Genomic DNA, 57,671 nt, shown 5'->3' with positions numbered 1-57,671 from the left:
CCGCGGTACACCGGCAAGGCCGTCGCAGGCGTCTCCGGCTTCGGATTCGGTGGCACCAACGCGCACGTCGTCGTCCGCGAGTACGTCCCGGGCGAGACCTCGGCCGAATTCGATCCCACTGCAGTGGATCCCGAGGCCGCCGTGGTGGAGGGCGTCTACGAGGAACAACTCGATTCCGAGACGACGAGCCCGGTAGCCGAGGCCGAGTCCGTACTTTCCGACGCTGAAACAGGTTCGGAGACAGTGATTCTCGCTGTGTCCGCGGCCCTGCCCTCGCGTCGTAAGCGGGCCGCATCGGAACTGGCCGACTGGCTCGAAACCGAAGAGGGCAGCACGACGCCTCTCGTCGACGTGGGCCGCACGTTGGCTCGCCGCAACCACGGGCGTTCGCGCGCAGTGGTTCTGGCGTCGACCACAGCCGAGGCCATCGCCGGATTGCGCGCCATCGCCGCAGGCAAGCCGGGCCCCGGTGTGTTCTCGGCAGATTCGCCCGCGTCCAACGGGGCGGTGTGGGTGTTCTCCGGCTTCGGTTCGCAGCACCGCAAGATGGCATCGCGGCTCTACCGCACCAACGCGGTGTTCGCCGCCGAGGTCGACAAGGTCGACGAACTGCTCGTCGACGAGGCCGGTTACTCCATCCGCGAGATCATCCTCGACGACTCGCAGACCTACGAGTTCGAGAACTCCCAGGTCGCCATCTTCGTCATCCAGATCGCCCTGGCGGCAACGCTTCGCGCGCACGGTGCCGAGCCGGCTGCCGTCATCGGACACTCGATGGGCGAGGTCGCGGCGGCATACGTTGCCGGTGGCCTGAACCTCGAAGACGCAGTGCGCATCATCTACGCCCGTTCGCGCCTGCTGGCCGAGGGCCAGGACGGACTCGGAGCCGCATCGCAGGGTGCCATGGCTCTCGTCGAGTACACCCCCGACGAGGTCAAGACCCTCACCGATCAATTCCCCAACGTCGAACCGTGCGTCTACGCAGCACCGACGCACACCACCGTCGGAGGACCACGCGCCGAGGTCGAGGCCCTCGTCGACATGGCCGAGGCCGCAGGCAAGATGGCCCGCCTGCTCGACGTCAAGGGTGCCGGACACACCGCGGCAGTCGATGTGCTGCTCGGTGAGTTGGCCGCCGAACTCGCCGGAATCGAACCCGGCAAGCTCACTGCCGGGGTCTACTCGTCGGTCGATCGCGAGGCCCACTATCGCGTCGGGCATGCGGCGATTCACGGCGTCGAGTACTGGACCAAGGGAATGCGTCATCCGGTCTGGTTCACTCAGGCCGTCAATGTCGCTGTGGGAGACGGTCACACGACGTTCGTCGAGCTTGCTCCCAACCCTGTCGCGCTGATGTCGGTCGCCGCCACTGCCTGGGCTGCAGGCGTCGCCGATTCGACTCTGATCCCGACGCTCAAGCGCAAGGAGGACGAGTCCGAGACCTTCCTCTCCGCGCTGGCGCAGCTCTACGTCCACGGGCACGCCCTGGAACTGGCCACGCTGTTCGAGTCCGGCCCGTACGCGCCGATACCGCGTACCGCGTACCTGCGCAAGGAGTTCTGGCTGAACTCGCAGGTCAGCTCCAGCGGCAACGCGCGAGTTCCAGGTGCCCGAGTCGCCTTGCCGGATGGCCGCCACGTCTGGGAAGTTCAGGCCTCGGCCGTCACCTCGTTCGATGCATTGGTCACGGCCGCTGCATCGCAGGTGTTCTCCGATGTGGCCCTGGGCGTTTCGGTGTCTCACGCTGCAGTGCCGAAGGTGGGCACTGTCGTCACCACGTTGACCTCGCATCTCGGTGGCGCATCGGTTCAGGTGCACGCACACGAGGGCTCGGCGTTCACCCTGCTGCACGAGGCCGTCGTCAGCTCCGGAGATGCGCGCCCGGAACCCGTTGTGGCGGTGGAGGAGCGATCGTCGTCCCCCATGGAGGAGTTGCCGGAGGTCGTCGAGACCTTCGGTGACCGTTGGGATCCCAACGGCAATCAGAAGCTCGAAGACCGCTTGGCCATCATCGTCGCGGAGTCCATGGGCTACGCGCCCGAGGATCTGCCGCCCGAGGTTCCGCTGATCGAGCTCGGCCTCGATTCACTCAGCGCTGTGCGGATCAAGAACCGGGTGGAGTACGAATTCGACATTCCCACAGTGCAATTGCAGGCCGTGCGCGACGCGAACCTGCGTGAGGTGGAGAAGTACCTGCGCTACGCGATCGAGAACCGCGACGAGGTGCAGGCACTGGCCGACAAGCAGGCGGCGGAGAAGGCAGCCGAACAGGCTGCCGAGAGCGGTGCGGCAGCTCGCGAGGAAGCGTTGGACACCGCTGTTGCGGCGCCCGACGCTGCGGTACCGAGCGCCGAGTACCAGCCTGCGCCTGCTGTTGCTGCTCCGGCGGTTGTTGCTCCGGCGCAGACCGACCTCGGCGGCAAGGAAGCGTTCGCCGAGGCTGCCGGGTCCGACGTGCCTCCGCGCGACAATGCCGAGCGGATGACGTTCGCGACGTGGGCTGTGGTGACGAAGGAATCGGCCAAGGGCATCTTCAACACCCTTCCGATCCTCGACGACGAGACGGCCGAGAAGCTGGCTGCTCGTCTGACCGAGCGGGCCGGCGGCGAGATCACCTTCGACGACGTCCTGGACTCGGAGACCATCGAGCAGCTCGCAGACAAGGTTCGCCCGCACCTCGAAGACGGTGAGATCGACGGCGTCGTACGCAATCTGCGTGCCCGCCCCGAAGGTTCCACCGCCACACCGGTGTTCGCGTTCCACTCGGCCGGTAGCTCCACCGTCGCCTACGAGCCCTTGCTGAGGAAGCTGCCCGCGGGCACTTCGATGTACGGACTCGAGCGCGTCGAAGGACCCATCGCCGTGCGAGCCGCGGAGTACGTGCCGCTGATCAAGGCGATCCAGCCCGAAGGACCGTACGTGTTCGTCGGCTGGTCGCTCGGCGGCATCCTCGCCTACGAGGTGGCGCGGCAGATGGAGGAAGAGGGGATCGAGGTCGCCTACGTCGGGCTTCTCGACACCGTCATGCCCGGCACGCAGATCCCGGACACCAAGGACGAGGTGCGTAAGCGCTGGGAGCGGTACGCGGCGTTCGCGAAGAAGACGTACAACGTCGATTACCCGATTCCGTACGACAAGTTGGTGGACTCGGACGACGAGGGGCAGATCCGCATCATCACCGATCTGGTGAAGCTCAGCGGCGCGAAGATCCCCGGCGGCATCATCGAGCACCAGCGCACGTCGTGGCTCGACAATCGGGCGATCCAGACGGCCGAGCTCAAGAAGTACGGCGGGCACGTGACGCTGTACATGGCCGACAAGTACCACGACGACGCGATCGCCCTCGAGCCCGCGTACGCCACCCGCGAAGAGCACGGTGGATGGGGACCGGTGGTCGAGGACCTCGAGATCGTGTACGTCGGAGGCGATCACCTCGCCGTCGTCGACGAGCCGTACATTGGAAAAATTGCGGCCCATTTGTCGAAGACGCTCGAGAACATCGAGTCTGCAAGAACCGGAGCGTAGATCTTGAGTGGCACCACTGCGGAGAAGCTGGCCGAACTACGGACGAAGCTCGAACAGGCCAAGGAGCCGGCCGGCGACATCGGCGTAGCGAAGCGCGCGAAGAAGGGCATCCCCAGTGCCCGCGATCGCGTCAATTCGTTGCTCGATCCCGGCAGCTTCGTCGAGATCGGCGCACTGGTGAAGGCCCCGAACGATCCCGGCGCGCTCTACAGTGACGGCGTCGTCACCGGCCACGGAACCGTCGACGGCCGCCCGATCGCCGTGTTCTCGCACGATCAGACCGTGTTCGGCGGAACCGTCGGCGAAATGTTCGGTCGTAAGGTCGCCGGCATCATGGACTTCGCGATCAAGATGGGCTGCCCGGTCGTCGGCATCAACGACTCCGGTGGAGCTCGTGTGCAGGACGCGGTGACGTCCCTGGCCTGGTACGCCGAGCTGGGTCGACGCCACGAGGCGTTGTCCGGTCTGTGCCCACAGATCTCCCTGATCCTCGGCAAGTGTGCCGGCGGGGCCGTGTACGCGCCGATCAACACCGACATCGTGGTCGCCACCGAAGAGGCGTACATGTTCGTCACCGGCCCGGAGGTCATCAAGTCCGTCACCGGTGAGGACGTCAGCCTCGACGAACTGGGCGGTGCGCGCGTCCAGGCTGTCAACGGCAACGTGCACCATGTGGCAGCGGACGAGAAGGCTGCGTTCGAGTGGATCCGGAACTACCTGAGCTACATGCCGTCGAGCTGCCAGGAAGAGTCGCCGGTGATCAATCCGGGGCTCGAGCCGGAGATCACCGAATCCGATCGCAAGCTCGACTCGTTCATGCCCGACGCCGACAACGCCGGTTACGACATGCACGACATCATCCTGCGAATCTTCGACGACGGTGAATTCCACGAACTCTCGGGCCAGACGGCACCGAATGTCATCACGGGTTTCGCCCGCGTCGACGGCCGGCCGGTGGGAATCGTCGCCAATCAGCCGATGCACCTGTCCGGAGCACTCGACGCCAAGGCAGCGGACAAGTGCGCCCGCTTCATCCGGCTCAGCGATGCCTACAACATTCCGATCATCTTCCTCGTCGACACACCCGGCTTCCTGCCCGGCGTCGACCAGGAGACCCTCGGCGTCATCCATCGTGGTGGCCGCTTCATCTTCTCGTTCGTCGAAGCGACGGTGCCGAAACTGACTGTGGTGATCCGTAAGTCGTACGGCGGTGGATACGCGGTGATGGGCTCCAAGCAGCTCGGATCCGACATCAACCTCGCCTGGCCGACCGCCCGCATCGCCGTCATGGGTGCCGAAGGTGCCATCAACATCATGAGTCGCAAACAACTCGCCGAGGCCGGAGAAAATGCACCGGCCCTGCGCAAGCAGCTCATCAACTTCTACAACGAACACGTGGCAACGCCCTGGATCGCCGCCGAGCGTGGCTACATCGACGCGGTCATCGAGCCCTCGCAAACGCGCCTCGAAATTCGCAAGGCCCTGCACATCCTGAAAGACAAGGAAGTGCACAAGAGTCCACGGAAACACTCGTTGCTTCCGATCTAGGCGGACTGAAGTGGTGCCCCAGCCCTCGCGGGGGTCGCTTCGCTCCCGTTCGCGTCAATGGACCACTGCACTGCCCAGACGTATGCAATGGTTCATCCACGTGGGGTGGACTCGGCGTCGATGGACCATTGCACTGCCGAGACGCATGCGATGGTTCATTCACGCGCGGGCACCGGTAGATTCACGCGGCACCATCACCACATCCGGTCGTGGTCTGGCGAGAGCGTGCTGGAAGTTCCTCCGTAAGTCTTCGAGCACCTGTGTCGGCCGATCGCGGATGTCTTGCGGTGAATGGGACACGACGATCAGGCCGTGCGCCTGCATTCGATTGCGTCGGGCTTGTGTGCGCTGGTAGTCGGCTGGTGACAGATGGTGGGTCACGGAATCGATTTCACGTGCCAGCGCCACGGCGTCGATCCAGCCGTCCGTGTTGGCGATGAACTCTCCGCTTCGAGCGTAGATGTCGCAGTTGTGCGTCATCGCTGGCAGCCCGCTGGTTCGGTACAGGCGTTGGTCCTCGAGTTCTGCCACCGAGTGCGCGTTGTCCCGTAACTCCAGAAGTACGCGGCGGGTGAGCGCGCTGTAGCGGCGCGGCCCTTCGGCCAATTCGGTGGCGATCTCGTCGATGGACACGCCGCCTCGTTGGAGCACCTCGGTCAGCAAGGCGACGCACCGTGCCTCGGACTTCGCGGCCCGTGTGGCGTCGACCAATGAACGCACCAGAGGAGCAACTCGTATGCTGCCCTTGGTGATCGGCTCGGGAATCCGCCACGTCCGCTCTGCTCGGACGAAAGACACCGATGCCCGACGCATCTCTGCGGGTAGCAGCAGATGAACCTCCCCGGCGGATCCGTTGGTCCCGTATCCGAACGAATCGAGTCCGACGCAGCCGGTGATCATGCTCGTCGGTCCGCCGTATGCGAGCGCCGCCGCTGAGCGTTCGAGCGTCGACGGATGACCGTTGCGCAGCAGTACGACACCCGGCAGCAATCGCTGCCACGGACCGCCGGCCGCGCATCTGCTGTCGATCGCTGCGTCACTCACGCCCGCCTCGCGAAGCTGCCGACGCGTCACGACGCCGGTCGAGCTGAGGTCGAACAATGAACCTGCGTTCCACAATCGTCTTTTCATGCCCGAAGAGTGAAATCCGGCACCGACACGTTTGTCGCGTTCAGGTGCTGTCGCAGCCTCTCTGTGGATGGTCGACCAGTCTGTGGATGGATTGGCCTTCACCAGTCGCGAGTTGCCAAACATTGTCGGGCTCGGATGTTAGGGCCGGCAGATGGAGTCCTATGAAGCCCGCGGTCCTTGCCCCCCCACCGGAGGGTGAATGGACCACCTACGCGCTCAGACGTATGCAACGGTCCATTGACCCACTACGGGCCGAAACGTGGATGGACCCTTGCACGGTCGAGACGTGTGCAAGGGTCCATTGACGCGGAGCGGCGGGTGGGAGGTCAGTCCTCGAATACGCGCAGTTGTCCGTCTTGGTACCAACCTGATCGGGTGACGTCGGCGGTGTCGAGTTCAGCGGGCACTGCGCTCGGGTAGTACTGCTCGTAGCGTTCCAATGAACCCCAGTCCCTGGCCCAGTCGTTTTCGAGGTAGGTGGGGACGGTGACGGGCTTGGCGAGTAGTTCGGACCAGCCCAGTGGACCGCCGTTCTCGCCGGATTGCCAGGTGTCGGTGGAGCTGACGGCGAGTGGGCGGTCGGGGAGGATGCGGTATCCGGGCACCTCGGCGACGCCGTTTCGGTGGTCGAAGGGGCGTTGGCACGGGAATTGCAGTCCGACGGCCCAGTCGAGCAGCACGGGTTGTTCGCTGCCGATCATGGTGTTGAGGTTTTCCATCACGGGCACCCGCGGCGGAGTGAATGCGAGCCATTGGTCGCCGGTGAGGTTGGGGTCGTTGGCGACGATGCGGACGGCGTCGGCGTCGGGTGCGATGTCCGCCAACGGGATTCGGAGATTACGCCACGAGGGTGCGGGTCCGATGTCGCGTGGCAGGTAGGTGCCCTGGGCCTGGACGCTACCGTCGGGCTGACGCTTGCCGTATTCGAGCAGTAGCGACTGTCCGTAGGTGAGGGCTCCGGTGTCGTCGTAGGACCAGATGCGTCCGGCTGCGGAGAAGACGACCAGCGGTGCGTCGTCGCTGCGAGCGGGTAGTTGGTACCAGCTCGACGTCGCCTCCGCGGGCTCCTGGACGCCTTCCTGGTAGGAGCCGAGGACGGGGGTGGTGGCTGGGTCGAGGCCGAAGGGCAGGGCGGCGGAGGAGCCGTTGACGCCCACTTCGCCGGTGCCGCCTGCGGTTCCGGAACTCTGGCCTTCCTCGAATGCTGGCCCGACGGACTGCTGATCGGTATTGCCTTGTCCTGGTTTGACTTCCACGGCGTCGGCGCTGAGGTCGCTGGGAACACCGTTGGCGGTGAAGTTGCGCAGTGTGCTGCTCGATCCGCCGAGGGGGCCTGCGACAGGGTCGAACTCTTCCGGCAGTGGGCTCAGTACACCTGCGTTGGGGTTCGACTCGACGAGGACGTCGTTTGCGAGTCCGCACGAATTACCCAGCACCGATTGCACGTTCGACCGGGCCAGCGAGTAGGCGGGGTACTGAGAGACGGCTCCCTTGACGAGCGAGAGCACCTCGAACAGCACCATGATTCCGGCGATGACGGTCAGCGGCGCGGCGGCGAACTTACGGATGCGTTGACCGCGCGCAGACGTCGGTTTCGGTTGCGGCGGAGCGTATCCCTCACGCAAGTACTGGAAAGCTGCAATGGCGAGGACCAGTCCGAACAGGATGAGGAACAGGGTGCCCGACTCGTTGCCGCCCAGCGAGACCGTCTTGTCGAACCACGGCACGCCGTAGCTCGAGACGTACCAGTAGCCGTTGATGCCCGAGAACGACAGTGCCAGAACGAACATCAGTCCGGCGGCGAACAGCGATCGGTTGCGACGCGAGCGCAGGGCACTGGCCGAGACGGCGACGGCCGTCAGTGCCGCCAGTCCACCGGCGATTCCGGCGTAGGAACCGAAGTGGTGAGTCCACTTGGTGGGGTTGAACATCATGAAGAAGATGGTGCCGAGGACGACGCCGAGCAGACGCCACGCCGGCCCGTTCGCAATGCCGGGGATGCGTCGTCGACGAAGCAGCACGAACAGTGTGGTGAACAGGCACAGGATCATCGTCAGGAACGCGAAGCGGCGTGCGACCGAGCCGTCGACGGTTTGGACGAAGAGGTAGTAGTACCGCAGGAAGTCCTGGTACCAGGCCTCGTTGGGGCCGATGATGGTGCGGACTCGGGTGGACTCGATGACCGTCGCGTACGTCTGGTCGGCGAAGACGACGACGAGTACCAGTACGCCTGCTGCTGCCAGCGGGGCCAGCATCGCGAGGGTGCCGACCTGGCGGTGGCGTCGGACGACGATGCGTGCGATGGGCCGGGCCCCGGCGAGAAGTGCTGCCACACACATCAATCCGGTCGGCGCTGCGGCGAGGGTGAAGGCTCCGATCAAACAGGCTGCGGCGGCGGGCAACAACCTGCCGGTGGCGATGGATCGTTCCACCGAGCACCAGGTGAGCAGTGCGCCGAGGGCGACGATCGGTTCGGGACGCAGTCCGTTGTTGTACGGCAGCCAGAAGGCGAGGAACACCAGTCCGCCGGTCCACAGGGCGACGTTGGATTTGCGCACGGCGCGGCCGAGGCGCGGGACCACCTCACGGCTGATCACCATCCAGCACAGGACGCCGGCGATGAGTGCGGGCAGTCGCATCCACGGGCTGGCGGTAGAGATCTTCGCGAACACGGCGAGCACGTCGTAGTACCAGCCGAACGGGGCTTCGGGTACGCCGAACCAGCGGAAGTAGTTGGCCATGTAGCCGGAGTGGTCGGCGGCGCGAGCCATCGTGAGGAGATAGCCGTCGTCCGAGGTGTTCGCGCCGACGAAATGCCAGCCGACCAGAACGCCGAGGACGGTGACGTCGACGCCGGTGAACCTCCACCAGTGGGAGGGGAAGAAGCGGCGGTGCGCGCGACCGTCGGTGCCGTCGAGCCGTCCGAGTGCGCCGATGGCCAACAATGTGCAGGCGATCGCGAGGATCATGATCAGAGACTTGAGCAACGTCGGCGACGACGAGAAGCGGGAGTCGACGTCGACGGTGACGGACATGTCGGCCGGGGCCGCGCCGCTGAGATCGCTGAAGATGCCGACGACCTGGGGGCGTAGATCGCCGTCGAGCCTGCCTTGCAGAGGCTGGCCGTCGTCGTCGGTCAGTCCGGTGAAGGCCGCGGAGGTGTACTCGTCGTTCGAGGTGATCTCGATGGCCGCGCAGCGGGTGCTCTCGACGTCGGCGCGCGGTGCCGTCGCGACGACTACGTTGCGGTCGAGAACGTCCACGTTCGATTCGCCCACGCGTACGAACAGACTGTTCAGTGCCGCGCCTTCGCCCTGAGGGGGCGCAGTCGCCAGCAGTAGCCCGCCCGACGCGGGGAGTGCTGCGACGGCAGAGCACGGGAGGGTCGCGGTGAGGCTCAGGGGTGCCTGGGACACCAGCGGGGCGTCCACGTCCTGCAGGAGGCCGTTCTGCGGCCATTCGATGGTGGCCGTTGTCTGAGTGACGGGTGCGAACGGAGTGATCAGCGCGAACAGAACACCGAGCACGCCGGCCACCATGGCGATCAGCCGGGGAACTCGCACCTGAGCACGAAGTTCGTCCGAGGCTCGCAGTGGAGCGGGGACGGGTGGACCAGCTGATGAATCTGTCACGACGTCGGGCACGAGAGTCGATGTTATGCGAGCGTGACGAAGAGGTCACACAGGCACCGTCCCCGGGAATAAATGCAGAACCAGGGAATCAGTCTGTTTTCATCGGTCCGTCGCTGGCCAATCCGGACCGAGACTGCTGCTCGACGGCGATCTCGGCCGTTGTCGCGTCAGGATCGAGTGGCGTGTATCTCTCGATGGATCCCCAGTCTCGGGCGTAGTCGTCGGCGAGGTACGACGGCAGTGTCTCCGCACCGAGGAGCAGTTCGGTCCAGCCGAGCGGGCCGCCGCCGATCGAGTCCTGCCAGGCATTGGTGGATTCGGCACCGGTGCGGTCGGGCAGGATGCGGTACTTCGGTACCTCGGCGACGCCGTCGCGATGATCGAACGGACGCTGGCACGGAAACGCGAGTCCGACGGCCCAGTCCAGCATCACCGGATCGGTCGATCCGACCAGTGAGTTCAGCGTCTGCGTCTTCGGGACGCGCGGCGGGGTGACGGCGAGCCATTGATCGCCGGCCAGGTCGTTGTCCTCGGCGACGATGCGCACGACGTCCGCGTCGGCGGGAAGGTCGTTCATCGGCACGCGCAGGTTGCGCCACGACGGCGACGGACCGATGTCGAGCGGGGTGATGCGTCCCAGCGCGATCACGTCACCGCCGTCGCGGCGTCCGTATTCCAGTTCGACGCGTTGGCCTTCGGTGACGATGCCGTCCTCGTCCACCGATCGGATGCGGCCGGCGGCGGCGATGGCGATCAGGTCGCCTTCCTCCGGCAAGGCGTACCAACCGGAGGTCAGGGATGCGGGCTCGGTGGCTCCGAAGCTGCCGAGTACCGGTGTGGTGCTCGGATCGAGGCCGAACGGCAGTGCGACTGTGCTGCCGTTGATTCCGACGTTCTCGGTGGTTCCGCCGGAGGTGCCCGCGGAGTTCGACGAAGTGGCCGCCGCGCTCTGTTCGGAGTCCTCGGGGCGGATGGAGTTCGCGCTGCCCTGCGCGGTGTCCTCGGAATCGGCCGTCAGGTCCTGGGCGACGCCGTCGGGGGTGAATCCGGTACTCCCACCGGCACCGAGTGCGTCGGCTGCGGGATCGATCGGTTGCAGGACCGAGCCGTTGACGTCGGTCTCCACTTGTACGTCACCGGCGAGTCCGCACGAGTTTCCGGCGAGGGCAGAGAAGTTCGAGCGGGCGATGGAGTACGCCGGGTATTGCGCCACAGCGCCTTTGACGAACGAGAGCACCTCGAAGGCCACGACCCCGCCGGCGACGATGGTCAGCGCGGACGGCGCGAAGCGTCGACGCGTGGTCGGTTCTTCTCTGCGATAGGGCAATCGGACGTGCTGATAGGCCGCGTAGAGCAGCGTCAGCACCGTCAGGCCCAGCAGGATCGTCGAAAAGCCTTTGCCGGCAATGGACGGCGGCTTGTCGAACCACGGAATGCCGTAGCTCGAGACGTACCACCACCCGTTCGAGCTGGTGAACGCCACCGCCGTCAGGAACAGGACAGCGGCGGTGAACAGTGTTCTGTTGCGCGGAGATCGGACGGTTGCAGCGGTGACGGCAACGGCAGCCAGCGCGGCCAACGACGCCGCGAGACCGGCGTACACACCGAAGTGGTGGGTCCATTTGGTGGGCGTGAACATCATCAAAGCCAGTGCGCCCAGAATGATTCCGAGGATCCGACGCGACGGTCCGGTGGCTGTCCCGGGGATGCGTCCGTTCTTGCGGAGCATCACCGCGATGCAGACGACGATGCACAGCAGCATCGCGAACATGCCGAATCGTCGGGCGAGCGAGCCGTCGGGAGAAATGGTCATCAGTGCGTCCCAGCGGACGCGTTCTTCGAACCACGGCACGTTCGGTCCGATGGCCGAGCGCACTCGGGTCGCTTCGAGGACCGTGGCAAGAGTCTGGTCGGCGAAGATCGCAATCAACACCGCCAGTCCCGACGCGACCAGCGGCGCGAGAACGGCGAGCAATCCCACCTGGCGAGCTCGCTTGACCACGATCATCACCAGCGGCCGCAGGCCGGCGAGCAGGGCGGCGACGGCGATCAGTCCGGTCGGTCCGGCGGCGAGGGAGAACGCGGCGATCAGGGTGCCGATGGCGGCGGGCAGGAGTCGTCCGGTGGCGATGGCGCGTTCGATCGAGCACCACGTGAGCAGTGCGCCGAGGGCGATGATCGGTTCTGGGCGCAGGCCGTTGTCGTAGGGCAGCCAGAAAGCGAGGAACACGAATCCGGCGGTCCACAGCGCGACCCGGTTGGTGAGAACTGCGCGACCGAGGCGGGGGATCACCTCGCGGCTGATGACGAGCCAGCACAGCAGCGCCGCGATGGTGGCGGGCAGGCGCATCCAGATGCTGGCGGTGCTGACCTTGGCGAGGGCGGCGAGCATGTCGTAGTACGGCATGCCGAACGGCGCCTCGGGGACGCCGAACCAGCGGAAGTAGTTGGCCATGTAGCCGGCGTTCTCCGAGACGCGGGCCATGTTGAGCAGGTAACCGTCGTCGGAGGTGTTCGCGCCGATGAAATGCCACAGCACCAGCACGCCCACCACGACGGCGTCGACGCCGGTGATGGACTTCCAGCGTGACGGGAGGAAGCGGCGGTGGCGTCGACCGTCCATGCTGTCGAGGCGATGCAGCGCGAACAGGGAGGCGATCACAGCGAGTGCGCCGACGATCATGGCCAGCAACTTGAACGTGGTGGGGCTCGAGGAATAGCGCGAGTCGATGTCGGCGCGCACGTTCAGGCCGTCGACCGGTGCGGTGAGGTCGGTGTAGACGCCGACGACCTGCGGGCGGACGTCGCCGTCCATCGTGCTCGTGTCGCCGTCGAGGTCGACGATCGTACTGGTGGCGCTGGACGAAATGCTCAGCGAACAGTCGGCGGACAGCTCGGACACGGGAGCCTCGGCGAGAACGCGATCACGCAGCAGCACCTGCAGTTGGTCGTCGTCGACCCGCACGATCAGTGCCTTCTGCTCGGTCTTCGCAGCTTCGATGGGTGCGGTGGAGATGAGCGTGCCGCCGTCGGTGAGAGCAGTGGCCGCGCTGCACGGCACGGTCGCCTCGAGGTCGACGGGCGAGTAGCTCACCAGCGGGGCGTTGACGCTGCCGAACGAGCTCTGCGGCCACGACAGGGTTGCGACGTCCTGCTGAACCGGCAGCAGGGGAGTCGCGATGGCCAGAATCGCACCGATGATGCCGGTGACGATCGCTACCAGTCGGGCGGTCACGATGTTCGGAGCGGTCTCGGGCACGCCGACGATGCTATGGGACGAGCGTCCGCACATCCCACACCCACACGCCACCGGTGTATCGAGGCTCGACACCGACGAGGTCGGTGACGGTGGTGCGCAGGGCTATGGTGTTCTTGCTCGGCGGCAGCACCACGACGTCGGCCTCCCAGAAGGCCATGTCCTGCGCAGCCTGACTGCGCTGATCCGTGGTGATCTCGGGGACGTTGCCCGAGTCGTAGACCGAGCCGAGCAGCAACGCCGTCGGACGGTCGACGGCCCCGTACTTGGCGACCTTGTCTTCTTTGTCGCTCGGTCCGACGAAGTATCCGGCGGCGAGCCTGAAGCCCATGTCGGCGTCCATCTGCCAGCGCAGCGGGCGCGCATCCTCGGGCCGTGGCAGCGGAACGGTGACGACGGAACCGTCGTCGACGTAGTTCTGCCAGTCACCGTCGGCGAAGAACTGCGGGGTCGGGGACTTGTCGACGGCAAGAAGCGGTGTCGGGATCAGGGGTACGAGCGCGAGTGCGAGTCCGGCGATCCAGAACGCAGGCAGCGGGCGAAGTCCGTTGCGAACGGTGCGGTCGGTGGCCAGAACGAGCAGCAGGGCCAGGGCGGGCACCGCGCCCAACGCGAAGCGGGTCTCGAGCACGGATTCGACGAGTGGGTACTCGGCGAGCTTCGTCCACGGCAGCGTGATGCCGGTGTCGTCCTTGCCGATCACCAGCGTTGCACCGAGCGAGAGCACGCTCATGACGATCGCGGTCGCGGCGGCAGCGCGGGCGCACGCGACGCGCCACATCCACACCGCTGCCACGAGGCACAGCACCAGCAGCGGCCAACCGAAGTACGCGTTCTCCTCGGTGGCGTTGATGCGGACGTTCTGCCCCGGCGTCGCCTCGCCGCCGAGGGATTGCGTCGGGAATTGGAACAGGGCCTTGGCGTCGTTGCCCATCGGTCCGTGTTCGAGGAACGAGTACGACTGCGGGCCGAAGAACTGCCACCACAGCGGAAATGCCACGAGCGTCAACGCGATACCGGCCGACACTGCGAGTCGGGGAACGGCGTTGCGGACGGCGGGCCACAGCGAACGCGGGCGCGACAGGTAGTAGACGACGGCGAAAATGGCGAACGACATCGCGAAGATCAGCAGGGGTTCTTCCCCGAGCAGGATCTGCAGCGCGACGATCAGGCCGAGTCCGACGGTGTTCTTGGTGGTTCCGCCGCCGTGTGCGATGCGCGTGACCAGCATGGCGATGACCGGAAGCAGGAACAGCACCACGAAATTGGGGTGGCCGTTGGCGTGGGAGATTGCGCCGGGTGCGAAGCCGCACAGCGCACCGCCCATGGCAGCGGCACCCTTGGACGCGTTGAGCTGACGAGAGAACAGCCAGTACCACGCGAACGCGGTGCCGGCCAGGCCGACGGTGAGGGCAATCGCCCAGGTCACGGTGGGTCCGAAGAGCAACGTGATCGGGGCAAGCGGGATGGAGATACCGAACATCGCCGTGTTCGCCATCAGATTCACCCCGAGCGGGTAGTTCTGCAGGTCGCTCCACAGCGGGTTGTCCAGTGAAGCAACCGAATGCGCGGCGACGGAGAAGAACCACTCCCACATCGTCTGGTCCTGGCCGCTGTTGTAGAGGTAGCCGCCACCCAGATTGCGCCATTGACCCTGCAGGACATACACGGCAGCGATCAGAAATCCGACTGCCGCAACGACGTCACCACGTCCGACGCCGGAGTGTCGAGCCGGTGCCGTAGTCGGCTGCCGCTCGAGAACGCTCTGGTCGTGGGTGGTCATCGCGTCGAGGTTACAGAAAGATCACGATGGGCGAAAACTCGAACGACCTGGGTCACACGGTGAGGATCGATGGCTCCCGGCAATACGAGCGGGCCGACATACAACCTATCCGATCAATTCCGCGCGTTCGATTGTGGAATGCTCGGCGATTTTCTTCTTGCTGTTCATGAAATCGCGCGGGCGGTTGATGCAGTCTGCGGCGATGAGTTGGCTGCTGCGGAGGTAGTAGCAGGTGAAGTCGCGATCGCGCTCCGGGTCGCCGTCGATGACGACCTCGTCGTATCCGGTGCCCAGTCCGGCGATCTGAAGCTTGAGGTCGTACTGGTCGGACCAGAACCACGGAAGCGCGGTGATGGTGGCGGACCCTCCGGTCATGGTCGATGCCGCCACCTTCGCGTGTTCGATTGCGGCGGAGACGCATTCGAGGCGAGCGCGTCGGGAGTAGCGTGGAACGTAGTAGGAGGCGCAGTCACCGGCGGCGACTATGTCGGGATCGTTGGTGCATGCCCGATCGTCGATGACGATGCCGTTCTCAACGGTGATTCCTGCTGATTCGGCGAGTTCGGTGTTGGGCACGATGCCCACTCCGATGACAACCAGATCTGCCGGTAGCGTGTCTCCGCCCGCCAGCACGACCTCGCGCACATGGCTGTCTCCGCGGAACTCCTCCACGAGGGCCTGCGTTCGAATGTCTACGCCCGCCTCGCGGTGGATTCGGGTGAAGAACTGTGAGACCACCGGTGCGGTGACGCGTTCGAGAACTCGCTCCGCAGCCTCGACGACGGTGACGTCGAGACCCGATGCCCGGAGGGACGCTGCGGTTTCCAAACCGATGTAACCGCCACCGACGACGACTACCCGTGTGCCCGGCGTCGCGGCCGAGCGTAGCGATGCGGAGTCGGCGGCTGTGCGCAGGTAGTGGATGCCCGCCAAATCTGCTCCGGGAGTTGTCAATCGGCGAGTTCGCGCGCCGGTGCACAGGGCGAGCTTGCTGTACGACTGCGTGACTCCGGTATCGAATGTGACCGTGCGAGCCTCACGATCGATGCTGCTCACCGAACCATCGACCAGCTCGATGTTCTGCTTGTCGTAGAAATCCGCTCCGCGGATGGCCATGGCCTCGAGGGTCGAGGTGCCGGCCAGATACGCCTTCGACAACGGGGGACGTTGGTAGGGCAATGTCCCCTCGTCACCGATGAGAACTATGTCCCCCGACCACTTCTCGCGTCGCAGATGTGCGGCGAGCTGAGCGCCGGCGTGGCTGGCGCCGACGATCACCGCGCGCTCGGCGCTCACTTAAGCCTGCTGCTTCGGGGTGAGGGTGACCATCATCTTGGAAATGCCTCTCACGAAGTTCGACTGCACGTACTCGGGCTTCCCAACCACCTCGATGTTCTCGAACCGGGTCAGAAGTTCTTCCCACAGGATTCGGAGTTGCATCTCGGCGAGTCTGTTGCCCATGCACCGGTGCACGCCGAACCCGAATGCGATGTGATTGCGTGCGTTCTTGCGGTCGATGATGAAGTCGTCCGGCCGATCGAAGACGCGCTCGTCGCGGTTGCCGGAGGCGTACCACATGACCACCTTGTCGCCCTTGCGGATGAACTGGCCGTTCAGGATCGTGTCTTCCTTCGCGATCCTGCGCATATAGGCCAGCGGGGTCTGCCAGCGGATGATCTCGGACACCATGCCGGGTACGAGATCGGGATTCGCCTTGAGCTTCTCGAACTGATCGGGAAACTCGTTGAGCGCCAACACTCCACCGCTCATCGAGTTACGTGTGGTGTCGTTACCGCCGACGATGAGCAGGGTGAGATTTCCCAGGAACTCCAGCGGCCGGTCGATGAGGTCCTTCGTGTCGTCGTTGGCTTGCAGCAACGAGATCAGGTCGAAGCCGGGCTCTTCTCCTGCTGCTTTCCGAGCGGCCTTGTCGTGCCAGAGAGCGCTCAGCCCCTTGGCCGCGTCGACCATGGCACCGAATACCTCGTCGTTGTCCGAGGGGCCACCGTTGGTCTGTTCCATTGACGTCGCCAGGTCCGACCACTCCACGAGCTTGTGTCGCTGCTCGTACGGGAAATCGAGCAACGTCGCCAGCATCCGCGCCGTGAGTTCGACGGACACCGTGCGAACCCAGTCGAACGGCTGGTTCACGGGAAGGTCGTCGAGGACTTCCTGAACCCGGGACCGGATCAGGTCCTCCATCTCGCGGAGGTTCTTCGGGGCCACCACCCCTTGGACCGCGGCACGCTGAGAGTCGTGACGCGGGGGGTCCATCGCGATGAACATGGCGATATCCATGAAGCGCGGGGGCTTGCCGATGATGATGAACGGCTCCGCCGAGAACACCTTGTGGTTCTTGTCGACAGCGATGATGTCCGCATGCCGGGTGACGGACCAGAAAGGCCCGAACGGGCTGTTCGGCTGGAAGTGCACCGGCGCTTCGTTGCGGACGCGCTCGAAGTACGACTTCCAGAGCCCCTGGCGGTACAGAAACGGGTTGCTCAGGTCGATATCGGCGAGATCGACGTCGTCGACCGGCGGTATGGGGGTCTCGGTGAACATGACCTGGCCGTCGGTGCGGGTCACGATCCGGCGCGTCTTGTCGTAGAGGTGCGCGCCGCGGATCTGCAGTTCCATCGGGATGATGGATCTCGCGGTGGTCGCGACGGTGTCGGCGATACTCATTGTTCTCTCCTCCGGTCCGCAGGTCAGATCTGGAATTCGGGAACGCGGACCGTCAAGCCGTCCCAGGATTCGCGCGCGGTCATCTGGCACGACAGCCGAGATGTCGGTTCACGCTCGGGGTTCATGGCGAGCATGTCTTCCTCGACCTCGTCGTTGGTGCCGACGACGTCGCTCCATGCCTCGTCGACAACGACGTGACAGGTTCCGCAGGCTGCTTCGCCGCCGCAGTCCCCGTCGATACCCGGGATGTTGTTGTCGACGGCAATCTGCATGAGGGATGTGCCCTCGGTCAGCGGTGCCTCGTGCTTCTCGCCGTCGTGCGTGACAAAGGTGACGTTGGCCATGGTGTTCTCCTCGCTGAGTAACTGTGTTCCAAGTCTCTCTGCGACGGGCTTTCCGAACCAGGCTCGAACGCGTCGATTTGTTGTTAATTTGGCTCACGTGGGAGTCGAGGAGTCCGGAGTGCCCCCGCTCGCCTTCGCGCAGCTGCTCGGTAGCGGCGCGCTGGGCGAGCGGGCCGAGGCGGCGTTCCGACGCATCTTGGTGCGTGACGGCGTCAGCATGACGGAGCTGATCACCCGCGACGGCCAGGTGCCGCTGCGGTGGTTTCGAGAGGTGTACCCGGAACTCGACCGCCAACTGGGGTTCCGGCTCGGCGCGACGTTCGCGCGATACGTGCAGCCCACGTCGTTCGGCCGTCTCAGTCTTCCGCTGATCAGTGCCGGATCGGTGGCAGAGATGGTCGAGTTGCTGGAGTTCCTACCTCTGATCTCCACGGCTCTCGCCGTGCACATCCACCACACCGATCGAGGGTTGACCATCGGACTCGCCGGGCGCACGGGGGACGACGGGCTCGACAGTATTGCTGTCGCGTACGCCGGTTCGTGCCTTCTTCGTTTGATCGGCATGCTCGCCGGCTCCGCGCACGCGGTCGAACTTCACCTCGATATCCCGACGCCGGTGCGGGATACGCTCGACGACGACGAGATCCGGCGGATCGTGTTCGATGCGCCGTCACCGTTCGTCTTCGTGCCTGCGGCCATCCTCGCCGAGGCATGCCGGTTCTCCGATTCGGTGTCGTATCAACTCGGGATCGCGGAACTGAAGAAGGCTGTCGACGGCCGTCGCGCGAAGTCGTACACGGACACCGTGCGCGCGCTGTTCGACACCGACCGCGACTGCACGAACAGTGCGCACTGTGCACGGAGAATGGCCATCTCGACCAGTTCCCTCAAACGGAAGCTCGGCAACGAGGGAACCACGTTCCGTGCGGTGCGCCAGGCGTTCCTTCAGGAGCGCGCGACCATGCGTCTGCTCGACAGTTCGGTGACGGTAGGGGAGATCGCCGCCGAACTCGGCTACAGCGACGTCGCCAGTTTCTCGCACGCCTTCACGCGATGGACCGGACGCTCACCGAGGGAATTTCGATCTCACACCGCATCGCCGAGGTAGTGCGTTCGCGTTCAACTCGTGCGCACCACCAGAGCGAAGGGGCCGATATCGGTCACGGTGAAGCGTGGGTCCTCGAACAGTGAATCGGGGAAGGTGACGGTGTAGCGGCGCACGTTCGGATCGTTGGGGTAGACGTCCTCGGCCAGTCTCAACGTATAGCCGTCCGCGCCGCGGCGGAACAGGAAGGCGTCGGGCGCACGCCACTGGCTGTTGTCGAGAGCGTCGATCAACTGATCGGGTGTCTCGAGTTCGGTCCACTGCTCGATGGCGCCGGCTCGCTGATCGAACTGCGCCAGTGGGTTGGCGTAGTGCGAGGTCAGTCCTTGGAAGCCGAAGTACGGGTAGTAGCTGAGGAACGACGTGTCCGCGGTCAGTACGACGGTCTCGTCGCGCGGACGCTGGGTCTGCTCGGTCAGGGCGGCGTCGACCTCGCGGTAGTACGAGACCGCGCTCGGTGGGCGCATGTCGGCGCGGTTGCCGTCGCCGTCGGTGTCGGAGTACGCGACGGTGATCTCGGTCTGCAATACCTGGGGGATGTTCTGCGCGTAGGTCATGGCACCGATGGCCGCTACGACGACAGCGGCGATACGGAACTTCGGCGGCTCGTTGATGGCCTGATAGATCGCGTGGCTGCCTTCGAGGAAGCCGAAAACGCCTGCGCTACCGAGCAATACGATCAGCACGGCTTCGAGGCGGAACGAGAGCAACGTGGTGCCCGCGGCCGTGGCGGCCATGGAGAGCAGCGTCCACAGGTAGATGGAGACGACGCCGACACCGAGTGCCTGCGCTCGGCGCGAGGACGAGAATCGAACCGCCACCCACACCGTGCCGATGAGGCTCAGTACGCCCATCAGGGAGAACTCGAACATCGGGAACGGAAGTGTCGCACCCGCTTCCGGTAGGTAGTGCAACGCCGTGCCCGATGTGCTCGGCGCGCCGCGCAGGAACTCGACCAGGTACGGCAGCCACACGGTCGCGGCGATGAGGCCCGAGATCGCGGCGATCGCGGCGACCTTGATCGCGATGGGAACCAGCACGTTCCAGGACTTCCGCTCGCGATAGGCGAGGACGGCGGCGAACAGCGCCATGAGTACGACGGTGAACGCCGCCAAACCGAGGTACAGGGTGTAGAACGTTGCGGCCAGGCCGAGGAAGAGCCCGGTGCCGACCACCGCTCCCCACCCGCCCGATGAGGTGCGGTGCAGCGCTCCCCAGGCGAGGACGAGCGCGGGAGCGAAGAGCATCACGATCACGGCGCTGTAGGCCTCGGGGGAGGCGTGGGCGACGACGAGTGCGGTGGTAACGGCGCTGACGGCGACGGCCCAGTCGGCTCGGATCAGGGCCTTCCACAGCACGAACGACACGACAGCGGTGACGGCGAGCAGCCCGATTGCGTAGGGCTTGAACACTTCCCAGCCGTCCATGCCCAGCAGATTGCCGACGCGTCCGCCGAGCCAGAACCAGCCGGCCGGGTAGAACGGCGGAATGTCTGCGTACGTCATGTCGCGCAACGACGCCGAATCCGTCAGCCGCGTCAGGTATTCGGTGCGAAACTCCTGGTCGACGGAGATGCCGAACAGGTAGAGCTTGGTTGCAGCCAGCGGCATCCCGAGGGTGACGGTGACGAATCCGCTCAGCCCGATCCACGCTGCGAGCCGAGCGATCCACGGCCACTTGTGAATCCGGTACAGGTAGATCGACGCGGCGAACAGTGCTGCGGCAACCACCTGCCCGAGCGTCGTGATGGCGCGGGTGACGTTGGACGAGTTGAACGCAGGCCACTGAACCAGTGAGAAGGCGTACAACCCGACCGTCGCCACCACGACGGCGACAAGAACACCGGCAGCGATCTCGCCGACGGCAGAGGCGGTTCTTCGAGCCGGTGCAACCCCGATTGTCATCGAAATCAGATGGGCAGCTTGCGGAAGATCGGCCGCGGTACGTGCCGCAGCACCATCATCACCAGACGCCACGGCGCAGGAGTCCAGATGAGCGGGGTGCCCTTGCGCGACGCGTTCACCGCAAGCTTCGCGATGACCTCCTTGTCGACCGTCATCGGCGCTTCCTTGACGTGCGCGCTGAACTTGGTGCGCACCATGCCCGGGCGAACGACGGTGACGCGAGGTCCGAACTCGCGCAACGCTTCTCCGAGCCCGAGGTAGAACCCGTCGAGTCCGGCCTTGGTGGAGCCGTAGACGAAGTTGGAGCGGCGAACCCGCTCGCCTGCCACCGAGGACATGACGATGATGCGGCCGTAGGCCTGCGCCTTCATCTTCTCGCCCAGCAGCACGCCGACCGAGACGGAGGCGGTGTAGTTGATGTTCGCGGCGAGGACGGCCTTGCGCTGGTCCTGCCAGAGCTGCTCGGCATCGAAGTCGACGGCGAAAGCCACGATGGCGACGTCGACGTCACCCTTGGCCCAGGCCGCGTCGATGACTTTCGGGTGCGAGGCGGTGTCGAGTGCATCGAAGTCGATGACGTCGACGGCCTTCGCGCCCTTGGCCGTCAGTTGTGCGACGGCACTTTCGCGCAGCGGATCGTTCGGCAGCGCAGCGAGGATGACACGTGCCGGGGACTTCGACAGGTACTCCTCGGTGATCGCGAGACCGATCTCGCTGGTGCCACCCAGAACCAGAATCGTCTGGGGGTTACCGACGGCATCTATCGTCACAGCAGTTCCAACCTTCTTGCCATATCGGAGGCGAAAACGCCTGTGGGGTCAACGGATCGGCGAACCTTGATCCATTCGTCGATCCGCGGGTACATCGAGTGGAACGTCTCGGCGTCGGTGCGCGAGTCCTTCGCGGTGTAGAGACGACCACCGAATTCGAGCACCCGCTTGTCGAGTTCGCGGACGAATTCGTTCAAGCCCGGCTTGATCGGGAAGTCGACGCAGATGTTCCATCCGGGAATCGGAAAGCTCAGTGGCGCTTTGTTTCCGGGTCCGAACAGCTTGAACACGTTGAGGAACGAGTAGTGCCCGGACTTCTGGATGTCGACGATGATCTTCTTGAACTCGTCGATGGCCTCCGGCGGCACCACGAACTGGTACTGCAGGAATCCCTTGGAGCCGTAGGCGCGGTTCCACTCACCGAACATGTCCAGCGGGTGATAGAACGCCGTCAGGCTCTGAACCTTGTTCCGGTAGTTGCCGGCCTTGCGGTACCAGACCTCGCCGACGGCGGAGAACGTGTACTTGTTGGCCAGGCCGTTGGGGAACACGTCCGGGAACGTCACCAGCGGTTTGGCGTTGAACCGCAGCGGGTCCTTCTGAAGTTTGGCGGGCAGCTGGTCCAGCGTTGCAAGCGATCCACGGGAGAGGGCTGCGCGGCCGAGCTTGGGCGGCGGAGCGACCGCGTCGAACCAGGCACTCGAGTAGTCGTAGTTGTTCTCGCTGCCGTCGCTGTGCAGGGCGATGGTCTCGTCGAGGGTGCTGGTGACGTCCCCGTCGGCGATGAAGTAGGCCGTTTCCGTTGGCGTCATCTCGATGGTCGCGCGCAGGATGATGCCGGTCAGGCCGTTGCCGCCGACCGTCGCCCAGAAGAGCTTGGCGTTCTTGCCCGACGGTGTCAGATGGCGGATCTGACCGTCCGCGGTGAGCAGTTCCATCGACCGGACGTGGTTGCCGAAGCTACCCGCGCTGTGATGGTTCTTGCCGTGGATGTCCGTGCCGATGGCACCACCGATGGTGACCTGACGGGTACCCGGCAACACCGGTACCCACAGACCGAACGGCAGCGCCGCTCGCATCAGCTGGTCGAGGTTGACGCCGCCGTCGACGTCGACGATCCGCGTCGACGCGTCGATGCTGTGAATGCCGTTCAAGGCGTTCATGTCGATGACCAGGCCGCCGGAGTTCTGCGCGTTGTCACCGTAGGAGCGGCCGAGGCCGCGGGCGATGACGCCGCGTCGGAGGTGGGCCGGCTTGGAGTCGTTCTGCTCGGCGACCTGCTTGACCGCGTTCGCGATGAGCTCGGGGTCGGAGGTCGAGAGCACCTCTCCAGTGGAGGGCGCAGTGCGGCCCCAACCGGTGAGTGTGCGGGTCTGCGTGGGTAGCGGCGCAGTGTTCCCGGCCTGTGGTTCCAGGGGGAAGAGTGCGTCGTCGGCTGTCGTGGACATCGCTCAAGAGGGTACCCGCACCGCAGCAGCGGCTAGTGTCAGTCCTCGTGTCCACCCCCGACCGCTCCGCAGAAGAAGGCTCGACGGGCGACGACTGGTCGCCCGAGAACGACGAGTTGCAGCATCACGTCCCGCTACCCGTCGAGTTGCCGCTGACCGGGAACATCGCCGACGCGGCCCTCGATCTCAAGACGCAGGTGGTGCGTTTCTTGGCGACCGGTGTGCTGTCGGCCATCGTCGACCAGGGCGTCAACCTGATCCTGCACTTCGTGTTCGGCGTCGGTGTGACCCTCGCCAAGGCCATCGGCTTCGTACTCGGAACGACGACGGCCTACCTGATCAACCGTCGCTGGACGTTCAACGCGGCCCCGTCACGGGCCCGGTTCTTCGCCGTCGTCGCGCTGTACGGAGTCACCTTCGCCGTCCAGGTGGGCATCTACACCTGGCTCTACCAGGCTCTTCCCGACGGCTTCTGGTACGCCAACGTGGCCTTCGTCATCGCGCAGGGCACGGCGACGGTCATCAACTTCCTCGTCCAGCGATTCGTGATCTTCAAAATCCGCTGAGTCGCGGGGTTCGGCCCCAAGAGTTCGCCAGCGCGGGTTCGCCTCCGGGGGGTCGCCAGCGCGGGTTCGCCTCGGGGGGTTGGCAAACGCGCGCGCAGTTGCCAAATGCGCGCATTTTCGTCAGCGGTCGGGTGCGATTCTGCGCGCGTCTGACGAATGCGAGCGCGTTTGCCCAGATCTGGCGTCGTCGCCTCGTCCCGCCGCTCAGGAGAAGTTCGGCAGGTCTCTGCGTTCGAGGGCTTCGGCGAGGGTGGGTGCGGCTTTGACTTTGCCGGGGGTTCGCAAACGCGCGCGCACTTGCCAAACGCGCGCATTCTCGTCAACGGTCAGGGGCGATTCTGCGCGCGTCTGACGAATGCGAGCGCGTTTGCGCGGATCTGGTGGTGCCGCCGCTCACGAGAAGTTCGGCAGGTCTCCGTTTTCGAGGGCTTGGGCGAGGGTGGGGGCGGCCTTGTCCTTGTCGGAGAGTTCGTAGGTCAGGGGTGTGCCGTCGCGGGCGGTGGTGGGCCAGTCGATGCCCAGGGCGGGGTCGAGTGGGTTGATGTCGCGGTCCAAGGCCGGGGTGTATTCGAGGGAGCACAGGTACATGACGGTCGAGTTGTCTTCCAGGGACAAGATGGCGTGGCCGAGTCCTTCGGACAGGAACACTGCTTTGCGGTCGACGTCGTCGATCAGCACCGAGTCCCACTGCCCGAACGTCGGTGATCCGACGCGCAGGTCGACGATGACATCGAGGAACGCTCCGCGGGCGCAGGTGACGTATTTCGCCTGGCCGGGTGGGTTGGTGGTGAAGTGGATCCCGCGTAGGACCCCGGCGGCGGAGACCGAGCAGTTCGCCTGCAGCAGCTCCAACGACCGCCCGGTGGTGGCCTCGAACGCCGACGCTTTGAACCACTCGAAGAACACGCCGCGGTCGTCGCCGAACTGGCGTGGGGTGTACTCGTAGGCACCGGATATTTTCAGTTCACGAAAGGTCATCGGTTCCCTCGGTCGATCAATTCCAGCAGGTAGCGGCCGTACCCGGACTTGACGAGCGTCTCGGCGCGCACGCGCAGTTCGTCGTCGGAGATGAATCCTCGTCGCCAGGCCACTTCTTCGGGTGATCCGATCTTGAGGCCCTGGCGTTGTTCGATGGTGCGCACGTAGTTCGAGGCGTCGAGCAGGGAGTCGAAGGTGCCGGTGTCGAGCCAGGCAGTCCCGCGCGGCAGGACTTCGACGTGGAGGCGGCCGGCCTCCAAGTAGTGACGGTTGACGTCGGTGATCTCGTATTCCCCACGGGCGGACGGGGTGAGGTCGCGGGCGATGGCGATGACGTCGTTGTCGTAGAAGTACAGGCCGGGGACGGCGTAGTTCGATTTCGGGGCGGCGGGTTTTTCTTCCAACGAGATGGCTTTGCGGTCGGCGTCGAATTCGATGACGCCGTAGGCGGTAGGGTCGGAAACCTCGTAGGCGAACACGGCTCCGCCGTCGATGTGATCGAACCGCGACAGTTGGGTGCCCAGGCCGGGGCCGTAGAAGATGTTGTCGCCCAACACCAATGCCGCGGAGTCGGTGCCGATGTGCTCGGCACCCAGGACGAAGGCTTGGGCGAGACCGTTCGGCTCGTGTTGGACCTTGTAGGTCAGTGAGATGCCGAACTGGGAGCCGTCACCGAGGAGGCGGGTGAACTGGTCGGCGTCCTGGGGTGTGGTGATGATGAGGATCTCGCGGATCCCGGCCAGGATCAGTGTCGAGAGCGGGTAGTAGATCATCGGTTTGTCGTAGACCGGGACCAGCTGCTTGCTGACACCCATCGTGATCGGATGAAGACGCGAGCCCGTGCCGCCCGCCAGAATGATTCCCCGCATGACCGCGAAGTCTTCCAGACCCTCGGATCACCCGCTCGCTTGTGCCTGCCCCGTTTCTGCTGCGTGAGCTCCGAGGTGCACCTACGCTCGCCGCATACCCAGCCTTCCGAGAGAACCGAGGACAAGCCACGTGACGACAACGCACCAGATCTCCACCGGTATCGATCAGGTCACCGCTCTGCTCTCCACAGTGACCGAAGCCGAACGCGCATCGGCCACGCCCTGCACCGAGTGGACCGTCGCCGAGCTGACGGACCACCTGGTGAACACCGCGGCCAACTTGGTGACCATGGCTCGGGGCGGCGAGATCGATTGGTCGGCGTCGCCAGAACCGTCGTCGGATCCGATTCCGCTGTGGAAGGAGAGGACTCGCGAACTGCTGGCCGAGATCGATGCAGGTTCACCATTGCCGCTCGGCATGGTGGCTGCGGAACTCTCGGTGCACGCGTGGGATCTCGCGACCGCACTCGGGCGCGGCACGGACGATCTCGACCAGACGGTGGCGGAGGAGGGGATGGTGTTCATGTCGGCCAACATGACCGACGAACGGCGAGGCGGTGCTTTCGATCCTGAGCAGCCGGCACCCGACGGCGCAAACGCGTACGAGCGGTTGGCGGCCTTCGCCGGACGCACTGTCCGAGGGTCCTGACAGTTCCAGCGGCCGATCACTCCCACGGGATTCGGTACGGCGAAGTTCCGGTCTCGGCGATCGGAGTCGGCCATTCGGCCGGCCACAGGATCTGCGGATCGGCCTTGAGCCTTTCGACTTCCGGTGGCACCGGAGTTGCGTCCACCTCGACACGTTCCCAACTGCATTCACCCGACGCGACGCGGGTCGCGTAGTGGATCAGGTCGGCCGATGCCCGGCGTGAGGACGCCAGGCGGGCCAGCAGTTCCGCTGTGACGTATCGGGTTCCCGCCGGAGCTTTCAGATCGGTGTTCAGGGCCCGCTTGCGCGCGGCCTCGAGCTCACCGCAGGACGTCATCAGACGGTCGTACGCGGCTCGGACGTGTGGAGTCAGTGACTCGATCATGCGTCCCGCCAGGGTTCGTCGCCGGTGCCAACGGAGAAGTCCTCGTCCGGTGTGTCGAGGACCGGTCGGATATTCGCGGTCTTGCCCGCTTCCACGGCTTGCTTGCCGTAGTCGAGGAAGTCGTTCAGCGGCCGCAGTGTGTCGTCGATCTTCTGGCCCACCTGGCCTTCGGGGTCGCCGAGCGCGTCGAGGAATGCGCCGAAGTCATCGACCACCTGCTCGATCTTCACAGTGAGATCTTTGGTCAGATCCATTGCTGTCCAACATAATTCGACGATGCTCTCCACCTGCCATGCAGTGCCGACCAGCGGCACCTTCTTGATCATGACCTTCAACGCACCGCGGGCGTTGTCGACGGCGACTTCGGACTCGAGCAACTCGACGACTTTCCGAACCACTGCCAGTGCAGCGTCACGGAGTCGTTCGGATATCACCGCACAGACCGCGGAGATCGTGCGGCCTGCGGGCCCCTCCCATCGCATTGCGGCCAGTTGTCGGTCGGCATAATCGGTAAATGCCTGTGCAGCAGAGCCGTTCCAGGAAGGATCGACGCGCCGCACACCTGCCGCGAACGACTCCGACGCGGCTTCCATAGCGTCGCCTGCGATTTGATATGCGTGGCCGATTCTTCTGATTTCGTTCCAGTTGCCAGTGATCGGAATGGTCGCCTCGTTCAGTGGGCTCCACCCGGAGAGCTCGAAAATCGTTGTGTCGATCTCTCCGAGCCAGCCCGCGGCATCGTCGAGTAACTCTCGGATGTCGTCGACGACGGGATTCGGCGCGGGATAGTCGATCCCGTGGGGCCGTCCGTAATCGGCTGCCGCGTCGAATTCGTCCACGTGGCCGACGGCGGCACGATCCGAGCTGCCACGATCGATGCCCGGTAGTGGCGGCGCGCTTGTGTGAGCGTTCAGCAGGTCATAGTTTCGCTGATCCTGATCGGCATACAGCCATGCCGCTCTGTTGAGTTCTGCACCCATTTCCCCGCAGTTGGCGGACAGGTGAACCTGCCGAGTGCGTGTCATCTCCTGAAACCGTGCGAGGTACGGCTGAAGTCGTTTCAGAATCTGCCCAACCACCTTCTCGCTCAGGCCCGCATGATCGAGCAGATAACGATGACTGGCCAGAGTGTCGCCGCTGATGCGATCGAGAAGATGTCCGAGGCCGGCGATTTCCGAGGGATCGCCCTCGAAGGTCTCCTCGGTCATCGTTGCTGCCCCGTCTGCGAATCAGGCTTGCGCAGCGTCGAGATCAGGCTGTCCACAGTCGAGTAGTCGAGCGAACCCTCGTTACTCTGGTCGAGCTGAACCATGAATACGGCGACGGTTGCCGTTGCGAATCCCGGTATCGCCACGACGTCGAACGTTGCCTCGGTTGGGCTGCATTCCGCGCTGGCGTGAATGCCCGAGCCATGAACGGTGTATCGCACGGCAGGCTCTCCATCGACCTCGATGTCCTGAGGCTCCGAGTATTCGATGCGTGGTGGGGCAGCGGAGTCGTCGCCGAAGACGACTTCCGCACCGCGGGCAGCGTCCAGTGCTGCGGCGTGCAAGTCCATCCCGTTTCGGCCGGTCATACCGGACTCGGCGAGCGACGCCCCGTCCACTTCCGGGCAGTAGCCGTAGCCGTAATCGGCGCTGGCACCGTAGACGACCGATTTACCACCGTTCGACCACCCAGCGATCCCGGTCGAAAAGTTTCGCCAGTCTGCCGGTATTTCGTAGGTCCAGCCGAATTTGGTGGCGATGGGCTGCGGCTGGCCGTCGGGCACCTCGATTTTCGGTGGCGGCCGGTTCATGGACGGAAACCCCGGCGGCAGTGGTGGCGGGGCTGTCGTCGAGCCCGTGGGTTCCGGCGACACCGGCGGCAGAGTCTGTACCCCCTCGTACGGCTCGGGCACCTGCGGTGCCAGCTGCGGGATTGCCCACATGATTCCGAACAGCAGTGCCACCGATGCCGCGAGACGCAGCAGTGTGTATCGAAGACGCATCGTCACTCCCCCCGAAGTCGAAGAGAAGCTAGCACGCGCACCCGACAAGAACGGACATCCCCGACAGCGGTTGAGCTGTTACTGAGTCGTCGAATGGGGGATACAAGCCTCATCGGTTCAGCGCGGCCGGTTCGTGAACGGAAAGGTCAGCTGACGGATGGTATCCGGAAGCGCAGGTCTCCTTCTCCGAAAAGCATGCGGACGGAAATGCCGATGAGTGAAACGGTAACTAGACCGTTGACCGCAAGGCATGCAGCAATAGACCAGCCATCGGAGGTCCCGGCTACTGTGTTCGATATACCGATTGCAACATTGGAGAACGGCACCATCTCCAGAACTCGAGTTATGCGGTCGCTGGAGGAAAGAACGGAAGCGCCGCCCAGCGAGATTGGAATCAGGGAGGCAATAGACACCCAGTACTGGGCCTCTTTCACTGTCTGGGCGATGCCGCTCACGAACAATAATATCGCGCTGCATAAAATCAGGGCAGACAAGGTCAGAGCGGAGATTGTCAAGATGGACCTACCGCTGATACCGGACTCGACAACGTAGTCCATTCCTAAGTTCCAGGTACCTCGAGGTCTGATGTTTCCAACAGCTATCAAGAGAATTGACGCAAATGAACCGACAACACCCGTGGCGAGTGCGACCGAAAGAAGCTTGCCCGTCATGACGCTGAGTCCGGGTGCGCCCAATACGCGCAAGCTGTCGAAAGTTCCATGCTCCTTCTCGGCCGCAATGCATTCGATCGCAATAGGGCTACCAGCCATGGTGAAAAGGGATATCAAAAGTATCGGCAGAAGATAGCTTGCGATTGCCGAGTTGGCGGCCGTCGCAGCGAAGAAATCTATTACGAGAAAGTTTTGGCTTGTCGGAGTCGGTGATGACAATAGATCCATGTCACGAAGCGCTCCTCCTGTTAGGTCCGGTGTATTGAGACGGGCAATCGATTCTGCGGTCAGCAGAGCCGAGTCCAGCGAGATTGGGCTGGGAACGACTTGCCAGGATTCGTCAGCTCCTTGAACGAGAGCCAGGTCGGATTCGCCGCGCACGAGATCATCCCAGGGGGATTCCGACCACTTGACGTTCCACGCTCGCTGATCCGAGTTCGTGAAATTCTGTCCGTCGAACTTGCCGGAGATGTCCTTCAGTAATTCGGAACGGTCGATTCCAGCCTTGCTCGAGGAGACCGTCAGTTCCTTTCGATCCAGTTCCGAGTTGGAACCGTACGCCAACAGGAGAACGAGGCAGATGAGTGGCCCGACGAGCGCAGGAACGAGCATCATCGTCAAGGTGCGGCGATCCTGAAGTTGTTGCCTTAACTCTTTTTTCAGAACGACCAACAGCCTAGCCATGTCTGGCTCCGGTCAACGCCCAGCGCAAACCCTCTGCCGCTGGGACGGCGGGTAGCCGGTCGAGGGTGTGCCGGTCGGAAACGCTGATTTTACGGTCCCATACTACCCAGTAGTCGTCGCAGATCGATACGAGCTCGTGAGGGTTGTGCCCGGAGATGAGTATTGACGTGTCGTCGAATGCTTTGCCCGAAATAAGTTCGGCGAACAGATGTATTCCGTCTATGTCCATTCCCGTTGTGGGTTCGTCCAGTAGGAGCAAATGGGGCGTGTGGACCATAGAACGGGCCAGCGCCACCCTTTGTCTCATTCCTCTCGACATATCGCGAACTTTTTTCGCTGCAAACCAATCTACGTCTAGGCTCTTCATGATCTCTTTTGTTGCGACTGTTGATTCTGTTCGTTTCATGCCGAGGAGTTCGGCGAAATACCTGATGTTTTCCTCTGCAGTCAGGCTTCCATATAGCGATGCGTCGCCACCGAGGAAAAGGCTGGTGCGACGCCGATTCTTGTTGCTCATCCGAATGGCGGGTTCTCCGAAGGTCATCACACTGCCGGAAGTCGGGGTGATGAGGCCACTGACGAGCTTCATGATCGTAGTCTTTCCGGACCCATTTGAGCCGACTAGTCCCACCCGCTGACCGAGCTCGATCTGAAAATTAACGTTATCGAGGACGGGCTGCGAATCGCGCACGAAATCGACCGCGATGCCTTTAACAACGACGTCAGCCGACACGGTGAATCCCTTCCAATCGTAGTAGGCGGTGAGCCCGGTGAAAAAGCGTCGCTCTCCACCGGGCGGTTCGCTACCGGCGCTTCCTGTTCAAAGCTGCCAGTCCGCCGACTGCGATTCCGAGGCCGATTACTCCAGCGAGGATCATACGATTGTTCTCCTTTCGATTCATGTACCGATTTTTCTCGGCTCGGTGAATCTAACTACGGAAATCTGGTGTGTCTGTCTGTCAATCGACCTAATCTGGATGCGAGTGGAGAGCCCGGCGGAATTGGAATCTTGTTGGTCGCGGGTTGATTGCGCACCTCGTGCTCGATTTCTGCACAGCTCGAACAGCAGCGCCACCGATGCCGCGAGACGTATCGCTATCTTCCGCAGACCCATCGACGTACTCCGCAAGGTCGAAGAAGCTAGCACGCGCGCCCGACATGCTGGGTCGACCTCCGGACGCGGTGCAACTATCCCTCCACTCGACAGTCCGATCGCCGGGAACCTCCCCACCGAGGCGTCGAGTGGAGCATCCCGTGCAGCGACACCTGGGGTGGAATGGCCTGCGGACCCAGACAAGAACGGCCCGCACGAGCATCCCCCGGTAAAGTGCCGGTACATGAGAATTCTCGTCACGGGTGGGGCCGGGTTCATCGGCGCGAACTTCGTACATCAGACCCTCGCGCAGCGTCCCGACTCCCAGGTCACCGTGCTCGACAAGCTCACCTACGCCGGCAACAAGACCTCCCTCGACCCGGTGGCCGATCGCATCGAGTTCGTGCACGGCGACATCGCCGACGCCGATCTCGTGGACCGCCTCGTCCGCGAGACCGATCTGGTCGTTCACTTCGCCGCCGAATCCCACAACGACAACTCGTTGACCGATCCGTGGCCGTTCGTACACACCAACGTCATCGGCACCACCACCTTGCTGAACGCGGTACGCGAGCACGACGTCCGCTACCACCACATCTCCACCGACGAGGTCTACGGCGACCTCGAACTCGACGACCCGGCCCGGTTCACCGAATCGACCCCGTACAACCCGTCGAGCCCGTACTCCTCCACCAAGGCCTCGAGCGACCTGCTAGTGCGCGCCTGGACCCGCTCGTTCGGCGTCCGCTCCACCATCTCGAACTGCTCCAACAACTACGGCCCGTATCAGCACGTGGAGAAGTTCATCCCACGTCAGATCACCAACATCCTCAGTGGCTCGCGGCCCAAGCTCTACGGCGCAGGACAGAACGTGCGCGACTGGATCCATGTCGACGACCACAACAGTGCCGTGTGGGCGATCATCGACGGCGGCCGTATCGGCGAGACCTACCTCATCGGAGCCGACGGTGAGGCGAACAACCGCACCGTCCTCGAAGCAATCCTCGAGGAGACCGGAAACGCACCCGACGCCTTCGACTTCGTCACCGACCGCCCCGGCCACGATCTGCGCTACGCCATCGACTCGACCAAGCTGCGCACCGAATTGGGTTGGACGCCAACCTATGTCGACTTCCGCGCCGGCTTGAAAGCGACCATCGACTGGTACCGCGAGAACGAGCAGTGGTGGCGACCGCAGAAGGATGCCACCGAGGCCGTCTACGCGGCGAAAGAATCCGTCCTGCCGTAACCGACGCGGAGGCACGCTCACGCGGGATCGACACTGTGGTGCATACTGCGTGGCGAACACAAGCAAGCCAGTCGCAATGGGGGAAGCCGGTCGAAATCCGGCGCTGACCCGCAACGGTGGGCCACTGATACAGGTGGCGAGCCCGATTACCCAGCGACCGGTGTGCGACACACCTATTCGTCGTGGTCTACGAATCGGCAGTCCTGCGCGTGGCCGCTTCGTGCTGCGCACCCGACTCTCATTTCGTGGCTCTGAGCTCCAGTGAGGTCCTCATGTCACGCTCCGCCCGCATCGCCGTTCTCGCCGCGGCTGTCCTTCTCGCGGGGTGCTCCCGCGGTGACTCACTGACCGAGTCTGCACAGTCAGCGCAGTTCGATCAGCCCGTAGAGGTGACCAACTGCGACACCCTGCAGCGATTCGATTCCCCGCCTCAGCGCATCATTTCGATGAACGACCACGTCACCGAGGTCCTCATCGAGATGGGCGTGGCGGATCGGATCGTCGGAATGGGGTATCGCAATGCCGTTCCGACGCCGGAGACAGCCGATAAGTTCGCGTCGATAGACGGACTCGCCGACGAGTATCCGACCAAGGAGCAGATCCTGGATCTGGATCCGGATCTCGTCGTGGGCGGCATGCGCAGCGCTTTCGACGACAAGGAAGGGCGCTCGCGCGCGTCGTTCGCAGAGCTCGGCATCCCGACGTTCCTGTTCTCCGAGTACTGCGGCGCAGGTCTTGCCGATATCGGCATGTTGGAGACGGACTACGCGCAACTGGGCGACATCCTGGGCGTGGCCGACGCTGCGCGGGACGTCACCGACGGCGTGGTCAGCGGGCTTGCCGAGATCGACGACGCGCTGGCCGGCGTCGCCCCCACACCCACGTTCTTCTACGATTCGGGCGAGAACGAGCCCACGACGATCGGGAGTGTGGGCGTCGGGCAACTGATCGCCGATCACGCCGGAGCCGAGAACATCTTTCCCGAGGGGGATCGGCCGTACTTGGGTACGACGTGGGAACTCGTCGGCGAACGGGCCCCCGAGGCAGTCGTGGTCCTCGATTACGGCGTCACGTCCGCGCAGGGCAAGATCGACTTCCTGAAAAGTCAGCCGATCATGGCGACGACGCCGGCGGTGCAGCGCGGCAATTTCGTGGTCGTTCCGCTCGACGACTTCTTCCAGAGTCCGCGACTCGTCGGAAGCGCCGAGACGATCGCGCGCGCACTGCATCCCGATCGCTTCTGATGAGCGCAGTGCTGGACAGGCCCGCCGTGGCCACAGGTCGGAGCACGCGACCGTCGCGCACCGGCTACGCCGTGATCCTGCTCCTCTCGTCGGCAGCGTTGCTCGTATCCATTGCGGCGGCCGTCTCGTTCGGGTCGGTGCGCATTCCCATCGGCGACGTGTGGGCCATCGTCGCGCACCGTCTCGCGCCGGGCACCTTCGAGTCCTGGTGGACCGAGGCGCGTGCGGCGATCGTGATCGATTCGCGCCTCCCGCGGTCGCTGACCGCCGCGGTGGTGGGTGCGTCCCTGGCGCTCGCCGGTGGTGTCGCGCAGGCGGTCACGCGAAATCCGCTGGCTGACCCGTACCTGCTCGGTGTGTCCTCGGGTGCCGGTTTCGGTGTCGTGATGGTGATGACGCTCGGCATCGGCGCGGGTGCACTCGGCGCGTTCACCGTGCCCGCGGCCGCGTTCGTCGGTGCGCTGATCCCGCTGTTCTTGGCTCTCGCGATCGGCGGTCGATACCCACAGTCGACTGCGATCGTCCTCGTCGGTGTCGCAGTGGGAAGCGTGTTCACCGCTCTCATCACCCTGACGCTGCTCGTGTTCGCGGACGAACGAAGCCTGAGCGGTGTATTGCATTGGCTGGCCGGTGGTTTCGGTGACGCCCGCTGGTCGACGCTCGTGTTCCCCGTGCTGGCTCTCGTCGGAGTCGGGATGCTGGTGTCGATCACTGCGCCCAGGATGGACCTGCTCAAGACAGGCGACGACGGTGCGGCCGTGCTGGGTATGAACGTACGTCGCTTCAGGATGATGCAACTGATGGCCATTTCCCTGCTGGCGGGTGCAGCGGTATCGGTCAGTGGTGGAATCGGATTCGTCGGTCTGCTGGTGCCGCACCTCGCCGGATACGTCGTCGGCACCCGCGCAGTCAGGCTGCTGCCCCTGGCGGCGTTGTTCGGTGCGATAGCCCTCGTCGGTGCCGACACGCTCGCACGCTCGATCACGCAGAGCACCGAGGTCCCGGTAGGAGTGATCACTGCGCTCGTGGGCGCACCGATCTTCGTGTTCATGCTGTATCGCCGCTATGCAAGGGAGATCTGATGCGGCTGTCCGTGCGAGAGTTGTCCACGCGACTCGGGTCGCGAGAAGTGCTGCACAGGGTGAACTTCGACGTTGCTCCCGGCGAGGTGCTCGGTCTCGTAGGGCCGAACGGGTCCGGTAAGACGACAGCACTGCGGTGTTGTTATCGGGCTCTGACTCCCTCTGCCGGTACGGTTCTCGTCGATGGCGTCGATGCGCACACCATGAAGCGATCGGAGCTGTCGCGGACGATCGGCGTCGGGACCCAGGAGCCGCAGGCATCGGTCGGTCTGACCGTCCGCGAATCCGTAGCGCTCGGGCGCGTGCCCCACCGCGGCTGGTTCGATCGCGCCACTTCATCCGACGACGACATCGTCACCGCGTGTATGGACCGCGTCGATCTGCTCGCCTTGGCCGGCCGCGACGTCGGTGCACTGTCCGGCGGTGAGCGGCAGCGGGTGTCCATCGCGCGCGCCCTGGCGCAGCAACCGCAGACCCTCTTGCTCGACGAACCCACCAACCACCTCGACCTACGGCAACAACTGATCGTGATGAAGGCGATTCGCGACCTGGCCGCGGACGGGCTGGCCATCGTCGTGACCGTGCACGATCTGCGGTTGGCGGTGGAGTACTGCCACAATCTCGCCGTGCTCGACGGCGGGGCCGTGGTGGCGTCGGGACCGACCACCGATGTTCTCGACGATCGGTTGCTCGCCGACGTGTTCGGCATTTGCGCGACCGTCCGGACAGGACCGCCGCGCACCATCGACATCCACGGGCTGGCATGAGCGCCTATGTGACTGCAGCAGAACGAATTCCGAGTCGGCAGCAGTATATCGTAGGACCGTTCGATCTCTGCGCGACGGTCATGCGCGACGGCGATTGGTTGCGGGCGCGGGTCGACGACACCGGCCGCCGGTGGCGGTGCACCGACGCTCGAGTGAACGGAACACTGTGGTGGTACTCGGCCAGCTCGACGATCGCGTTCGTTGCCATCGCCACCGCGATGGTCACGGGTGAGGCAGCAGATCCACGGCTGGACGGTGCGCGCTGCTTCCTGCGCCCGGACGGATATCTGGGCGGGACAGTGTCGGACAGCGTTCTCGAGGTCCCGGCATTGCCCGGGGCGTTGAACGAGACGTTCACCGGCATCGTCGACGCGTTGTCGGTGGCCTCCGGGGTACGCAGGCAGGCGTTGTGGGCGATCGCGTCGGACTCGATTGCCAACCGAAGTTTGGATGTCGGTGCTGCGCTGGGTGATCGGTCACTCGGTAGCGACGTCGCAGAATGGCTGATCGGGGAGATGGCTGCGACACTTCCCAGCCCGCGGTTCGTCGACGTCGGTGGACGACGCTTCACACGGCGTTGCTCCTGCTGCCTTCTCTACGAGACGAGCGGGGCGGACAAGTGCACCAGCTGTCCGCGTCGATCGCCGTCGGACAGGCTGCGGGGTCTCGAGGCCGCCGCGCGATACTAACTACTGCGCGACATCCGGTGGCGCAGGAGCAGATACACCGCGCGACGCATGAACGACGTCATCAGGGCCTTGGCGTTACCGATGCGAACGTCGTTGTTGGACAGCAGTGTCGGGTCGCTTGCTTGCAGGGAGCGATGGAAGTCCGCGGCCTGACGTGCCTGCTGTGTCGCCAGTTCCACGCTCCACTGTCCCGAGTTGATTCGGAACGACGCCAGTGGTTGCGGAATTGCCACGATGTCGCCTCGTAGCGCAACCGCGATGAAGGTGGCCTGGTCGATCAGGTAGGGATGGCTGTTGTCCCACAACCCGATCTCGCGGAGTTCCGACAGCTTCATCATGACGCCGCCGGGTTCGCCGAAGATGTTGGCACCGGCCCGAACTGCGGTTCTGGCGGCGACTCGGCCCGATACCGTTCCGTGCAGTCCACCGAGCCCGCGGGCGGCGATGACCGTCTTGCCGTAGGCGTCGATCAGCGTCCGCTGTGCGGCGACCAGAACGGCAGACGGGTTGTCGTCGAACGCCCGCACCTGAGTGTCCAGCGCGGTGGGCGCGATGGTGTCGTCACCGCAGACGAGCTTGATCAGTTCGCCCGTGGCTTCCTCGGTGACGCGGTTCCAGTTGGCCTGCGCTCCGCCGCCGGCCGGGGTGGTCAGGAGGCGGATCCGTGGGTCGTCGAACTTCTGCGCGACGGCGAGGGTTCCGTCGGTCGACGAATGATCGGCGATGACCAGTTCGAAGTCCGTGAACGTCTGGGCGAGAATCGAATCGATGGTCTCGGCCAGATACTCGGCGTTGTTGTACGCCGGGACGACTACGGAAACACGGGGCGTCATGATGTGGGGGCCTGGCTCTTTCTGCGGAACGAGAAGTCGCGGTAGCCGAAGAAGCTGACGACTGCCATCACGGCTGTGACGACCAATTGTGAAGGGATGGGCGGGAAGTGGAAGACGGACACGGCGATCGTCATCAGGGAGATGTTGGCGACGAACGCGCCGAAGTTCACGACGAAGAACCGCAGCAGATCGCGTAGGAAGTGACCCCGCACGCGGAACACCAGGTAGCGGTACATCGCGAACGCGCACAGCACGTTGCAGAGATAGCCGAGCACGATCGCGGCGTGGTATCCGTACTGCTCGCCGATCAGCAACTGCCACAGGATGAACCACGCGGTACCCAATGCGGTGTTGACGCCGCCGACGAGCAGGAACGCGATCTTCTGATTCTTGACGATGCGCATCAGCGGCCCCGGCGCACCGTTCATGCCCGCCGGGGGAGCAGGAGTCTGTGGTTCGGTCATCGACCCACCGCCAGTGCTTGACGCGTCGCGAACAGGGTGGACGCAATACCTGCCGGCAATGTTCGGTGCGTTCGGCGATCGATCTGCGGCCAGACCGTCGACCGCAGCCGTAGATCGCGACCCTGGAACACCGCCAATGGGGACGCCGCCAACACCACGTTCGGTCGACGGCGAAACACCGTCCGGCAGGCTCCGAGAATCGAGCCGATGGTCACGGCCTCACCGGAGGCGAAGATCTTGATCGTCGGCGATATTCGTCGCGTGGCCGACATGGCAAGGGTGTCGGCGACCATCTCGGCCGCGTCGGACACGTAGAGGTAGTCGCGCAACGTGTCCATCGGGACGTAGATGGAGACGGGGGAGGCCATGAGGTATCCCCGGCACAGGTGCGAGATCAGGCCCTGCGGTTTCGCGAGGTTCTGCCCTGGCCCGTAGAGGTTCGCGAACCGGCCGATGGCCACGTTGATGCCGGTGCGTTCACCGAACTCGGTCGCGATGGCCTCGGACTGCAGCTTGGCGAAACCGTAGTCGCCCAACGGAACCGGGTTCGTTCCCTCGTGATGTGGGGCACCCGTCGCGCCGGCGTAGACGCCTCCGGCGGACGAGGCGAGGAACACGGTTCCGGTGCCCGCGCGGTCGGCGGCGACAGCCTCGATGTGCGCCAGGACGGTGCGGATCAGGCCGTTCTCTTCGGCGAATTGTGCTGCACTGGTTCCGTTCACGCCCGCGCCCGCGGCCCAGATCACGTTCCAGGTACCGTCGTCGAAGGAATCGAAGAACTCCGAACAGCGCCGCAGCAGAGCCTGTTCGGCGGACGCCGTGTCCGACCACGGGATGGTGCTGGTGTGCACTCGATGCCCACGACGACCGGCCTCCCGGGTCACCGCAGCGCCGAGCAGCCCGCCGCTGCCGACGATCCACGTGTGCGTCGCGGTCACGCCGGCGGTGCAGGTTCGGTCGATGGCGCGGTGCGTCCGAGCGGGCCGTTTCCCGGGTCGGTGACGATCAGGTACGGCGGCTTGCCCATGGCGGTCTTGACGTTGACGCCCACGTACTCGGCCACCACACCGAGGGAGAACAGTGTCGCGCCGAAGCCGAACAACAGGATCACCATCGTCGATGCCCAGCCTCGTACCTCGGCACCCGAATCGAAGACGAAGTACGACACCAGCACGTACGCAACCAGAATGAGGCCGAGAATCGCGAAGGCGATGCCGATGAAGCTGACCAGTCGCAGGCCCTTCGTGCCGCTCGAGAGCACCATCCGCCAGAAGTGCGAGAGCAAGGTGCGCAGTCGGTAGCCCGATCGACGGTCCACCTCTTCACGCAACGCCACCGGGCTGGTCGTGACGTCGCCTGCGATCCAGCCGAGTGCGATGTCCAGGTATGCCTCGGAACCGGCGTAGGCGGCGACGGAGCGACCGACTTCACCGAGCACCAGGCGGTAGCTCTGGTAGTCGATGGTGTTGTCCCCGGCCAGCGCCTTGGCGATCAGCCACTTCGAACCCTTGGAGGCTGCGTTGCGCCACATCCCGTGCGGTGCGACGTTGGTGGGCTTGGCGTAGACGACGGTGGACTGCTGGTCGAGGGCCGTATCCAGCATGCCGCCGATCGCCGCCGGATCGTGCTGTCCGTCCTCGTCCATCGTGACGATCCACTCGCCGCCGCTGGAGGCCATGCCGGCGAGGGTGGCGGGATGCTGACCGAAATTTCGGCTCAGCCACACCCCGCGAACGAACGTGTGCGCGGCCGTGAGCTGGCGAATCACCGCGGCAGAGTTGTCGGGACCGTGATCGAAGACGAGCAGAACTTCCTCGACGATCATCGGCCGCCCGAGGGGAGTATGCGTCACCTGCGTCAGCGGAAGGATCTCGTCCATCAACGCGCTGAGCGTCCGTTCGCCCTGGTAGACCGGTACCACGATGGAGATGCGGTGCGGATCAGCAGCAGAGTCGTCGGACATCACGAGGTCTGAGCCTATCTGCTCGACGTCCCAGCGCCGAACTCCCGAGAACTCGAATTTCTGCGTCGTCGCACATCGAGCACCACCAGGCCGACCAGCAACAGCGTCCCGCCCGCCATCGCGGCCAGTCCGAGTCGTTCGCCGGGCGGTCGGAAGGTGATCTGCAGGTCCGCGTTCTCGGTGCCGGGCGGCAGGTCGACGTAGAGGAAGATGTCGGCCAGCCCCTTCGTCTGCAGCTCCTCACCGTTCAGCGTCGCGGTGTAGCCGGGCCAGGCCAGACGCGAGAACACGACGCTGCCACCGTTGGGTGCGCTGACGTCGACGTGCTCCGAGTCCGCATCGGACGATCGGGGTTCGGCCCTGGCGTTCACGGTCGCGACGACGCGTCCCGACGACGCGGGAATCAATCCGTCGACGCGTTCGAGGACGTAGATCTGGCGAGCGGACTCGGGAGTGGGAGCGGTCACCCACATCCAGCCTGCGGGTGCGGGCCGGGAGTTCGCGAGCGGATACTGGTTCTTCTGCAGCACGATTCGATCGAGTTGCATCAGGTCGGCGTACGTCTTGCCGGTGTACGGCTCGATCTCGAACACGCGCCGGAAGGCGTCCGTGCAGGTCGATCCCTCGTGCTCGAAGCACAGCAGGTTGGCGAAGTCGAGATAGCCGACGGGGGTGTACGCGTTGACGTAGTCCAGGCCCGTGATCTTGGCGGAGTTGCCGTACACCTGGGAGTGCCAGGGCAGCCGGGTGTCGTCGGGTCCGTCGGCTGCGGTTTCGGTGAGCGCACGGCTACCGAGTTGCAGAGTTGCGCCCTGCCACTGCGGGAACTCGGCCTTGGCCTCGGATTGGGACGTGGGCAGCCACCACTTGGCGAAGGGCGGATCGTACGTGGCCACCTGGTACATCGCGACCGGCGCGATGGTGACCAGGAGCAGCGCCGCAGTGGCCCGGGTGGAGAAGCGGTGGGCCAGCAGCAGAGCGAGCGCGCCGACGAGCAGGATCACCAGCGCAGCGAGGACGTGGCGACCGAAGAATTCCGGGCCCGACGAGCCGGCGCGAAGCAGCAGTACCAGCGTCAGCAGGCCGGCCGCGAGCAGCCGTGGCCGCAGCTTGTCCAGAGTTCCGTACCGGCTGATCAGGGTGACCACAAGGATCAGTGCGACAAGGGCGACGAACGGCAGAATGCGGGCGGGCCAGCGGATCGGCCCGATGTCGCTGGGACCTGCGGTGAAGATCAAGGCGAACGCCAGCATGATCAGCGGTGCCGCCAGCTCGCGCAGAGCCGCGGGCACCCGGCGCCACGCGATGAACGCCAGCGCGGGGACCACGAACCAGGCGATGTAGGTGACCGGCGATTCGGTGGTCTCGCCCGCCCAGGATTCGATGCTCGTCACCGCGGTCGGGATGCTCGCGGTGAGCGATTCCGACCACGGTGCCGTCAGGAAGTTGTCGTTGAACGTGCCTTCGTCACCACTGCGCCAGGTGACCGCGGATGTGAGCACTCCGGGCAGGAAGGTGACGGCCCCGCACGCGGCGGCAGCGATGCCTACCGCGCACACCTTCAGTGCCGGACGCCACAGCCGCTGGAACAGTCGTTCGCCGATGGCGACGGATCCGATCATCACTCCGGCCATCACCGCGGCGTGAACGTATCCCACGCTGATGGCGAGGTAGAGGAAGACGAACGGCACGATCGGACCGCTGCGACCGCGGGCGTAGGACACCGAGCTCGCCCAGGCGTTCATTATCCACGCGGTGCCCATCAGCGCGGTCACCCACGAGGTGTTCTCGAAGAAGAGCGTGAAACCGACGAACGGTGCGCTCGCGCCCGCTACCGCAGCCCAGTTGGCTCGCGCTCCGTAGGCGAGAGTGACTCGAAATACGCCCCAGGCCAACAGAATCGAGAAGCCCAGTTTGACGACCGTTGCCAGCAGTACCAGGTTGTCGATCGACGGCGAGATGTAGTTGATCGCCATCTGCACGGGATTCCACAGGCCGCCCTGGCCTTCGACCGGGTAGTTGCCGGCCATCCACTGATCGAGCACCAGCGAGGGGAATTGCCCGTCGCGCATGATGCGTCCGAGTTGGAGCCAGTTGGGGACGGCACCCGATTCGGTGTCGTCGATGTAGAAGAAGCGGGGATCGACGCTGAGCACCAGGAGATAGCCGAGGACCACCACTGCAGCGACCGCTGCTCCCCACGCGAGGCGCTCTCTCCTGCTGTCGGGCAGGGCGGCGCGCGCGATGTGGGTATCCGTGGGGGTCAAGGGTCAACTCCGTGAGTTCGGGCAAAGACACTCGACTGTATCTCTCGAGGTGTCCAGGAACCGAAACGTCGACGCGTGAAACACGCAGGTGATCGCGAGACGGCCGACTCGGCACGGCTATTGCGAGTGACCGCTCTCTAAGTTAGATTGACCTCAATCTATGACGGAGGTCACATGGACTCGAACATCTCTTTCGACGTTGTCATCACCGGCGGCACTGTCTACGACGGATCCGGCGGTCCGGGAGTTCGAGCCGATGTGGGCATCGTCGACGGCGTCGTGCGGGCCGTGTCCTCCACCCCGCTCGAGGCGGGCCCGACGACCGAGGTGGTCGACGCCACCGGTAAGTGGGTCACCCCGGGCTTCGTGGACGTGCACACCCATTACGACGCGGAAGTGCTCGTCGGGCCGGGACTCGAAGAATCCGTCCGGCACGGGGTCACGACGGTTCTGCTGGGGAACTGTTCGTTGTCGACGCTCTACTCCACTCCGGTCGACATCGCTGATCTGTTCAGTCGGGTGGAGGCGCTGCCGCGCGATCATGTGCTCAAGGCCGTCGATACGCACAAGACGTGGACCAGCCCCGACGAGTACATCGCAGCGCTCGAGCGCCTGCCTCTGGGCCCCAACATCGCAGCCCTGGTCGGTCATTCTGATCTGCGTGCGCACGTGATGGGCTTGGACCGATCTACCGACCGCAGTCAGAAGCCCACCCGCGAGGAATGGCGCGCCATGTCGGACGCGCTCGAGAAGGCACTCGATGCCGGGCTGCTCGGAATGTCGACGATGACGAACCCGTGGGACAAGCTGGACGGAGATCGGTACCGATCTCGTTCGCTGCCGTCCTCGTACGCACGGTGGAGCGAATTCCGTGCTCTGCACAAGATCCTGCGTAAGCGCGGCCGTCTGTTGCAGAGCATTCCGAACTTGAACACCAAGTACGACATGCTGTTCTTCCTCGCCTCGGCCACCGGGATCGGCCGCACTCCGCTCAAGATCTCGTTGCTGGCGGCGGCCGACGCGAAGGCCTCGCCGTGGATTCATCGGATCTTCGGCCCGCTCGCCCGCATCGTCAACGGACCGGGCAAAGGACAGTTCCGCTGGCAGCACCTGCCCACCACATTCGACGTGTATTCCGATGGCATCGACCTCGTGGTGTTCGAGGAGTTCGGCTCGGGCCGCGCCGCGCTACATCTGCGAGAAGAGTTGGGCCGCAACGAGTTGCTGTCGGACGAGGCCTACCGCCGGTGGTTCCGCGCCGATTTCGAGAAGAAGTTCAGCTCGCGCGTCTGGCATCGAGACTTCGCGGACGCCGAGATCACCGAATGTCCCGACGCGTCGGTCGTCGGCAAGAACGTCGCGGAGGTCGCGGAAGAACGCGGTGTGCACGTGGTGGACGCGTTCCTCGATCTGGTGGTCGAGCACGGCCGAAAGCTGCGCTGGCACACGACGGTGGCCAATCATCGCAAGCGGCAGATGGACAAGCTGATCAACCAGCCCGGGGTGACCGTCGGCTTCTCCGACGCCGGTGCTCATCTGCGCAACATGGCGTTCTACAACTTCGGCATCCGGTTGCTGCACCGTGTGCACGACGCGCGAAACGATCGCCGACCCTTCATGACCGTGGAGAAGGCCGTGCACAAGCTCAGCGGCGAGCTGGCCGACTTCTACGGTCTCGACGCCGGACACGTGCGGGTGGGTGATCGCGCCGACATCGTGGTGATCGATCCGGCGGGTCTGGACGAGGAGGTCCTGGCCTACCGGGAGGAGACCATGCCGGAGTTCGGAGGCCTGAGTCGAATGGTCAACCGCAACGACCGGGCCGTGGCCGCCACCCTGGTCGCAGGCCGAGTGGTGTTCTCCGCTGGCGCCTTTGCGCCCTGGTTCGGTGTGTCGGAGCGCGCAGGTAGCTTCCTGCGGGCCGGCACACCTACGGCTCCGCGTCGCCGGGAGCGTGTGTGAGCCCGAGTCAACTGCAGCGTCGGACCGAGACGATCGGAAAGTTGCTCGACGCGACCATCGAGTCGTTGTGCGAGAAGGGCTATGCCGCAACCAGTGTCAGTGAGATCGTCAGCCGTGCAGGGGTGTCTTCCGGTGCCATGTTTCGGCATTTCGACACCAGGCTCGACCTGATCGTTGCTGCAGCAGACGAGGTTCGCCGACGCCAGTTCGTGGAGTTTCGCCGTGGCCTGTCCGGTTTCGGGAGCGCGTCGATCGAACACTGCCTCGAATTGCTCAGGGCTGCGTGCCGCGCTCCGATCAACGGTGCCTGGTACGAGCTGCTGACCGCGGCCCGTAGTGACGAGGAGCTGCGAGAGAGGTTGCAGCCGTTCACCGTTCGGTACCACGAGCAGATCGCCGAACTCGCTCGCACGCTACCGGTCGCCGGCGTGATCGATCCACGCCATCTGGAGACGGTGGTCTTCAGCGTGGTGCATCTGCTCGACGGGGAGGCGTTGGCCGCGGTGGTGCATCCGCAACCCGAGCAGGAGGCCATGCGGCTGAGGATGATCGCCCACTTGCTACGCGGCGGCACTCTGTACGCACTGAGCGACGCGGGATGACCCACTGGACGGTGCGCACTCCGGGTGCCGAGCTTCCCGTCTTCGAATACGGGGACCCGGCGGCGAAGTCCACAGTGCTGCTGGTGCACGGCTATCCCGACAATCGTCACGTGTTCGATCCGCTGATCGCCGAGCTCGGCGACACGGTTCGGGTGATCGTCTACGACACGCGAGGCAGTGGAGCATCCGCGCTAGAGCCCGCAGCGGATGTGTCCATCGAGCAGCTGGCGCGCGACGCTTTCGCGGTGGTCGAGTCGATTCCTGACGTCACCGGGAAGGTGCACGTCTTCGCCCACGACTGGGGGTCGGTCCAGATGTGGGAGGCGATGGCCTCGCCTCGCGCATCGACCGTGTTCGCGTCGTACACGTCGGTGTCCGGGCCGAGCCTGGATCACCTGCGGCAGGTGGCGCGGGCGCGGTTGGTGCGACCGCATCGATGGCCTTCGCTGGTCGGGCAGTTGGCCCGGTCCTGGTATGTCTTCGGGTTTCATGCACCCGTTCTGGGCTCACGGGTACCGGACTTGTTGGCACGGCTGAATGTCGAGGGTGAGCCGACCCCGACGGTGGCCGACCAGCAGCGCGGCATCGCCCTCTACCGGGCGAACGTGTTGCGGCGTGTGCTCCGCGGGCCTGCTCCACGGTGCTCGGTCCCGACCACCGTGGTCGTACCGTCACACGACCGCATGCTGTCGACCAACCTCACCGACGGTCTCGATCGATGGATCCCCGATCTGCGCGTCGATCGAGTCGATGCCGGCCACTGGTGGCCGTACACGCACCCAGCCGACGCCGCCCGCGTGCTGATGGCGAGGGTGCAGGAAGCGGAGTAGACGGCGAGCGTCGAACAGATCGGTCGGGGCCTGTGCAACCATGGTCAGTGGTCTTCTTCTCTCCACGACCGCACAGAGCCACTACTCGAACTGGATGGGGTACTTCTCGGTATGGACGGCACTGCTCTCGATCGTCTCGGCTCGCCATCGGATGTGTCGGCTGTTGCCGGCGGTGACGGCGAGCCCGAACTGACAGTTCAGAGATTGCTGTTCGATGGCCCGTCGCCCTTGGTCAGTGCCGATATGTACAGCTCTGTCGGTAAGGGAAATGCCGAGCGCACCCGCACGGGCGTTCGTATCGCCAAGCGCAGCGTGCTGCACACCAACAGCTACTTCGGACGGTTCCCGGCCAGCTACTGGCAGCGGTGGACCACCGTCACCGAGGTGGTGTTCCGGGCGACCGTCGCCGGTGCCGGGCGGATCGATCTGGTGGGCACGGACTACAAGGGTCACGAGCGCACGATGGCCAGTACAACGGTCGATTCGGCGAACTCGTCGACTCAGTTGGCCGTTCCCGTCGCCACCACGCAGTTCCTCGACGGCGGTGCGCTGTACGTACGCTTCACCACCACATCGAGCGAGTTGTCGGTACAGGACGCCGAGTGGACCGTCGCCGCGCCGGAGAAGCTGCGTCCCACCTCGGTGGTGATCTGCACGTTCAACCGCGCGGACGACTGCGCCAACACCGTCGCTGCCATGGCCGACGATCCCATCGCCCTGCTCGGGGTCGACAACGTCTATGTCGTCGATCAGGGCACCGATCAGGTGCAGACGCGCGAGAAGTTCCAGCGCGTGGCGGCCGAGCTCGGCGACAAGCTCGTCTACATCACCCAGCCCAACCTCGGCGGTGCCGGCGGGTTCACCCGCGGGCTCTACGAGGTGCAGGGTAAGGGCGGCGATCCGGCCAACGTGATCTTCATGGACGACGACGTGCTGTGCGAGCCCGAGGCGATAGTGCGGATGAACTCGTTCGCCAACATGACCGTCGAGCCGGCGATCATTGGCGCGCAGATGCTCTACCTCTTGCACCCCGATCGCGTGCATGTCGGTGCCGAGGTGGCGAATCTGCAGAAGCTCGAAGCCGGAGTGCACGTCAAGAACGCAATTTCGGACAAGAGCGCGTTCAAGCGCAAGCGGCAGCAGGACGTCCGGGTCGACGCCGGCTACAACGGTTGGTGGTCGTGCCTCATTCCGTCCGAGATCGTCGGTCAGGTCGGCTACCCGTTGCCGCTGTTCTTCCAGTGGGACGACATCGAGTACGGATACCGTTCTCGTGCAAATGGTTTCGCTACCGTGACGCTGCCCGGTGCAGCTGTATGGCATGCCGACTTCGCGTGGAAGGACTGGGACGAGTGGCACCGCTACTTCAACCTGCGCAACGGCATGATCACCGCGGCCCTGCACATCGAGCTCGACGGTAGGACGCTCGCCAAGCAGCTGTTCACCGATCTGCTGCGGTACCTGGTGTCGATGCAGTACGGCATGGCGTACACGCTGATCAAGGCCGTCGAGGACTTCCTGGCCGGTCCGGAGAATCTGCTCGACGGCGGCATGGACGCTGCCGGTTCCATCCGGCGCGAACGTGCTGCGTACGGAGAAACGAAGCGGCACAACGCGAACGACGTTCCCGGGGTGCGTCCGGCGGATATGTTCATCACTCCCGCGGGACCGCACCCGAAGAAGAGCATGGAATTCGCCGTGTTGGCCAAGCGGATGCTCAATCAGTGGCGCGGCACGGTGAATCCCGGTCCGGTCGCCATCTCCGCCGACGACGCCCACTGGTGGCACGTCTCGCTGTTCTCCCACGCGATCGTCACCGATCGCTCGCAGGAGGGCGTCCGAGTTCGCCAGCGCAACAAGCAACATGCGGTAGAGCTGCTCAAGCGCGGCGTGACCGCACTCAAGCGTCTGCGCACCGAAACTCCGACGGTCGCTGCGTCGTACCGCGCAGCGGTGCCGAAGCTGACGAGCCGAGAGAACTGGGCTCGCCTCTACGGGCAGTAGCTATTTGGCGCGAACTGTCGGGGCCGTGCGAATGCGTACGACGACCTGTTCGTTGTCGGCGGTGTAGCCGAGGTAATCGAACTCGGTACCGGTGCGTGCGACGAATTCCGTCCACGCCCGGTACTCGTGGTTGCGCCAGCCGGGGAAGTTGAAGTACTCGTCGAACACGATCACCGTGCCCACCGCGAGTCGATCGGCCACCAGATCCAGCACGGTGACCGTCGACGAGTACAGGTCGGCGTCCAAGTGCAAGAACGCCAGCTTCTCGTGATGGCCCTTCAGGAAGCCCGGCAGCGAGTCCTCGAACAACCCGGGGACAATCTGTGCGCCCGGCACTTCGGGGATGGTGTCCTGCTCGAAGAGCCCCTTCGGGAACCCGGTGCGCCAGATTTCGGGGAGGCCGGAGAACACGTCGAATCCGGCGACGACGGTGATGTCCTTGCGCGACGCCAGTTCCTCGGCAATGATCTCGAGCGTCGTTCCGCTGGCGACGCCGAACTCGAGTGCCATGCCGCGGATGGAGACCTCGCCGAGGGCGAATCGCAGCGTCGCGTGCGGCCGCAGGAACGTAGGGGCCTGCGGCATCATCTCTTCGGCGAATTCCGCGCTCTGGGCGGCTGCTTCGACGTCGGAGGCGTACGGAATGTCGCGACGCATCCGCATCTCCAGGCCGCGGATGAACGAGTGCAGATCGTCGATCTCACGCCGCTGGCGTTCGAGGACGTCGAGCAATTTCGCCTGCTGATCGCTGGTCTGCTCGGCCAGCTGGGCGGTCTGCTGAGCCAGAACCTCGCCGATCGCTCGTTGAAGCTTCTCCCGTGCCGACGACTTGATGCGATCAGCGAGCTTCCGAGGTTCCGTCATGGGCACACGGTAGCGGTACCACGCGGGTGCGCGCACCCCTTAGTGGCAGCATCAGGGCCTGCGAAAGTGTTCCCGACGCCCCAGCCCGCGCAACCGGAACCATTCGGCCAGACCCTTCGGGTTACGGGTGGTGATCAGGAAGAACCAGGTGAACCGAATCCACTCCTGCGGCAACAGCTTTCGCATGCCGGGCTGCGACATGAGGTAGCCGCGATTGCGGTACGTGAAGTAGCGCTTGGTCGCGTCCTCCGGGTACTGCGTGTGCATCCGGCCACCGAGGATCGGCTTGAACTCCTCGGCCCCGTTGGGGTGGACGTAGGCGGCGGTGAGGCAGGTGCCGAACTTCAGGCCCGATCGCTGCAATCGGCGGTGTACTTCCACCTCGTCGCCGCGCACGAACAGCCGTAGATCGGGCACGCCCACCGCGTCGATCGTCGACGCCTTGAACAGGGCACCGTTGAACAGCGAGGCGATGCCTTCGAGAAGGTCGTCGTCCGGGTTCGCCGGGTCGATCAATTCGGACCGCAGCCGACGCCATTCGACGCCGCGGCGCAGCGGAAAGGCCAGCCGGTCCGGATCGTCGATGTCGCAGACGACGGGGGAGACCTCGTCGAGGCCGTGGGTGAGAGCGCAGTCGTAGAGGGTCTCGAGCACCTTCGGGCCCTCGGGGCGGCCGTCGTCGTCGGCGAGGAACACCCAATCCGCACCGAGCGAGAGCGCATACAAAATCCCGAGTGCGAACCCGCCCGCGCCACCCAGATTGTGCTGCGAACCGAGATACGTCGTCGGCAGGTCGATCGATTCCACCAGTTCGCGTACGGCGGGCTCGTCGGCATTGTCGACGACGACCAGATGATCGAGCGGACGAGTCTGCGCACCGATGACATCGAGGGAGAGAGCCAACAACTCACGCCGCTTGTGCGTGACGATGACCCCGATGATCTTGTCAGCCACCGGCACTGTCTTCCCGCTCGATCTCCTTCAAGATCTGCGCGACGTGATCTCCCGCGTCGTCACCGTCGTACGCCCGCACCACGTCCTCGATGCCGCCCTGTTGGCGAATCTGACCGTGATCGATCCACATCGCGGTGTCGCACAGCTGAGCCAGGAATTCGTTGGAGTGGCTGGCGAACACCAGGATTCCCGAGCGCTTCACCAACTCCTGCAGGCGGTGACGTGCCTTCTTCATGAATTCTGCGTCGACGGCTCCGATGCCCTCGTCGAGCAGCAGGATCTCCGGGTCGATGCTGGTGACGACACCCATCGCGACGCGCACGCGCATGCCCGTCGAGTAAGTGCGCAGCGGCATGTCCAGGTAGTCGCCGAGTTCGGTGAAGTCGGCGATCTCGTCCATCTTCGCGAGCATCTGCTTGCGCGTCTGGCCGAGGAACAGGCCGCGAATGATGATGTTCTCGTAGCCGGAGATCTCGGGGTCCATACCGACGCCCAGATCGAACACCGGCGCGACGCGGCCGCGGATGGTGGCGCTGCCTCGCGTCGGCTCATAGATGCCCGAGAGCAGCCTCAGCAGCGTCGACTTGCCTGCACCGTTGTGACCCACCAGTCCGACGCGATCGCCGTCCTTCAGGTTCATCGTGATGTTCTTCAGAGCTTCGACGACGACGACGTCGGAGGAGTTGCGGTCGATGGCACCACCGGCCTTGCCGAGGAACGCCTTCTTCAACGACCGCGTCTTGGCGTCGAAAATAGGGAAATCGACGCACGCGTCGTGAGTGCTGATGCTGATGGACAACTCGAATACCCCTAAACCCAGTAGGGCACGCGGGCCCGGTACTTCTTGAGTGCGACGATGGCCAGTGCCCATCCGACGACGGTGAAGCCGAGCACGATGTACCAGTGGTACGCCTGCTGATCCTCGCCGATCAGGGGGGCCCGGATGATGTCGAGGTAATGGAAGAGCGGGTTGATCTCGACGAGCTTGGCGCGGTTCGCGGCCTCACCGCCCATCGATTCGAGTCCCGAGGTGGTCCACACGATCGGTGTCATGAAGAACATCAGCGTCACGAAGCTGCCGAGGATCGGGGCGATATCGCGGTAGCGGGTGGCGACGATGCCGAACAGAATGGACACCCACACGGCGTTGAGCAGAATCAGCACCAGGGCGGGGATCGCGAAGATCACGGTCCAGTGCAGCCCGCCCTCGGGCCAGAAGATCGCAATGATGATCACGTAGATCAGCATGTTGTGGCCGAGCAGCAGCAGCTGACGCCACACCAGGCGATAGACGTGCACGCTCAGCGCACTGGGCAGCTGTTTGATCAGGCCTTCGTTCGCGACGAAGACGTCTCCGCCTTCGAGAATCGCGGCACTGATGAGGTTCCAGATGATCAGCCCGACGGTGACGTGCGGAAGGAACGAGCGCAGATCGATGTCCAGGAGTACCGAATACAGCAGACCCATCGCGATGGCCTGCACGCCGGTGGCGATGGTGATCCAGAACGGACCGATCACCGACCGGCGATACCGCTGTTTGATGTCCTGCCACCCGAGATGCAGCCACAGCTCGCGCTGGTTGAAACCGGTTTTCAGGTCGCCGAAAGCGCGCCGATAAGTCTGTGAGTCCGAAACCGGAGCAGGCATCTGGTCTCCTGCCTCGCTCTCGGGATCCTTCGCTGGTGCCGACACGACGGTCGACACTACCTCTCTTCGGAGACTGAGCTCATTCCGAGCTTGCTACAGATACTGGCCGGTACCGCCGCCGCCGTGGCCCCCGCCACCCTGGCCGCCACCCGGAGCGCCCATCACACCGGGAGGCAACGCGCCCTGGCGCATCTGTTCGAGTTGAGCCCGCGCTGCCATCTGCTGAGCGAACAGGGCCGTCTGGATGCCGTGGAACAGACCTTCGAGCCAGCCGACGAGCTGAGCCTGCGCAATGCGCAGTTCCGCGTCGGTAGGGACCACGTCGTCGCCGAAGGGCAGGACCAGGCGCTCGAGCTCGTCGCGCAGTTCCGGGGCGAGGCCCTGCTCGAGTTCGTGGATGGACGACTTGTGGATTTCCTTCAGTCGCGTCCGGCTCGCGTCGTCGAGCGGTGCAGCGCGCACTTCCTCGAGCAGCTGCTTGATCATCGTGCCGATGCGCATCACCTTCGCGGGCTGCTCGACCATCTCCGACAGGCCCGATCCATCGTCCGATCCGTCGTTCGCGGAGGATCCGGCGGCGCGGGCCGCAGCGGCCGTCGCTTCCTCGCGGCTCAGGGCGAGCGGTTCCCCGTTGGGGCCGATCACAACGACATGGTCATCGGGCGCGCTGTTCGGCTCGGATTGAGTCATGTATCCATCTTTACGCCTCGCTCGCCGTTGCGCGATCGTCAGGGGCGATTATCCTGGTTCGGTCGTCGGGAACAGTGGAGGCCGGGAGGATCGAGCGTGCGAGGTGGGCAACCGTTCCCTGGGGAAACAGGACGTGGAACACATGCTTCACCGGTCGGCGCTTAGAGTGTCCGGCATGGGTTACGACGTCGCGCGAGTGAGAGGTTCCATCCCCTCGCTCGGTGACGGGTGGATTCATCTCGACCCTCAGCTGGGGATGCTGATCCCGGACCGCGTGTCGACCGCTGTGTCCACTGCATTCCGGCACAGTGCCTCCAATCATTCGGCCGGCAACACTTCGGCCAAGCGCAGTGCGGCTCTGCTGGAATCCGCCCGCGTCGCGATCGCCGATCTTGTCGGTGCCTATCCGTCCGGTGTCGTCATCGGTCCGGACCGCGCGACGCTGCTGTCCTGGCTCGCGGATTCGATGAGTTCGCGGCTGGGCCTGGGAACCGGTCTGGTGCTCTCGCGTCTGGACGAGGAAGCGAACGTCGCACCGTGGCTGCGGGTGGCCAGCCGGTCGGGCGCGCATGTGCGCTGGGCCGAGGTCGAGATCGATACGTGCGAGTTGCCCACCTGGCAGTTCGACGATCTGATCACCTCCACCACTCGGCTCGTCGCGGTCACTGCTGCGTCGCCGATCGTCGGCAGTGCGCCCGATGTTCGGGTCGCGGCGGATCTGGTGCACGAGGTCGGTGGGCTGATCGTGGTCGACGCGGCCGGAGCTGCCCCCTATGCCCACGTCGACATCAAGGAACTCGGGGCCGACATCGTCGCGATCGACACCGCCGCGTGGGGTGGGCCGTCGGTCGGTGCGTTGATCTTCCGCGACCCGACGCTGCTGGAACAGTTGCCGTCGATGTCGCTCAATCCGTCGGCCAAGGGGCCGGCGCGGCTCGAGGTCAGCAGTCACCAGTACGCGTTGTTGGCCGGCGTGGTCTCGTCCATCGACTACCTGGCCAATCTCGACGACGCAGCGACCGGGACGCGTCGTGAGCGCCTCGAGCTGTCGATCGGATCGCTGCAGCACTACCACGACGGTCTGTTCGATTACCTGATGAAGGCGCTCGGTTCGCTGGACCACGTGATGGTGCTGGGCAATGCACCGACACGCATTCCTACTCTGAGCTTCACCGTCGAGGGCATGCCCGCGGTGAAGGTGTCCGAGCAACTCGCGCAGGCCAGAATCGGTAGTGTCAGCGGAGTCCACGGCGGCAGTCGGTTGCTCGACGCGTTGGGCGTCAACGACGAGGGTGGTGCCGTCACCATCGGTCTGGCTCCGTACACCACCCGCTACGAGATCGATCAGCTCGTCAAAGCGCTCACCGCCCTCGCCCTCTGAGAGCGGCTGCGCCGCATGTGCACGGAACCTCGTAGCAGAGGTCGAGGTTCCGCTCACGACCGCCGACCTGCGCGCTACTGAATTCGCAGGATCACTTTCCCGATGGTCTCGGCCTCGTCGAGCATTCGATGACCCTGCGCCGCTTCGGTTATCGGGATCTCGGCGTGCACGACGGCGGTGACGCGGCCCTCGGAGATCATCGGCCACAGATGCGCGGTCATGTCTGCGACGATGTTCGCTTTGCTCGACGGCCCGGTTTCGGGGCGGCCACGCAATCCGGCTGCATGCACCGAGCCGCGCTTGGCGAGGAGTTTGCCGAAGTTCAGCTCGCCCTTCACTCCGCCCTGCATACCGATGGTGACGACGGTGCCGTCCATTGCCAATGCGTCGAGGTTGCGGTCGAGGTACTTCGCGCCCATGTTGTCCAGGATCAGGTCTGCTCCGTGATCCTCTGTCTGTGAACGGATCTCGGTGACGAAGTCCTGGTTCTTGTAGTCGATCAGGATGTCGGCTCCGAGGTCTGCGCACATGTCCAGCTTGTACTTGGATCCGGCGGTGACGGCGACGGTGACGCCCATCTGCTTGGCCAGTTGGATTGCGTGCGTACCGATTCCGCTGCCGCCGCCGTGAACGAGCAGTACCTGCCCCGAACGCATGTGCGCGTCCATCACCAGGTTGGACCACACGGTCGAGGCGACTTCCGGAAGTGCCGCTGCGACATGCAGATCGAGGCCCTGCGGAATGGGGAAGAGTTGGGTGGCGGGTACGGCGACCTGCTCGGCGTAGCCGCCGCCGGCCAGCAGTGCACAGACCCTGTCTCCGACGTTCCAGCCGCTGACGCCCTCACCGAGTTCGGAGATGATGCCCGAGCACTCGAGTCCGAGGATGTCGCTGGCACCCGGAGGCGGTGGGTAATTGCCCTGACGCTGCATCAGGTCGGCGCGGTTGACGGCGGTGGCCGAGACATCGATGATCACCTGTCCGCGGCCGGGGCGGGGGTCGGGGACCTCGGTCCATTCCATGACGTCGGGATCGCCGAATTCTTTCAGTGTGATGGCACGCATGTCTCCATAGTGCGCCTCCGGCGCAGTGGTGCGGTTAAGTGCCCTCTGGAGCGCTTAGCCGCGCCACTGCCGCAGGCACTCTTACAGGTCCCAGAGATTGATTCCGAAGTCCTCGGCATGCGTGTCGATCTCGGCGAGTTCGGCGTCGGTGAAGTCCAGGTTCTTCAACGCCGCCACGTTGTTCTCGAGCTGTTCGACGCTCGATGCGCCGATCAGTACCGAGGTCACGCGTGGGTCGCGCAGTGCCCAGCTCAGGGCGAGCTGCGCGAGGGATTGGCCACGGGTGGCGGCAATGTCGTTCAACGCCCGGAGATGCTCGACGTGGTCATCGGTGAGCCAGTCCGGATTCAGTGATTTACCCTGTGCTGCTCGCGAATTCGAGGGAACACCGTCGAGGTACTTGTCGGTGAGCATGCCCTGGGCCAGAGGCGAGAAGGCGATGACGCCCGCGCCCACCGCGGCGAGGGTATCGAGCAGTTCGGGTTCGATCCACCGATTGACCATCGAGTAACTGGGCTGATGGATCAGCAAGGGAACGCCCGCTTCGGCGAGCAGGTCTGCCATCTTCTGAGTGCCCTCGGGCTTGTACGAGCTGATGCCCGCGTACAGGGCTTTGCCCTGCTGCACAGCGCTGATCAGTGCGCCTGCTGTCTCTTCGATCGGGGTGTCGTGGTCGGGGCGATGGCTGTAGAAGATGTCGACGTGGTCGAGTCGCATTCGGGTCAACGATTGTTCGAGCGAGGACAGCAGGTATTTGCGAGAGCCACCGAAGCCGTAGGGGCCGGGCCACATGTCCCAGCCGGCCTTGCTCGAGATGATCAGCTCATCGCGATATCCGGCCAAATCCTCGGAGAAGATGCGGCCGAAGTTCTTCTCCGCGCTGCCGTACGGCGGGCCGTAATTGTTGGCCAGATCGAAGTGCGTGATACCGAGATCGAATGCGCGACGCAGGATCGCGCGCTGGTTCATCAGCGGTACGTCGTCACCGAAGTTGTGCCACAGTCCCAATGACACCGCCGGAAGTCGGGGCCCCCGTGAGCCCACTCGGCGGAACAGCATGGACTCGTAACGATCGTCGGCGGCAACGTACGGCGGGTCGATGTAGGGATCGGTCATACCTCGACCATAGGGCGCTGTGCCGAACAGGGCCCCGAACCGCCTCAACCTACTCGTGGGTAGATTTCCCGCCTAAGATGACACGCGTGACGGCCGAATTAGCCATTGGTCCCGGGGGGGACCCGCAGTGGCTCGACACTGCGGAAATGAAAGCATGGCGCGCCTATATGGACGGCGGGCAACGATTGATGGGGGTATTGAACAAGGATCTGCAGGATCGCCACGACCTGTCGATGGCCGAGTACCGCATCCTGGTGATGTTGTCGGAATCGGTCGACGGCTCCATCAGAATGAGCGAGCTGGCCGACGGTGTCCTGTCCTCGAGAAGTCGCCTGACGCATCAGATCAGGCGAATGGAACTCCAGGACATGGTGACTCGCAGTACCTGCGTCAACGACGGCAGAGGCGTGCTGGCGGTGATCACCGAGGAAGGGCGTCGGCGATTGGCGGAGGCGGCGCCCACCCACGTCCGCGGCGTCCGACAGCACCTCGTCGACATCCTCTCGCCCCACGAACTCGAGGTGCTGGGCGACATCTTCGAGAAGGTCGACGCCGCGATGGACGCGTCCGGCTCCACACCTCGACGATGAGGGGCGATTGGGCCTCGGGCCGCTCGGCCGTTTAAGATCGCACACGGAAGCGTGGCAGAGCGGCCCAATGCACTCGCCTTGAAAGCGAGAGACGTGTAAAAGCGTCCGGGGGTTCAAATCCCTCCGCTTCCGCCAACGGGCAAGGCCCTGATCTCACCGGACGGTGCAGGTCAGGGCCTTTTCAGTGTCAACCCTGGAAAGTCTCACGTGGCCGATGCCCACGCTTTGCCCACACTCTGCGCGGATACAGCGGCATCGAGAGCGGTCCCGACAGCGTCGAGATCGTCGTCGAACAGGTCCGCGTACACATCGAGCGTCATCGCCGCCGACGCGTGCCCGAGCATCCGCTGTAGCGCCTTCACGTTGACGCCCGCGCTGATGGCCAGGCTCGCCGCTGTGTGCCGCAGATCGTGTGGGGTGAGCCGAGGCACCCCCGCCTTGTCTACGGCCCGTGTGAACCATCCTGTCGACGACACGGATCGCCGGAGGTAGTCGCCACCGCGGCCGGCGAACACCAGATCGTCGCGGCCCTTGCCTTCGCAGACCCTCGCGAGCTCGTCGACGAGGAATGCCGGCACCGGCACTACCCGCGACTTGTGCGACTTCGGCGTACCGACGTGGATCTGCTGCTGCACCTGAACGGCGTTGTCCACGACGTTGATTCGCTTTCGGAGCAGATCGAGGTGGCGCACACGGAGTCCAATCGCCTCGCCCCATCGGACGCCGCAGTAGGCGAGCACTAGGACCAGGACACGATATTGGCCGGCGGCGGTCGCGAGCTCGGCCACCTCGGCGTGCGATAGGTACACGTGCGCCTTCCGCTGTTTGCGTGGCAGGTTCTCGACGCCGCGTGCCGGATTCTTCGCGAGCCGCTTCGCTTTCACCGCGGTGTCGAGCACGCCGGCGAGGACACCGTATGCGCGGATGACGACCGTTGCGCCCTTGCCTGCTCTGCCCATCGACGCGATCCACTGCTCTACCGAATCGAGTGTGATGTCGGCGAGCTGGACGTGCCCCCACCGCGGCAGAACGTGAATCCTCCACGCCGTTTCGAGCGACTTGTACGCGGACGGCTTGAGATCGGATTCTTTGCGGGACAACCAGTTCGGGCCGAACTCGGCGACGGTGATCTTCCCGAGTTTCGGCGGGACGTATTGGCCCGTCATCATCTCCACGGTGACCGTCGCGGCGAAGTCGAGCGCCTGCCGCTTCGACGTGAACCCGCGCTTATCCGTCTGCCGCCGCTCCGGGGTGCGGTAGCGGACACGCCACCGCTTGCCGCCCGCGGTCTCGTAGCTTTCGACGGTTGCCACTAGTCATCCTCAGCGAAGATCGTGCTGTAGCCAAAGCTCGCCCGGATCGAGACGTCTGTTCCGTCCGACTCGATCATGCGGCTGACGAGCAACGGTCCGTCGCCGGGTTTGGTGCTCCGCCATGCGTACGTCGCGGGTCGAAGGAACGGCGGTTGTGAGGCTACCGCGAAGTCCAGATTGGACGTCCGTAAGGAGCGCATCCCGTCGAGGAAAAACCACAGAGAGCGAACTGAAACGCGCTCGGCACCAGATGCATTGACTTCTAAGTCCCCGTCGTAAGCCGGCTCAATCAACAAGGTGTTCGGTGAAACATCGAGGGCGATCGCGAGCGCCATCAGGTCGTCGACGTCGACTCGTCTGGACCCGTTCTCGATCTGGCTGATCGAGGAGTTGCTGAGCGGGTGTCCGAGCTCGCTCATTGTGTCCGAAAGCGCGCGCAGGGTCATCCCGCGGTCGTTACGGACTCTGGCGATGTTCTTTCGGACTGTCTCGCCGGTTGCTCCGATTTCCACGCGCTTTGCTGCCATGATCGAAATATAGCGAGGAACTTGCAAGCATGGAAGTCGTGAGGTAGGAATACAGATATCCCAACGGATATTCAGGATTCCCGAGCAAGGAGACAGGATGAGCACCCCATCCCCCCTAGCGACACCCGACGAGGCCGCCGAGTTTCTGCGATGCAGCAAACAGACCCTCGCAGCGAATCGATTCAAAGGAGTCGGCCCCAAATTCGTAAAGCACGGCAGCAGAGTGCTTTACAAGTGGGTCGACCTTCACGCCTACGTCGAGGCCAACACGTTTCAGCGCACCGACGACCGCCCGGTAGCGGTCTGATGCCGCTCACCCCCGACCCCTACGAAACTGCCCTCGATGCCGGCCAGGGCATCGAGGGCAACGAGAACCGACCCAACTCTCACGAAGGAACCGATCTGATGACGAATCCTACCGCGATCGCCGACGCCCTCGCCACGATTATTGCCCTGCTCACCGCGTACAACCGCGATGTCGCTTGCCAGGGTGATGGGACCACCTGGTTGCCAGAGGGTAGGGACCACCGTGGCGCGTTATTGAGGATGCTCG

49 protein-coding genes, 1 tRNA gene and 1 riboswitch (1 of these 51 running past the window's edge) are annotated in these 57,671 nt (G+C 64.5%); of the genes, 19 read left to right on the top strand and 31 right to left on the bottom strand.

Annotated elements, in window-relative coordinates:
- Together pks13 and R3P93_RS09550 are read left to right on the top strand one after the other, a co-directional pair.
- Positions 1–3,525: the 3' portion of a polyketide synthase Pks13 gene (gene pks13, locus R3P93_RS09555; protein WP_317532905.1), read on the top strand. It extends 1,536 nt beyond the left edge of the window; 3,525 of the gene's 5,061 nt are visible here — the last part of the coding sequence; the start codon falls outside the window, past its left edge; its stop codon occupies positions 3,523–3,525.
- Positions 3,526–3,528: 3 nt separating this feature from the next.
- Positions 3,529–5,073, top strand: a complete 1,545-nt coding sequence (locus R3P93_RS09550) for an acyl-CoA carboxylase subunit beta (protein ID WP_094638927.1) — start codon at positions 3,529–3,531, stop codon at positions 5,071–5,073.
- A gap of 159 nt (positions 5,074–5,232) precedes the next feature.
- Here the strand turns inward: R3P93_RS09550 and R3P93_RS09545 are convergent, their stop codons facing one another.
- The 7 genes from R3P93_RS09545 to R3P93_RS09515 all read right to left on the bottom strand — a co-directional run bounded on the left by R3P93_RS09545 (position 5,233) and on the right by R3P93_RS09515 (position 17,904).
- The gene (locus R3P93_RS09545; RefSeq protein ID WP_068054628.1) at positions 5,233–6,204 is read right to left on the bottom strand and encodes a hypothetical protein; all 972 of its coding nucleotides are present in this window, start codon (positions 6,202–6,204) and stop codon (positions 5,233–5,235) included.
- A 326-nt stretch (positions 6,205–6,530) separates the two neighbouring features.
- Positions 6,531–9,848: an arabinosyltransferase domain-containing protein gene (locus tag R3P93_RS09540; RefSeq protein ID WP_068284288.1), complete on the bottom strand. Its 3,318-nt coding sequence runs from the start codon at positions 9,846–9,848 to the stop codon at positions 6,531–6,533.
- Positions 9,849–9,924: 76 nt separating this feature from the next.
- Positions 9,925–13,128 carry an arabinosyltransferase domain-containing protein gene (locus tag R3P93_RS09535; protein ID WP_394855276.1) on the bottom strand — a complete coding sequence of 1,068 codons (3,204 nt, stop codon included), beginning with the start codon at positions 13,126–13,128 and terminating at the stop codon, positions 9,925–9,927.
- A complete protein-coding gene (locus R3P93_RS09530) occupies positions 13,106–14,875 on the bottom strand; it encodes a glycosyl transferase (RefSeq protein ID WP_317532903.1) in 1,770 nt (589 codons plus the stop codon). Before R3P93_RS09530 ends, R3P93_RS09535 begins: the two co-directional genes overlap by 23 nt.
- A 105-nt stretch (positions 14,876–14,980) precedes the next feature.
- On the bottom strand, positions 14,981–16,171 hold the full coding sequence (locus R3P93_RS09525; RefSeq protein ID WP_317532902.1) for an NAD(P)/FAD-dependent oxidoreductase: 1,191 nt from the start codon (positions 16,169–16,171) through the stop codon (positions 14,981–14,983).
- Entirely contained in the window at positions 16,172–17,560 is a 1,389-nt protein-coding gene (locus tag R3P93_RS09520; RefSeq protein ID WP_317532901.1) for a cytochrome P450, read from the bottom strand.
- Positions 17,561–17,583: 23 nt separating this feature from the next.
- Complete coding sequence (locus R3P93_RS09515) at positions 17,584–17,904, bottom strand: 2Fe-2S iron-sulfur cluster-binding protein (protein WP_317532900.1); 321 nt, start codon at positions 17,902–17,904, stop codon at positions 17,584–17,586.
- Between the two features lie 97 nt (positions 17,905–18,001).
- On the opposite strand from R3P93_RS09515, the gene R3P93_RS09510 reads away from it, so the two are divergent.
- Positions 18,002–19,012, top strand: coding sequence for a helix-turn-helix domain-containing protein (locus R3P93_RS09510; protein ID WP_317532899.1), 1,011 nt, complete (start codon positions 18,002–18,004; stop codon positions 19,010–19,012).
- Between the two features lie 11 nt (positions 19,013–19,023).
- Here R3P93_RS09510 and R3P93_RS09505 read toward each other — a convergent pair whose 3' ends face one another.
- Genes R3P93_RS09505 through R3P93_RS09495 form a run of 3 tightly spaced genes read right to left on the bottom strand, consistent with a single transcriptional unit; the run spans position 19,024 to position 23,131 of the window.
- Positions 19,024–20,913: a galactan 5-O-arabinofuranosyltransferase gene (locus R3P93_RS09505; protein WP_317532898.1), complete on the bottom strand. Its 1,890-nt coding sequence runs from the start codon at positions 20,911–20,913 to the stop codon at positions 19,024–19,026.
- Positions 20,914–20,918: 5 nt separating this feature from the next.
- Positions 20,919–21,683 carry a decaprenylphospho-beta-D-erythro-pentofuranosid-2-ulose 2-reductase gene (locus tag R3P93_RS09500; RefSeq protein WP_121871831.1) on the bottom strand — a complete coding sequence of 255 codons (765 nt, stop codon included), beginning with the start codon at positions 21,681–21,683 and terminating at the stop codon, positions 20,919–20,921.
- Positions 21,680–23,131, bottom strand: a complete 1,452-nt coding sequence (locus tag R3P93_RS09495) for an FAD-binding oxidoreductase (protein WP_243610621.1) — start codon at positions 23,129–23,131, stop codon at positions 21,680–21,682. Before R3P93_RS09495 ends, R3P93_RS09500 begins: the two co-directional genes overlap by 4 nt.
- A gap of 47 nt (positions 23,132–23,178) precedes the next feature.
- Here R3P93_RS09495 and R3P93_RS09490 point away from each other — a divergent pair, with 47 nt between their 5' ends.
- The gene (locus R3P93_RS09490) at positions 23,179–23,697 is read left to right on the top strand and encodes a GtrA family protein (RefSeq protein ID WP_317532897.1); all 519 of its coding nucleotides are present in this window, start codon (positions 23,179–23,181) and stop codon (positions 23,695–23,697) included.
- 393 nt (positions 23,698–24,090) lie between these two features.
- Here the strand turns inward: R3P93_RS09490 and R3P93_RS09485 are convergent, their stop codons facing one another.
- Together R3P93_RS09485 and rfbA are read right to left on the bottom strand one after the other, a co-directional pair.
- A complete protein-coding gene (locus tag R3P93_RS09485) occupies positions 24,091–24,675 on the bottom strand; it encodes a dTDP-4-dehydrorhamnose 3,5-epimerase family protein (protein ID WP_317532896.1) in 585 nt (194 codons plus the stop codon).
- Positions 24,672–25,544 carry a glucose-1-phosphate thymidylyltransferase RfbA gene (gene rfbA, locus R3P93_RS09480; protein ID WP_317532895.1) on the bottom strand — a complete coding sequence of 291 codons (873 nt, stop codon included), beginning with the start codon at positions 25,542–25,544 and terminating at the stop codon, positions 24,672–24,674. Before rfbA ends, R3P93_RS09485 begins: the two co-directional genes overlap by 4 nt.
- 130 nt (positions 25,545–25,674) lie before the next feature.
- On the opposite strand from rfbA, the gene R3P93_RS09475 reads away from it, so the two are divergent.
- Complete coding sequence (locus R3P93_RS09475) at positions 25,675–26,193, top strand: maleylpyruvate isomerase family mycothiol-dependent enzyme (protein WP_068054773.1); 519 nt, start codon at positions 25,675–25,677, stop codon at positions 26,191–26,193.
- Between the two features lie 16 nt (positions 26,194–26,209).
- Here the strand turns inward: R3P93_RS09475 and R3P93_RS09470 are convergent, their stop codons facing one another.
- The 5 genes from R3P93_RS09470 to R3P93_RS09450 all read right to left on the bottom strand — a co-directional run bounded on the left by R3P93_RS09470 (position 26,210) and on the right by R3P93_RS09450 (position 30,656).
- Positions 26,210–26,578 (bottom strand): hypothetical protein, encoded by a 369-nt coding sequence (locus tag R3P93_RS09470; RefSeq protein WP_082899053.1) that lies wholly within the window; start codon positions 26,576–26,578, stop codon positions 26,210–26,212.
- Positions 26,575–27,786, bottom strand: a complete 1,212-nt coding sequence (locus R3P93_RS09465; protein ID WP_068054776.1) for a hypothetical protein — start codon at positions 27,784–27,786, stop codon at positions 26,575–26,577. The genes R3P93_RS09470 and R3P93_RS09465 overlap by 4 nt, the downstream gene beginning before the upstream one ends.
- Positions 27,783–28,568, bottom strand: coding sequence for a hypothetical protein (locus tag R3P93_RS09460; protein WP_317532894.1), 786 nt, complete (start codon positions 28,566–28,568; stop codon positions 27,783–27,785). Before R3P93_RS09460 ends, R3P93_RS09465 begins: the two co-directional genes overlap by 4 nt.
- A gap of 146 nt (positions 28,569–28,714) precedes the next feature.
- Positions 28,715–29,923 carry an ABC transporter permease gene (locus tag R3P93_RS09455; RefSeq protein WP_317532893.1) on the bottom strand — a complete coding sequence of 403 codons (1,209 nt, stop codon included), beginning with the start codon at positions 29,921–29,923 and terminating at the stop codon, positions 28,715–28,717.
- Positions 29,916–30,656: an ABC transporter ATP-binding protein gene (locus R3P93_RS09450; protein ID WP_068054783.1), complete on the bottom strand. Its 741-nt coding sequence runs from the start codon at positions 30,654–30,656 to the stop codon at positions 29,916–29,918. The genes R3P93_RS09455 and R3P93_RS09450 overlap by 8 nt, the downstream gene beginning before the upstream one ends.
- 604 nt (positions 30,657–31,260) lie before the next feature.
- On the opposite strand from R3P93_RS09450, the gene rfbB reads away from it, so the two are divergent.
- The 5 genes from rfbB (at position 31,261) to R3P93_RS09425 (ending at position 36,047) form a co-directional block, all read left to right on the top strand.
- Positions 31,261–32,265, top strand: coding sequence for a dTDP-glucose 4,6-dehydratase (gene rfbB / locus R3P93_RS09445; protein ID WP_317532892.1), 1,005 nt, complete (start codon positions 31,261–31,263; stop codon positions 32,263–32,265).
- 54 nt (positions 32,266–32,319) lie between these two features.
- A riboswitch (cobalamin riboswitch) is annotated at positions 32,320–32,438 on the top strand.
- Positions 32,439–32,537: 99 nt separating this feature from the next.
- Entirely contained in the window at positions 32,538–33,509 is a 972-nt protein-coding gene (locus tag R3P93_RS09440; protein ID WP_317533072.1) for an ABC transporter substrate-binding protein, read from the top strand.
- Positions 33,509–34,591, top strand: a complete 1,083-nt coding sequence (locus R3P93_RS09435) for a FecCD family ABC transporter permease (protein ID WP_317532891.1) — start codon at positions 33,509–33,511, stop codon at positions 34,589–34,591. Before R3P93_RS09440 ends, R3P93_RS09435 begins: the two co-directional genes overlap by 1 nt.
- Positions 34,588–35,358 (top strand): ABC transporter ATP-binding protein, encoded by a 771-nt coding sequence (locus R3P93_RS09430; RefSeq protein ID WP_317533071.1) that lies wholly within the window; start codon positions 34,588–34,590, stop codon positions 35,356–35,358. Before R3P93_RS09435 ends, R3P93_RS09430 begins: the two co-directional genes overlap by 4 nt.
- 152 nt (positions 35,359–35,510) lie before the next feature.
- A complete protein-coding gene (locus R3P93_RS09425) occupies positions 35,511–36,047 on the top strand; it encodes a (2Fe-2S)-binding protein (RefSeq protein WP_317532890.1) in 537 nt (178 codons plus the stop codon).
- On the opposite strand, the gene R3P93_RS09420 is transcribed toward R3P93_RS09425, so the two are convergent.
- The 5 genes from R3P93_RS09420 to R3P93_RS09400 are packed head-to-tail and all read right to left on the bottom strand — an operon-like array spanning position 36,044 to position 41,574.
- On the bottom strand, positions 36,044–36,880 hold the full coding sequence (locus R3P93_RS09420; protein WP_317532889.1) for a glycosyltransferase family 2 protein: 837 nt from the start codon (positions 36,878–36,880) through the stop codon (positions 36,044–36,046). The two genes, R3P93_RS09425 and R3P93_RS09420, sit on opposite strands and share 4 nt — an antisense overlap.
- Positions 36,877–37,344, bottom strand: coding sequence for a GtrA family protein (locus R3P93_RS09415; protein ID WP_068054828.1), 468 nt, complete (start codon positions 37,342–37,344; stop codon positions 36,877–36,879). Before R3P93_RS09415 ends, R3P93_RS09420 begins: the two co-directional genes overlap by 4 nt.
- On the bottom strand, positions 37,341–38,282 hold the full coding sequence (locus R3P93_RS09410; protein ID WP_317532888.1) for an NAD-dependent epimerase/dehydratase family protein: 942 nt from the start codon (positions 38,280–38,282) through the stop codon (positions 37,341–37,343). Before R3P93_RS09410 ends, R3P93_RS09415 begins: the two co-directional genes overlap by 4 nt.
- Positions 38,279–39,307: a glycosyltransferase gene (locus tag R3P93_RS09405; RefSeq protein ID WP_317533070.1), complete on the bottom strand. Its 1,029-nt coding sequence runs from the start codon at positions 39,305–39,307 to the stop codon at positions 38,279–38,281. Before R3P93_RS09405 ends, R3P93_RS09410 begins: the two co-directional genes overlap by 4 nt.
- A 14-nt stretch (positions 39,308–39,321) precedes the next feature.
- Positions 39,322–41,574, bottom strand: coding sequence for a hypothetical protein (locus R3P93_RS09400; RefSeq protein WP_317532887.1), 2,253 nt, complete (start codon positions 41,572–41,574; stop codon positions 39,322–39,324).
- A gap of 174 nt (positions 41,575–41,748) precedes the next feature.
- On the opposite strand from R3P93_RS09400, the gene R3P93_RS09395 reads away from it, so the two are divergent.
- The 4 genes from R3P93_RS09395 (at position 41,749) to R3P93_RS09380 (ending at position 46,972) form a co-directional block, all read left to right on the top strand.
- The gene (locus tag R3P93_RS09395) at positions 41,749–43,536 is read left to right on the top strand and encodes an N-acyl-D-amino-acid deacylase family protein (RefSeq protein WP_317532886.1); all 1,788 of its coding nucleotides are present in this window, start codon (positions 41,749–41,751) and stop codon (positions 43,534–43,536) included.
- Positions 43,533–44,138 (top strand): TetR/AcrR family transcriptional regulator, encoded by a 606-nt coding sequence (locus R3P93_RS09390; RefSeq protein WP_068054851.1) that lies wholly within the window; start codon positions 43,533–43,535, stop codon positions 44,136–44,138. The genes R3P93_RS09395 and R3P93_RS09390 overlap by 4 nt, the downstream gene beginning before the upstream one ends.
- A complete protein-coding gene (locus R3P93_RS09385; protein ID WP_317532885.1) occupies positions 44,135–44,968 on the top strand; it encodes an alpha/beta fold hydrolase in 834 nt (277 codons plus the stop codon). Before R3P93_RS09390 ends, R3P93_RS09385 begins: the two co-directional genes overlap by 4 nt.
- A 111-nt stretch (positions 44,969–45,079) precedes the next feature.
- Positions 45,080–46,972, top strand: a complete 1,893-nt coding sequence (locus R3P93_RS09380) for a glycosyltransferase (RefSeq protein WP_317532884.1) — start codon at positions 45,080–45,082, stop codon at positions 46,970–46,972.
- Here R3P93_RS09380 and R3P93_RS09375 read toward each other — a convergent pair whose 3' ends face one another.
- Genes R3P93_RS09375 through R3P93_RS09355 form a run of 5 tightly spaced genes read right to left on the bottom strand, consistent with a single transcriptional unit; the run spans position 46,973 to position 51,127 of the window.
- Positions 46,973–47,836 carry a TylF/MycF/NovP-related O-methyltransferase gene (locus tag R3P93_RS09375; RefSeq protein ID WP_317532883.1) on the bottom strand — a complete coding sequence of 288 codons (864 nt, stop codon included), beginning with the start codon at positions 47,834–47,836 and terminating at the stop codon, positions 46,973–46,975.
- Positions 47,837–47,887: 51 nt separating this feature from the next.
- Positions 47,888–48,790, bottom strand: coding sequence for a galactofuranosyltransferase GlfT1 (gene glfT1 / locus R3P93_RS09370; RefSeq protein WP_094638982.1), 903 nt, complete (start codon positions 48,788–48,790; stop codon positions 47,888–47,890).
- Positions 48,783–49,589 carry a galactan export ABC transporter ATP-binding subunit Wzt/RfbE gene (gene wzt / locus R3P93_RS09365; protein WP_094638910.1) on the bottom strand — a complete coding sequence of 269 codons (807 nt, stop codon included), beginning with the start codon at positions 49,587–49,589 and terminating at the stop codon, positions 48,783–48,785. Before wzt ends, glfT1 begins: the two co-directional genes overlap by 8 nt.
- Before the next feature lie 11 nt (positions 49,590–49,600).
- Complete coding sequence (gene wzm / locus R3P93_RS09360) at positions 49,601–50,482, bottom strand: galactan export ABC transporter permease subunit Wzm/RfbD (RefSeq protein ID WP_094638981.1); 882 nt, start codon at positions 50,480–50,482, stop codon at positions 49,601–49,603.
- A gap of 48 nt (positions 50,483–50,530) precedes the next feature.
- The gene (locus R3P93_RS09355; protein WP_094638909.1) at positions 50,531–51,127 is read right to left on the bottom strand and encodes a bacterial proteasome activator family protein; all 597 of its coding nucleotides are present in this window, start codon (positions 51,125–51,127) and stop codon (positions 50,531–50,533) included.
- A gap of 175 nt (positions 51,128–51,302) precedes the next feature.
- Between R3P93_RS09355 and R3P93_RS09350 the strand changes: the two genes are divergently transcribed.
- Positions 51,303–52,508: a cysteine desulfurase-like protein gene (locus R3P93_RS09350; protein WP_068054866.1), complete on the top strand. Its 1,206-nt coding sequence runs from the start codon at positions 51,303–51,305 to the stop codon at positions 52,506–52,508.
- A 74-nt stretch (positions 52,509–52,582) separates the two neighbouring features.
- On the opposite strand, the gene R3P93_RS09345 is transcribed toward R3P93_RS09350, so the two are convergent.
- Positions 52,583–53,572, bottom strand: coding sequence for an NAD(P)H-quinone oxidoreductase (locus R3P93_RS09345; protein WP_094638907.1), 990 nt, complete (start codon positions 53,570–53,572; stop codon positions 52,583–52,585).
- 81 nt (positions 53,573–53,653) lie between these two features.
- Entirely contained in the window at positions 53,654–54,688 is a 1,035-nt protein-coding gene (gene mgrA / locus R3P93_RS09340) for an L-glyceraldehyde 3-phosphate reductase (RefSeq protein WP_317532882.1), read from the bottom strand.
- A gap of 77 nt (positions 54,689–54,765) precedes the next feature.
- On the opposite strand from mgrA, the gene R3P93_RS09335 reads away from it, so the two are divergent.
- Both R3P93_RS09335 and R3P93_RS09330 read left to right on the top strand, forming a co-directional pair.
- Entirely contained in the window at positions 54,766–55,278 is a 513-nt protein-coding gene (locus R3P93_RS09335; RefSeq protein WP_394855275.1) for a MarR family winged helix-turn-helix transcriptional regulator, read from the top strand.
- A 45-nt stretch (positions 55,279–55,323) separates the two neighbouring features.
- A tRNA-Ser gene (locus R3P93_RS09330) sits at positions 55,324–55,413 on the top strand.
- A 68-nt stretch (positions 55,414–55,481) separates the two neighbouring features.
- Here the strand turns inward: R3P93_RS09330 and R3P93_RS09325 are convergent.
- The gene (locus tag R3P93_RS09325) at positions 55,482–56,591 is read right to left on the bottom strand and encodes a tyrosine-type recombinase/integrase (protein WP_317532881.1); all 1,110 of its coding nucleotides are present in this window, start codon (positions 56,589–56,591) and stop codon (positions 55,482–55,484) included.
- Complete coding sequence (locus R3P93_RS09320) at positions 56,591–57,118, bottom strand: helix-turn-helix domain-containing protein (RefSeq protein WP_317532880.1); 528 nt, start codon at positions 57,116–57,118, stop codon at positions 56,591–56,593. Before R3P93_RS09320 ends, R3P93_RS09325 begins: the two co-directional genes overlap by 1 nt.
- Before the next feature lie 97 nt (positions 57,119–57,215).
- Between R3P93_RS09320 and R3P93_RS09315 the strand changes: the two genes are divergently transcribed.
- Positions 57,216–57,425, top strand: coding sequence for a helix-turn-helix domain-containing protein (locus tag R3P93_RS09315; protein WP_037174758.1), 210 nt, complete (start codon positions 57,216–57,218; stop codon positions 57,423–57,425).
- Positions 57,425–57,671, top strand: a 247-nt coding sequence (locus R3P93_RS09310; RefSeq protein WP_317532879.1) for a hypothetical protein, incomplete at its 3' end; no start/stop codon positions are given. The genes R3P93_RS09315 and R3P93_RS09310, both read left to right, overlap by 1 nt.

It is taken from the genome of Rhodococcus cerastii, assembly GCF_033042195.1.
Lineage (GTDB): Bacteria > Actinomycetota > Actinomycetes > Mycobacteriales > Mycobacteriaceae > Rhodococcoides.
This window is presented reverse-complemented; position numbering and strand designations above follow the sequence as displayed.

What these genes read in the sequence shown, in the direction of transcription:
- R3P93_RS09440 (WP_317533072.1), top strand. Translation starts at nt 32,538, where the DNA reads ATGTCACGCTCCGCCCGCATCGCCGTTCTCGCCGCGGCTGTCCTTCTC.
- R3P93_RS09495 (WP_243610621.1), bottom strand. Translation starts at nt 23,131, where the DNA reads ATGTCCACGACAGCCGACGACGCACTCTTCCCCCTGGAACCACAGGCC.
- R3P93_RS09520 (WP_317532901.1), bottom strand. Translation starts at nt 17,560, where the DNA reads ATGAGTATCGCCGACACCGTCGCGACCACCGCGAGATCCATCATCCCG.
- R3P93_RS09405 (WP_317533070.1), bottom strand. Translation starts at nt 39,307, where the DNA reads ATGTCCGACGACTCTGCTGCTGATCCGCACCGCATCTCCATCGTGGTA.
- R3P93_RS09470 (WP_082899053.1), bottom strand. Translation starts at nt 26,578, where the DNA reads ATGATCGAGTCACTGACTCCACACGTCCGAGCCGCGTACGACCGTCTG.
- R3P93_RS09545 (WP_068054628.1), bottom strand. Translation starts at nt 6,204, where the DNA reads ATGAAAAGACGATTGTGGAACGCAGGTTCATTGTTCGACCTCAGCTCG.
- R3P93_RS09505 (WP_317532898.1), bottom strand. Translation starts at nt 20,913, where the DNA reads ATGACAATCGGGGTTGCACCGGCTCGAAGAACCGCCTCTGCCGTCGGC.
- rfbB (WP_317532892.1), top strand. Translation starts at nt 31,261, where the DNA reads ATGAGAATTCTCGTCACGGGTGGGGCCGGGTTCATCGGCGCGAACTTC.
- R3P93_RS09535 (WP_394855276.1), bottom strand. Translation starts at nt 13,128, where the DNA reads ATGTGCGGACGCTCGTCCCATAGCATCGTCGGCGTGCCCGAGACCGCT.
- R3P93_RS09320 (WP_317532880.1), bottom strand. Translation starts at nt 57,118, where the DNA reads ATGGCAGCAAAGCGCGTGGAAATCGGAGCAACCGGCGAGACAGTCCGA.
- R3P93_RS09350 (WP_068054866.1), top strand. Translation starts at nt 51,303, where the DNA reads ATGGGTTACGACGTCGCGCGAGTGAGAGGTTCCATCCCCTCGCTCGGT.
- R3P93_RS09460 (WP_317532894.1), bottom strand. Translation starts at nt 28,568, where the DNA reads ATGCGTCTTCGATACACACTGCTGCGTCTCGCGGCATCGGTGGCACTG.
- R3P93_RS09380 (WP_317532884.1), top strand. Translation starts at nt 45,080, where the DNA reads ATGGACGGCACTGCTCTCGATCGTCTCGGCTCGCCATCGGATGTGTCG.
- mgrA (WP_317532882.1), bottom strand. Translation starts at nt 54,688, where the DNA reads ATGACCGATCCCTACATCGACCCGCCGTACGTTGCCGCCGACGATCGT.
- R3P93_RS09385 (WP_317532885.1), top strand. Translation starts at nt 44,135, where the DNA reads ATGACCCACTGGACGGTGCGCACTCCGGGTGCCGAGCTTCCCGTCTTC.
- R3P93_RS09515 (WP_317532900.1), bottom strand. Translation starts at nt 17,904, where the DNA reads ATGGCCAACGTCACCTTTGTCACGCACGACGGCGAGAAGCACGAGGCA.
- R3P93_RS09375 (WP_317532883.1), bottom strand. Translation starts at nt 47,836, where the DNA reads ATGACGGAACCTCGGAAGCTCGCTGATCGCATCAAGTCGTCGGCACGG.
- rfbA (WP_317532895.1), bottom strand. Translation starts at nt 25,544, where the DNA reads ATGCGGGGAATCATTCTGGCGGGCGGCACGGGCTCGCGTCTTCATCCG.
- R3P93_RS09485 (WP_317532896.1), bottom strand. Translation starts at nt 24,675, where the DNA reads ATGACCTTTCGTGAACTGAAAATATCCGGTGCCTACGAGTACACCCCA.
- R3P93_RS09345 (WP_094638907.1), bottom strand. Translation starts at nt 53,572, where the DNA reads ATGCGTGCCATCACACTGAAAGAATTCGGCGATCCCGACGTCATGGAA.
- R3P93_RS09335 (WP_394855275.1), top strand. Translation starts at nt 54,766, where the DNA reads ATGACACGCGTGACGGCCGAATTAGCCATTGGTCCCGGGGGGGACCCG.
- R3P93_RS09395 (WP_317532886.1), top strand. Translation starts at nt 41,749, where the DNA reads ATGGACTCGAACATCTCTTTCGACGTTGTCATCACCGGCGGCACTGTC.
- R3P93_RS09355 (WP_094638909.1), bottom strand. Translation starts at nt 51,127, where the DNA reads ATGACTCAATCCGAGCCGAACAGCGCGCCCGATGACCATGTCGTTGTG.
- R3P93_RS09315 (WP_037174758.1), top strand. Translation starts at nt 57,216, where the DNA reads ATGAGCACCCCATCCCCCCTAGCGACACCCGACGAGGCCGCCGAGTTT.
- R3P93_RS09465 (WP_068054776.1), bottom strand. Translation starts at nt 27,786, where the DNA reads ATGACCGAGGAGACCTTCGAGGGCGATCCCTCGGAAATCGCCGGCCTC.
- R3P93_RS09435 (WP_317532891.1), top strand. Translation starts at nt 33,509, where the DNA reads ATGAGCGCAGTGCTGGACAGGCCCGCCGTGGCCACAGGTCGGAGCACG.
- R3P93_RS09415 (WP_068054828.1), bottom strand. Translation starts at nt 37,344, where the DNA reads ATGACCGAACCACAGACTCCTGCTCCCCCGGCGGGCATGAACGGTGCG.
- R3P93_RS09455 (WP_317532893.1), bottom strand. Translation starts at nt 29,923, where the DNA reads ATGGCTAGGCTGTTGGTCGTTCTGAAAAAAGAGTTAAGGCAACAACTT.
- R3P93_RS09530 (WP_317532903.1), bottom strand. Translation starts at nt 14,875, where the DNA reads ATGACCACCCACGACCAGAGCGTTCTCGAGCGGCAGCCGACTACGGCA.
- R3P93_RS09420 (WP_317532889.1), bottom strand. Translation starts at nt 36,880, where the DNA reads ATGACGCCCCGTGTTTCCGTAGTCGTCCCGGCGTACAACAACGCCGAG.